General features: G+C 72.8%; 57 protein-coding genes and 1 riboswitch (1 of these 58 cut by a window edge). Of the genes, 26 read left to right on the top strand and 31 right to left on the bottom strand.

The window, feature by feature from the left end:
- Positions 1-357: the final stretch of a metallopeptidase TldD-related protein gene (locus ABD269_RS09720; RefSeq protein ID WP_344117359.1), read on the top strand. The gene continues 1,041 nt to the left of window position 1, outside the view; the window shows 357 of its 1,398 coding nt (coding positions 1,042-1,398); its start codon lies off the left edge, out of view; its stop codon occupies positions 355-357.
- A gap of 130 nt (positions 358-487) precedes the next feature.
- On the top strand, positions 488-1,900 hold the full coding sequence (gene tyrS / locus ABD269_RS09715; RefSeq protein WP_344117358.1) for a tyrosine--tRNA ligase: 1,413 nt from the start codon (positions 488-490) through the stop codon (positions 1,898-1,900).
- Positions 1,901-1,959: 59 nt separating this feature from the next.
- Here tyrS and ABD269_RS09710 read toward each other — a convergent pair whose 3' ends face one another.
- A complete protein-coding gene (locus ABD269_RS09710) occupies positions 1,960-2,238 on the bottom strand; it encodes a GlsB/YeaQ/YmgE family stress response membrane protein (RefSeq protein WP_344117357.1) in 279 nt (92 codons plus the stop codon).
- A 225-nt stretch (positions 2,239-2,463) separates the two neighbouring features.
- Here ABD269_RS09710 and ABD269_RS09705 point away from each other — a divergent pair, with 225 nt between their 5' ends.
- Positions 2,464-2,850 carry a DUF3099 domain-containing protein gene (locus ABD269_RS09705; protein WP_344117373.1) on the top strand — a complete coding sequence of 129 codons (387 nt, stop codon included), beginning with the start codon at positions 2,464-2,466 and terminating at the stop codon, positions 2,848-2,850.
- A 230-nt stretch (positions 2,851-3,080) separates the two neighbouring features.
- The gene (locus tag ABD269_RS09700) at positions 3,081-3,305 is read left to right on the top strand and encodes a hypothetical protein (RefSeq protein WP_116211078.1); all 225 of its coding nucleotides are present in this window, start codon (positions 3,081-3,083) and stop codon (positions 3,303-3,305) included.
- Here ABD269_RS09700 and moaA read toward each other — a convergent pair.
- The 3 genes from moaA to ABD269_RS09685 all read right to left on the bottom strand — a co-directional run bounded on the left by moaA (position 3,288) and on the right by ABD269_RS09685 (position 6,415).
- The gene (moaA, locus tag ABD269_RS09695; protein ID WP_301888345.1) at positions 3,288-4,277 is read right to left on the bottom strand and encodes a GTP 3',8-cyclase MoaA; all 990 of its coding nucleotides are present in this window, start codon (positions 4,275-4,277) and stop codon (positions 3,288-3,290) included. The two genes, ABD269_RS09700 and moaA, sit on opposite strands and share 18 nt — an antisense overlap.
- Before the next feature lie 144 nt (positions 4,278-4,421).
- Entirely contained in the window at positions 4,422-6,038 is a 1,617-nt protein-coding gene (locus ABD269_RS09690) for a solute symporter family protein (RefSeq protein ID WP_344117356.1), read from the bottom strand.
- Positions 6,035-6,415: a DUF485 domain-containing protein gene (locus ABD269_RS09685; RefSeq protein ID WP_425572861.1), complete on the bottom strand. Its 381-nt coding sequence runs from the start codon at positions 6,413-6,415 to the stop codon at positions 6,035-6,037. The genes ABD269_RS09690 and ABD269_RS09685 overlap by 4 nt, the downstream gene beginning before the upstream one ends.
- Before the next feature lie 520 nt (positions 6,416-6,935).
- On the opposite strand from ABD269_RS09685, the gene ABD269_RS09680 reads away from it, so the two are divergent.
- Positions 6,936-8,456 carry a S8 family peptidase gene (locus tag ABD269_RS09680; RefSeq protein WP_344117355.1) on the top strand — a complete coding sequence of 507 codons (1,521 nt, stop codon included), beginning with the start codon at positions 6,936-6,938 and terminating at the stop codon, positions 8,454-8,456.
- A 77-nt stretch (positions 8,457-8,533) separates the two neighbouring features.
- Here ABD269_RS09680 and ABD269_RS09675 read toward each other — a convergent pair whose 3' ends face one another.
- From ABD269_RS09675 to ABD269_RS09665, 3 genes are read right to left on the bottom strand one after another with little or no spacing between them, the layout of a single operon-like run.
- Positions 8,534-9,592 carry a zinc-dependent alcohol dehydrogenase family protein gene (locus ABD269_RS09675; RefSeq protein ID WP_301888338.1) on the bottom strand — a complete coding sequence of 353 codons (1,059 nt, stop codon included), beginning with the start codon at positions 9,590-9,592 and terminating at the stop codon, positions 8,534-8,536.
- A gap of 33 nt (positions 9,593-9,625) precedes the next feature.
- Positions 9,626-10,306, bottom strand: coding sequence for a lysoplasmalogenase family protein (locus ABD269_RS09670; RefSeq protein ID WP_344117354.1), 681 nt, complete (start codon positions 10,304-10,306; stop codon positions 9,626-9,628).
- On the bottom strand, positions 10,303-11,202 hold the full coding sequence (locus ABD269_RS09665) for a sterol desaturase family protein (protein WP_301888333.1): 900 nt from the start codon (positions 11,200-11,202) through the stop codon (positions 10,303-10,305). Before ABD269_RS09665 ends, ABD269_RS09670 begins: the two co-directional genes overlap by 4 nt.
- Before the next feature lie 188 nt (positions 11,203-11,390).
- Between ABD269_RS09665 and ABD269_RS09660 the strand changes: the two genes are divergently transcribed.
- From ABD269_RS09660 to ABD269_RS09650, 3 genes are all read left to right on the top strand, one after another.
- Complete coding sequence (locus ABD269_RS09660) at positions 11,391-12,383, top strand: DEDDh family exonuclease (protein WP_344117353.1); 993 nt, start codon at positions 11,391-11,393, stop codon at positions 12,381-12,383.
- Between the two features lie 46 nt (positions 12,384-12,429).
- Entirely contained in the window at positions 12,430-13,257 is an 828-nt protein-coding gene (locus ABD269_RS09655; protein WP_344117352.1) for an SURF1 family cytochrome oxidase biogenesis protein, read from the top strand.
- An 84-nt stretch (positions 13,258-13,341) separates the two neighbouring features.
- Positions 13,342-14,091, top strand: a complete 750-nt coding sequence (locus ABD269_RS09650; RefSeq protein WP_344117351.1) for an SDR family oxidoreductase — start codon at positions 13,342-13,344, stop codon at positions 14,089-14,091.
- A 278-nt stretch (positions 14,092-14,369) separates the two neighbouring features.
- Here the strand turns inward: ABD269_RS09650 and amaP are convergent, their stop codons facing one another.
- Genes amaP through ABD269_RS09625 form a run of 5 tightly spaced genes read right to left on the bottom strand, consistent with a single transcriptional unit; the run spans position 14,370 to position 16,619 of the window.
- The gene (gene amaP / locus ABD269_RS09645) at positions 14,370-14,966 is read right to left on the bottom strand and encodes an alkaline shock response membrane anchor protein AmaP (RefSeq protein ID WP_344117350.1); all 597 of its coding nucleotides are present in this window, start codon (positions 14,964-14,966) and stop codon (positions 14,370-14,372) included.
- 7 nt (positions 14,967-14,973) lie between these two features.
- Positions 14,974-15,594 carry a DUF6286 domain-containing protein gene (locus ABD269_RS09640; RefSeq protein ID WP_425572860.1) on the bottom strand — a complete coding sequence of 207 codons (621 nt, stop codon included), beginning with the start codon at positions 15,592-15,594 and terminating at the stop codon, positions 14,974-14,976.
- The gene (locus ABD269_RS09635; protein ID WP_301894531.1) at positions 15,591-15,953 is read right to left on the bottom strand and encodes an Asp23/Gls24 family envelope stress response protein; all 363 of its coding nucleotides are present in this window, start codon (positions 15,951-15,953) and stop codon (positions 15,591-15,593) included. The genes ABD269_RS09640 and ABD269_RS09635 overlap by 4 nt, the downstream gene beginning before the upstream one ends.
- A 41-nt stretch (positions 15,954-15,994) precedes the next feature.
- Positions 15,995-16,186 (bottom strand): hypothetical protein, encoded by a 192-nt coding sequence (locus ABD269_RS09630; RefSeq protein WP_116211088.1) that lies wholly within the window; start codon positions 16,184-16,186, stop codon positions 15,995-15,997.
- A gap of 10 nt (positions 16,187-16,196) precedes the next feature.
- Positions 16,197-16,619, bottom strand: a complete 423-nt coding sequence (locus tag ABD269_RS09625) for an Asp23/Gls24 family envelope stress response protein (RefSeq protein ID WP_301888320.1) — start codon at positions 16,617-16,619, stop codon at positions 16,197-16,199.
- Between the two features lie 196 nt (positions 16,620-16,815).
- Between ABD269_RS09625 and ABD269_RS09620 the strand changes: the two genes are divergently transcribed.
- On the top strand, positions 16,816-17,526 hold the full coding sequence (locus ABD269_RS09620; RefSeq protein WP_344117349.1) for a nucleopolyhedrovirus P10 family protein: 711 nt from the start codon (positions 16,816-16,818) through the stop codon (positions 17,524-17,526).
- A 227-nt stretch (positions 17,527-17,753) separates the two neighbouring features.
- Positions 17,754-18,398, top strand: coding sequence for a hypothetical protein (locus ABD269_RS09615; RefSeq protein ID WP_344117348.1), 645 nt, complete (start codon positions 17,754-17,756; stop codon positions 18,396-18,398).
- Positions 18,399-18,433: 35 nt separating this feature from the next.
- On the opposite strand, the gene ABD269_RS09610 is transcribed toward ABD269_RS09615, so the two are convergent.
- From ABD269_RS09610 to ABD269_RS09600, 3 genes are all read right to left on the bottom strand, one after another.
- Positions 18,434-19,225, bottom strand: a complete 792-nt coding sequence (locus ABD269_RS09610) for an enoyl-CoA hydratase/isomerase family protein (RefSeq protein WP_344117347.1) — start codon at positions 19,223-19,225, stop codon at positions 18,434-18,436.
- Positions 19,226-19,355: 130 nt separating this feature from the next.
- Positions 19,356-19,577, bottom strand: a complete 222-nt coding sequence (locus ABD269_RS09605) for a helix-turn-helix domain-containing protein (RefSeq protein ID WP_030366669.1) — start codon at positions 19,575-19,577, stop codon at positions 19,356-19,358.
- A 409-nt stretch (positions 19,578-19,986) separates the two neighbouring features.
- Positions 19,987-21,585 (bottom strand): ABC-F family ATP-binding cassette domain-containing protein, encoded by a 1,599-nt coding sequence (locus ABD269_RS09600; protein WP_301888298.1) that lies wholly within the window; start codon positions 21,583-21,585, stop codon positions 19,987-19,989.
- Positions 21,586-21,868: 283 nt separating this feature from the next.
- On the opposite strand from ABD269_RS09600, the gene ypfJ reads away from it, so the two are divergent.
- Positions 21,869-22,756, top strand: a complete 888-nt coding sequence (gene ypfJ / locus ABD269_RS09595) for a KPN_02809 family neutral zinc metallopeptidase (RefSeq protein ID WP_344117346.1) — start codon at positions 21,869-21,871, stop codon at positions 22,754-22,756.
- Positions 22,757-22,880: 124 nt separating this feature from the next.
- Here ypfJ and ABD269_RS09590 read toward each other — a convergent pair whose 3' ends face one another.
- The 3 genes from ABD269_RS09590 to ABD269_RS09580 form a co-directional block, all read right to left on the bottom strand.
- Positions 22,881-24,320 (bottom strand): hypothetical protein, encoded by a 1,440-nt coding sequence (locus tag ABD269_RS09590; protein ID WP_344117345.1) that lies wholly within the window; start codon positions 24,318-24,320, stop codon positions 22,881-22,883.
- Positions 24,321-24,431: 111 nt separating this feature from the next.
- Complete coding sequence (locus ABD269_RS09585; protein ID WP_344117344.1) at positions 24,432-25,556, bottom strand: alpha/beta hydrolase; 1,125 nt, start codon at positions 25,554-25,556, stop codon at positions 24,432-24,434.
- Between the two features lie 262 nt (positions 25,557-25,818).
- Positions 25,819-26,508, bottom strand: coding sequence for a class II aldolase/adducin family protein (locus ABD269_RS09580; protein ID WP_425572859.1), 690 nt, complete (start codon positions 26,506-26,508; stop codon positions 25,819-25,821).
- Between the two features lie 113 nt (positions 26,509-26,621).
- On the opposite strand from ABD269_RS09580, the gene ABD269_RS09575 reads away from it, so the two are divergent.
- The 7 genes from ABD269_RS09575 to ABD269_RS09545 all read left to right on the top strand — a co-directional run bounded on the left by ABD269_RS09575 (position 26,622) and on the right by ABD269_RS09545 (position 35,223).
- Complete coding sequence (locus tag ABD269_RS09575) at positions 26,622-27,860, top strand: inorganic phosphate transporter (RefSeq protein WP_301888286.1); 1,239 nt, start codon at positions 26,622-26,624, stop codon at positions 27,858-27,860.
- A gap of 12 nt (positions 27,861-27,872) precedes the next feature.
- Entirely contained in the window at positions 27,873-28,088 is a 216-nt protein-coding gene (locus ABD269_RS09570; RefSeq protein ID WP_301888283.1) for a hypothetical protein, read from the top strand.
- Between the two features lie 160 nt (positions 28,089-28,248).
- Positions 28,249-28,376, top strand: a riboswitch (cobalamin riboswitch).
- A gap of 122 nt (positions 28,377-28,498) precedes the next feature.
- Positions 28,499-29,485, top strand: coding sequence for a cobalamin biosynthesis protein (locus ABD269_RS09565; RefSeq protein WP_344117343.1), 987 nt, complete (start codon positions 28,499-28,501; stop codon positions 29,483-29,485).
- Positions 29,486-29,493: 8 nt separating this feature from the next.
- Positions 29,494-31,023: a cobyric acid synthase gene (locus ABD269_RS09560; RefSeq protein ID WP_344117370.1), complete on the top strand. Its 1,530-nt coding sequence runs from the start codon at positions 29,494-29,496 to the stop codon at positions 31,021-31,023.
- 55 nt (positions 31,024-31,078) lie between these two features.
- Positions 31,079-33,160, top strand: a complete 2,082-nt coding sequence (locus ABD269_RS09555; RefSeq protein ID WP_344117342.1) for a putative cobaltochelatase — start codon at positions 31,079-31,081, stop codon at positions 33,158-33,160.
- Entirely contained in the window at positions 33,161-33,757 is a 597-nt protein-coding gene (gene cobO, locus ABD269_RS09550) for a cob(I)yrinic acid a,c-diamide adenosyltransferase (protein WP_116211101.1), read from the top strand. It begins immediately after the preceding gene.
- Positions 33,751-35,223, top strand: a complete 1,473-nt coding sequence (locus tag ABD269_RS09545; RefSeq protein ID WP_344117341.1) for a cobyrinic acid a,c-diamide synthase CobB — start codon at positions 33,751-33,753, stop codon at positions 35,221-35,223. The genes cobO and ABD269_RS09545 overlap by 7 nt, the downstream gene beginning before the upstream one ends.
- A gap of 2 nt (positions 35,224-35,225) precedes the next feature.
- Here ABD269_RS09545 and ABD269_RS09540 read toward each other — a convergent pair whose 3' ends face one another.
- Entirely contained in the window at positions 35,226-35,951 is a 726-nt protein-coding gene (locus ABD269_RS09540; RefSeq protein WP_301888274.1) for a ZIP family metal transporter, read from the bottom strand.
- Between the two features lie 24 nt (positions 35,952-35,975).
- On the opposite strand from ABD269_RS09540, the gene ABD269_RS09535 reads away from it, so the two are divergent.
- Together ABD269_RS09535 and cobC are read left to right on the top strand one after the other, a co-directional pair.
- Positions 35,976-36,356 (top strand): cobalamin biosynthesis protein, encoded by a 381-nt coding sequence (locus ABD269_RS09535; protein WP_425572864.1) that lies wholly within the window; start codon positions 35,976-35,978, stop codon positions 36,354-36,356.
- 93 nt (positions 36,357-36,449) lie between these two features.
- Complete coding sequence (gene cobC / locus ABD269_RS09530; RefSeq protein WP_344117340.1) at positions 36,450-37,502, top strand: Rv2231c family histidinol phosphate aminotransferase CobC; 1,053 nt, start codon at positions 36,450-36,452, stop codon at positions 37,500-37,502.
- A 47-nt stretch (positions 37,503-37,549) separates the two neighbouring features.
- Here the strand turns inward: cobC and ABD269_RS09525 are convergent, their stop codons facing one another.
- Complete coding sequence (locus ABD269_RS09525) at positions 37,550-38,461, bottom strand: SCO1860 family LAETG-anchored protein (protein WP_344117369.1); 912 nt, start codon at positions 38,459-38,461, stop codon at positions 37,550-37,552.
- A 272-nt stretch (positions 38,462-38,733) separates the two neighbouring features.
- Between ABD269_RS09525 and ABD269_RS09520 the strand changes: the two genes are divergently transcribed.
- Positions 38,734-39,708: a bile acid:sodium symporter family protein gene (locus ABD269_RS09520; RefSeq protein WP_344117339.1), complete on the top strand. Its 975-nt coding sequence runs from the start codon at positions 38,734-38,736 to the stop codon at positions 39,706-39,708.
- A 449-nt stretch (positions 39,709-40,157) separates the two neighbouring features.
- On the opposite strand, the gene thpD is transcribed toward ABD269_RS09520, so the two are convergent.
- From thpD to ectA, 4 genes are read right to left on the bottom strand one after another with little or no spacing between them, the layout of a single operon-like run.
- Complete coding sequence (thpD, locus tag ABD269_RS09515) at positions 40,158-41,048, bottom strand: ectoine hydroxylase (RefSeq protein ID WP_344117338.1); 891 nt, start codon at positions 41,046-41,048, stop codon at positions 40,158-40,160.
- A 3-nt stretch (positions 41,049-41,051) separates the two neighbouring features.
- Positions 41,052-41,450 (bottom strand): ectoine synthase, encoded by a 399-nt coding sequence (locus ABD269_RS09510; RefSeq protein ID WP_301888265.1) that lies wholly within the window; start codon positions 41,448-41,450, stop codon positions 41,052-41,054.
- A gap of 40 nt (positions 41,451-41,490) precedes the next feature.
- Positions 41,491-42,759, bottom strand: coding sequence for a diaminobutyrate--2-oxoglutarate transaminase (gene ectB, locus ABD269_RS09505; protein WP_344117336.1), 1,269 nt, complete (start codon positions 42,757-42,759; stop codon positions 41,491-41,493).
- Between the two features lie 41 nt (positions 42,760-42,800).
- Complete coding sequence (ectA, locus tag ABD269_RS09500) at positions 42,801-43,349, bottom strand: diaminobutyrate acetyltransferase (RefSeq protein ID WP_344117335.1); 549 nt, start codon at positions 43,347-43,349, stop codon at positions 42,801-42,803.
- A gap of 399 nt (positions 43,350-43,748) precedes the next feature.
- Here ectA and ABD269_RS09495 point away from each other — a divergent pair, with 399 nt between their 5' ends.
- Entirely contained in the window at positions 43,749-44,849 is a 1,101-nt protein-coding gene (locus tag ABD269_RS09495) for an amidohydrolase family protein (RefSeq protein ID WP_205519161.1), read from the top strand.
- Between the two features lie 37 nt (positions 44,850-44,886).
- Here the strand turns inward: ABD269_RS09495 and ABD269_RS09490 are convergent, their stop codons facing one another.
- Positions 44,887-46,041, bottom strand: a complete 1,155-nt coding sequence (locus tag ABD269_RS09490; protein WP_344117334.1) for a serine hydrolase domain-containing protein — start codon at positions 46,039-46,041, stop codon at positions 44,887-44,889.
- Between the two features lie 133 nt (positions 46,042-46,174).
- Here ABD269_RS09490 and ABD269_RS09485 point away from each other — a divergent pair, with 133 nt between their 5' ends.
- The gene (locus ABD269_RS09485) at positions 46,175-46,981 is read left to right on the top strand and encodes an NAD-dependent epimerase/dehydratase family protein (RefSeq protein ID WP_344117333.1); all 807 of its coding nucleotides are present in this window, start codon (positions 46,175-46,177) and stop codon (positions 46,979-46,981) included.
- A gap of 98 nt (positions 46,982-47,079) precedes the next feature.
- Positions 47,080-48,300, top strand: coding sequence for a TerD family protein (locus ABD269_RS09480; protein WP_344117368.1), 1,221 nt, complete (start codon positions 47,080-47,082; stop codon positions 48,298-48,300).
- Here the strand turns inward: ABD269_RS09480 and ABD269_RS09475 are convergent.
- Positions 48,253-49,317: an MsnO8 family LLM class oxidoreductase gene (locus tag ABD269_RS09475; RefSeq protein ID WP_344117332.1), complete on the bottom strand. Its 1,065-nt coding sequence runs from the start codon at positions 49,315-49,317 to the stop codon at positions 48,253-48,255. The two genes, ABD269_RS09480 and ABD269_RS09475, sit on opposite strands and share 48 nt — an antisense overlap.
- A gap of 84 nt (positions 49,318-49,401) precedes the next feature.
- Positions 49,402-50,889 carry a hypothetical protein gene (locus ABD269_RS09470; protein WP_301888258.1) on the bottom strand — a complete coding sequence of 496 codons (1,488 nt, stop codon included), beginning with the start codon at positions 50,887-50,889 and terminating at the stop codon, positions 49,402-49,404.
- Between the two features lie 333 nt (positions 50,890-51,222).
- Here ABD269_RS09470 and dapA point away from each other — a divergent pair, with 333 nt between their 5' ends.
- Positions 51,223-52,113, top strand: a complete 891-nt coding sequence (gene dapA, locus ABD269_RS09465; RefSeq protein ID WP_344117331.1) for a 4-hydroxy-tetrahydrodipicolinate synthase — start codon at positions 51,223-51,225, stop codon at positions 52,111-52,113.
- A gap of 56 nt (positions 52,114-52,169) precedes the next feature.
- Here dapA and dapD read toward each other — a convergent pair whose 3' ends face one another.
- The gene (gene dapD, locus ABD269_RS09460; protein WP_344117330.1) at positions 52,170-53,171 is read right to left on the bottom strand and encodes a 2,3,4,5-tetrahydropyridine-2,6-dicarboxylate N-succinyltransferase; all 1,002 of its coding nucleotides are present in this window, start codon (positions 53,169-53,171) and stop codon (positions 52,170-52,172) included.
- 170 nt (positions 53,172-53,341) lie between these two features.
- Between dapD and ABD269_RS09455 the strand changes: the two genes are divergently transcribed.
- On the top strand, positions 53,342-54,022 hold the full coding sequence (locus tag ABD269_RS09455; RefSeq protein WP_344117329.1) for a DUF6445 family protein: 681 nt from the start codon (positions 53,342-53,344) through the stop codon (positions 54,020-54,022).
- Between the two features lie 94 nt (positions 54,023-54,116).
- On the opposite strand, the gene ABD269_RS09450 is transcribed toward ABD269_RS09455, so the two are convergent.
- From ABD269_RS09450 to ABD269_RS09440, 3 genes are all read right to left on the bottom strand, one after another.
- A complete protein-coding gene (locus tag ABD269_RS09450) occupies positions 54,117-54,455 on the bottom strand; it encodes a metal-sulfur cluster assembly factor (protein WP_116211120.1) in 339 nt (112 codons plus the stop codon).
- Positions 54,452-54,907 (bottom strand): Fe-S cluster assembly sulfur transfer protein SufU, encoded by a 456-nt coding sequence (sufU, locus tag ABD269_RS09445; protein WP_116211121.1) that lies wholly within the window; start codon positions 54,905-54,907, stop codon positions 54,452-54,454. Before sufU ends, ABD269_RS09450 begins: the two co-directional genes overlap by 4 nt.
- 20 nt (positions 54,908-54,927) lie before the next feature.
- The coding region (locus ABD269_RS09440) for an aminotransferase class V-fold PLP-dependent enzyme (RefSeq protein WP_344117328.1) at positions 54,928-55,429 on the bottom strand (502 nt) is incomplete at its 5' end.

Below are 55,429 nucleotides of genomic sequence, written 5' to 3'. Positions count from 1 at the left end.
GACAACCTCATCCTGGACGCGGGCGGCACCCGCTCGCTCGACGAGATGGTCGCCGACACCGAGCGCGGGCTGCTGCTGACCTCCCTGTGGTACATCCGCGAGGTCGACCCGGCGTCGCTGCTGCTCACCGGGCTCACCCGGGACGGCGTCTATCTGGTCGAGAAGGGCGAGGTCGTCGGCGAGGTCAACAACTTCCGCTTCAACGAGTCCCCGGTCTCCGTGCTCTCCCGGGCCACGGAGGCGGGCCGCACCGAGCAGACGCTGCCGCGCGAGTGGGGCGACTACTTCAGCCGGGCGGCGATGCCCGCGCTGCGGGTGCCCGACTTCAACATGAGCTCGGTCAGCCAGGGGGTGTGACGGCCGGGCGGGGGTGGGACAGCCAGGGCGCGCGACCGGGCCGAATAGACTGGGCGCGTCCGTCCACCCCCTCTCGTCCCCTCTCCTTCTTTTCCTTTCCTCGTCCGTCCCCTCGATCCCCAGGAACGTCATGACACGCCTCGGCGAATCCGTCGCCCGCGCCAGCGAGCTCCTCGCGCAGGACCTCTCCTCCGACCAGACCGTCCAGCGGCTGCTCACGGAGACGGGCTCGCGGAGCTATCTCGACCTGACGGATCTGTCGGCGAAGGAGCAGGCCGAGCTGATCGCGGCCCGCACGGTCGAGGTGCTGCCGGGCGTGGACAAGCTCGCCGCGCGCATCGACGAGCGCCGGGCCGCGGGCAAGGGCCTGAGCATCAAGCTGGGCATCGACCCGACCGGCAGCGACGTGCACCTCGGGCACGCCGTGCCGGTGATCATCCTCAGCCGCTTCCAGCGGATGGGCCACGACGTCACGCTGCTCATCGGCGACTTCACCGCCAAGATCGGCGACCCGACGGGCCGTACGGCGGAGCGCCCGCCGCTCACCGACGAGGACATCGCGAGGAACCTGGCGGGCTACCGCGAGCAGGTCCGGCCGTTCTTCGACTTCGAGAAGGTCAGCTTCCGGCAGAACAGCGAGTGGCTGGCGCCGTACACCTTCCCGGAGCTGCTGGCCCTGCTGGCGCACGTGCCGGTCTCGCAGCTGCTCCAGCGCGAGGACTTCCGCACCCGCCTCTCCTCGGGCTCCGGCCTGACGATGACGGAGATGCTCTACCCGATCGCGCAGGGCCTGGACTCCGTGGCCCTGGAGTGCGACGTGGAGCTGGGCGGCGCCGACCAGCTGCTCAACCTGCAGATGGGCCGCAGGCTCATGGAGCTGAAGGGCCAGAAGCCGCAGCTCGTCGTCACCATGCCGCTGATCGAGGGCACGGACGGCACGGGCGCGAAGATGTCCAAGTCCAAGAACAACTACGTCGCGATGTCCGCGCCCGCCGACGACGTCTTCGGCAAGATCATGTCGGTGCCGGACCGGCTGATGGAGCCGTACCTCAAGGCGTGGACCGAATGGACGGACGAGGAGATCGCGCTCGTCCTGGCCCGCGTGGCGGAGCGCGCCCTGCACCCGATGGACCTCAAGAAGGTCCTGGCGGGCGAGGTCGTGACCGCGCTGTACGGGGTCGAGGCGGCGATGGCGGCGCGCGCCGGCTTCATCGCGCAGTTCTCGAAGAAGAGCTTCACGGACGTCGAGAGCCTGCCGGTGGTGGAGCTCGCGGAGCACGGTTCCGAGGCGGTGACGGCCGTGCTCAGCCAGGTGCTGGGCTTCCAGCCGAGCGCTTCCGCGGCGCGGCGGGTGGCGAAGCAGAACGGTCTGCGACTGATCGTCGAGCACGGCGAGGGGCAGGAGGCCGTCGTGCTTCCCGAGGCCGACGCGATCCGCCCGCTGGGCGAGGTGGTCGCGGAGACGCTGGCCAAGGCGGCGGTTTCCGCGTCCGGTGTGTACCTCAAGGCCGGCCGCAAGGTCGCCGAGATCCGCGGCCTGTAAGCAGGGCTCCGGTCCTCGTACGCCGGACGGGCTGACTCGCTCAGCCCGTCCGGCGTTTTTCACGCGCGGGTCTTCTTCCCTCCCCGCATCGCCACCCACAGGCGGTCGCCCACGCCGACCACGAGCACGGCCCCGGCCAGCTGCAGCAGATGGCGGCCCCAGTCGATGCCCTTGGTCTCGTTGATGCCGAGGCCCGTGGCCGCCCAGTTGCCCAGAACGCTGCCGATCATGCCGAAGATGATCGTCAGCCAGAGGGGGATCTGCTGCTTGCCCGGCAGGATCGCCTTGGCGATCAGGCCCAGCACCAGTCCGACGATGATGGCCCACAACCAGCTCATGTCGCCTCCTCGTGCGGCGCGATATGGCGTGCCCCGCCATTCTGGGGCCGCTCGCGGTACGGCGCACTTCGGACCGGCGCCTACGCCGGGTGCATGAGAGAGATGCAGGTCGGGACGGGGGCCTGTGGGCCGCCCCCGGTCTCGTACGCGGGCCGGGGGCGGCGTAACGTTGAATACGTCCTGGACAAATGGCGTGTCCTGGTGGCGAGCGGGTGGTGGAACGTGATGCGGAAGCTGGGCCGGCCGGAGGTCGTCAGGATCACCGGGGCCCGACGGGGTCTGGCCGAGGACGTGCGCGGCCGCCAGCGGCGGTACGTCTTCTCGATGCTCGTGCGCACCCTCTCCGTGGTGCTGACCGTGGTGCTGTGGAACGTCGAGCGCTATGTGGCCATCGGCACGCTGATCCTGGGCGCGCTGCTCCCCTATGTGGCCGTCGTGATCGCCAACGCGGGCCGGGAGAACGTCCCTTCGCTGCCCGGCACGTTCGTCCCCGCGCCGACCCGGCCGGTGCTGATGCCCGGCCCCGCGGTGCACCCGGCGGAACCCTCGGCGGAAGCGGGCCACGGCGACGGCCGGCCGTCTTCCGGTGATCAGGGGCGTGACCACAACTGATGTGCGGGCGTGGGCGCGCGGGCCGGTGCGCGCGCTGCCAAGCTCAAGAAAACCTCAGATCAATCATGTGGTTTCAGTGCCGCTCGCCGGTCACCCCGTGACATACTTCCTAAGCGCTCCGCATCCCCCGTCGGAGCGACAGACCGACGCCGGGCGGCTCCCCCCGTGGCTGCCCGGCGTCGCCGTGTCCGCGTGGCCCGGGGCCGTGCCGGTGGTCGTAGAGTCTGGGTGTGAACTCCCCCGATACCGCTGTGATCTGTTCCGCCAAGGGCTGCCGAGCCGCCGCCGTGTGGGTGCTGGCGTGGAACAACCCCAAGCTGCACACGCCCGATCGCCGCAAGACATGGCTCGCGTGCGACGAGCACCGCGAGCACCTGTCCAACTTCCTTGATCTGCGCGGCTTCCTGAAGGACGTGGTGACCCTCGAGGAGTGGGAGTCAGCCGCCGATCGCTGACATCGGGCGCCGGGGCTGGAGGAAGGCGGGGTCGTCCAGGCCCGAGCCGGCCTTCTTGCCCCACGTCGCGCGCCGCCAGAAGTCGGCTATCTCCTCGTCGGAGGCGCCCGAGCGCAGCACGCCCCGCAGGTCCGACTCCTCACGCGCGAACAGGCAGGTGCGGATCTGCCCGTCGGCGGTGAGCCGGGTGCGGTCGCAGGCGGCGCAGAAGGGGCGGGTCACGGAGGCGATCACTCCGACGCGGGCGGGCCCGCCGTCGACGAGCCACCGCTCGGCGGGTGCGGAGCCGCGCTCGTCGCCGCCCTCCGGGGTGAGGCGGAAGCGTGTGCGGAGGCTCGCGAGGATGTCCTCCGCGGTGATCATCCCGTCGCGTTTCCAGCCGTGTTGGGCGTCAAGGGGCATCTGCTCGATGAAGCGCAGCTCATAGTCGTTCGCGACGGCCCAGGCGAGGAGGTCGGGGGCCTCGTCGGCGTTGAGGCCGGGCATCAGCACGGCGTTGACCTTCACGGGCGTGAGACCGGCGGCGCGGGCGGCCGCGAGGCCGTCGAGGACGTCCTGGTGGCGCTTGCGCCGGGTCAGGGTGTGGAAGACGTCGGGGCGCAGGGTGTCGAGGGAGACGTTGACGCGGTCGAGCCCGGCGGCCGCGAGGGCGTGGGCGGTGCGCTCCAGGCCGATGCCGTTGGTGGTGAGGGACAGCCTCGGGCGCGGCAGGAGGGCCGCGCAGCGCTCGACGATGGAGACGAGGCCGGGCCGCAGCAGGGGCTCACCGCCGGTGAAGCGGACCTCGGTGACACCCAGTGCCGTGACGGCTGTCCGCACCAGGCGGACGATCTCGTCGTCGGTGAGGAGGTCGGGCTTGGCGAGCCACTGGAGGCCCTCTTCGGGCATGCAGTAGGTGCAGCGGAGGTTGCACCGGTCGGTGAGGGAGACGCGCAGGTCGGTTGCGGCGCGACCGTAGGTGTCGATGAGCACGGTTGCGGCCCCTCCTGCGGACTGGAACGGTGATTCGTTCGGTGTTCCGCAGCGTACGCGATGCCCCTGACGTTCAACAGTTCGTTGAACGCGGGGCAGGCGTACGGTCCCTGCCGGGACGAGGGGCCGTCGGGCGGGCCGGGGTCAGTGCGCCCCGTGGCCGGTGAGGGCGCGGACCTCCAGCTCGGCGTACTTCCGCGGGTCCGGCTGCTCCTTGGACAGCAGCGAGCCCAGCCAGCCCAGCAGGAAGCCGAGCGGGATGGAGACGAGGCCGGGGTTGCCGAGCGGGAAGTAGTCGAAGCTCATGCCGGGGAAGAGCGCCTTGGGGTTGCCGGAGACCACCGGAGAGATGATCACCAGGGTGACCGAGGAGACCAGCCCGCCGTAGATCGACCACAGGGCGCCCTGGGTGGTGAAGCGCTTCCAGAAGAGGCTGTAGAGGATCGTGGGGAGGTTGGCGGAGGCGGCGACCGCGAAGGCCAGGGCGACCAGCGCGGCCGCGTTGAGGCGGTGGGCGAAGATGCCGAGGACGATGGAGATCGCGCCGATGACGACGGCGGCGCACTTGGCGGTGAGGATCTCCTCCTTCTCGCTCGTGCGGCCCTTGCGGATGACGTTGGCCCACAGGTCGTGGGCGAAGGACGCCGAGGAGGCGAGGGTGAGGCCCGCGACCACGGCGAGGATGGTCGCGAAGGCGACCGCGGAGATGACGGCGAGGAGCACCGCGCCGCCGGTGGACCCGGCGCCGCCGCCGACCTCCTGGGCGAGCAGCGGGGCCGCGGTGTTGCCGGACTCGTTGGAGGCGATGATCGCCTTGGGGCCGACCAGGGCCGCGGCGCCGAAGCCCAGCGCGATGGTCATCAGATAGAAGGCGCCGATGATGCCGATGGCCCAGTTCACGGACTTCCGGGCGGCCTTGGCGGTGGGCACGGTGTAGAAGCGGATCAGGATGTGCGGGAGCCCCGCGGTGCCGAGGACGAGGGCGAGGCCGAGCGAGATGAAGTTCAGCTTGGAGGTGCCGTCCTTGCCGTACTGCAGGCCGGGTTCGAGGAATGCCTTGCCCTTGCCGCTGGCGTCGGCGGCGCGGCCGAGGAGCGTGGAGACGTTCCAGCCGACCTTGTTGAGCACGAGGACGGTGATCAGCAGGGTGCCCGCGATGAGCATGACCGCCTTGACGATCTGCACCCAGGTGGTGCCCTTCATGCCGCCGATGGTCACGTACAGCACCATGACCAGGCCGACGAGGCCGATGATCCAGCGGCGCGAGCCCTCGCCGGTGGCGCCGAGGAGCAGGGCGACCAGTGCGCCCGCGCCGACCATCTGGGCGAGCAGGTAGAAGATCGAGACGACGATGGTGGAGGTGCCCGCCGCGGTGCGTACGGGCCGCTGCTTGAGCCGGTGGGCGAGCACGTCGGCCATGGTGAAGCGGCCGGAGTTGCGCAGCGGTTCGGCGACCAGGAGCAGGGCGACCAGCCAGGCGACGAGGAAGCCGATGGAGTAGAGGAAGCCGTCGTAGCCGAAGAGGGCGATGGCGCCGGCGATGCCGAGGAAGGACGCCGCGGACATGTAGTCACCGGAGATGGCCAGGCCGTTCTGGAAGCCGGTGAAGGAGCGGCCGCCGGCGTAGAAGTCGGTGGCGTCCTTGGTCTGCCGGCCGGCCCAGATGGTGATGCCGAGGGTCGCGGCGACGAAGACCGAGAAGAGCGTGATGATCAGGGTGCGGTGGTCACTGGCCGCGCCCGCGGCGAGAGGCAGGCTCATTCCCCTGCCTCCAGACGGGTGCGCAGGGCCTCGGAGCGGGGGTCGAGCTCGGCGGCCGCGTGCCGGGAGTACCACCAGGCGATCAGGAAGGTGGTGAGGAACTGGGCGAGGCCGAAGACGAAGGCGACGTTGATGTTACCGACGACCTCGGTGCCCATGAAGCCGCCCGCGTAGTTGGAGAGCAGCACGTAGAGCAGGTACCAGGCGATGAAGGCGACGGTCAGCGGGAAGGCGAACGAGCGCTGGGCGCGGCGCAGTTCGCCGAATTCGGCGCTCGCCTGCATCTCGGTGTAGCGGTCGGGTTCGGCGGAGGAGACGGCGAGGTCGGGGCTGCCCGGCTCGTCCGGTTCCTGCGCGGTGGTCGGTGCGGTATCCACGGTCTCTCCTGACGGGGTGTTGCGGGGGCGCGAACCGTTGACCTGTGATCCGGATCACGCATCGTAGAGGCAGGTCGCAGTATGCGACAGGGGGGCGGACGGCGATTTCGGGGAGAGCGGGCGCGCGGTGCGACACCGGCCGCCCGCACCCTCGTTGACCCTGGTGTGAGCGATGCGCCACCACCTCCCCCGCCGTTCCCCGGTCGACGACCGTTCGGGATCGTCAGGTTGACGGCACCCATAGCGGCGGTGTCGACCGGCCGGCCGGCCGCGATCCCGGGAGCGGGCCGCTGGTACGGGCCGCGGGTGCCGCTGCCCCCGCTGAGCATCGACGGGTTGCGCGACCCGAGCCTGCCGCCGCCTTCTTGACGCATCGTCATATGCGCCGGTGTGCGACCTTATCCGGGCTTTGTGCCGGCGATTCATTGCCCGGTGCGAAGATCGGCGCTAGCTTCACTCGTCATGTACCCGTCCGTGCGCGGCAAGGCGCCCGGCGGTTTTCGGATGATGTGGAGAACCCATGGCCCATCTGCGCTCCAGACGTCGCCACTCCTTGTTGGCCGTCCCCGTCGGGCTCGCCCTCACCGCCTCGCTCGGCTTCCTGCCCGGCGCGGCCTCGGCCGCCCCGCAGGGCACACCGCAGGCGAAGGCCCCCGTCACCACGGGCGGGCCCCTGCTGTCGTACGTCGTCAACACCACCGCCGACCGGGCCACCGTCGCCCGGGTGGGCAAGGCCGTCACCGCGGCCGGGGGCAGCGTGCTGACCTCCTACGAACGGATAGGCGTGATCGTCGCCCACTCCTCCAACCCCGGCTTCGCGGCGGCGCTGCGCGCGGTGCCGGGCGTGCAGTCGGCGGGCGCCACCCGCACCGCGCCCATCGTCCCGGCCGCCACCACCGACATCGGCCCGCCCGAGAAGGTGAAGCCGCCGAAGAGCAGCTCCCTGAGCGCCTCCCGCTCGCTCGCCTCCGGCAAGGAGCCCCTGGAGAGCCTCCAGTGGGACCTGCCCGCCATCAAGGCCGACCAGGCGGCGAAGGTCAACGGCGGCAGCCGGAAGGTCACCGTCGGGGTCATCGACACCGGCGTGGACGACACCCACCCCGACCTCGCCCCGAACTTCTCCAGGAGCCAGTCCGCGAGCTGCGTCAGCGGCAAGGCCGACACCAGCGCCGGGGCCTGGCGCCCCTTCGACCCGGCGAAGGACTACCACGGCACGCACGTGGCGGGCACGATAGCCGCCGCCCGCAACGGCATCGGCGTGGCCGGTGTCGCACCCGGCGTCAAGGTCTCCGCCATCAAGGTCTCGCAGCCGAAGACCAGTTCCTTCTACGCGGAGAGCGTCGTCTGTGCCTTCGTCTTCGCCGCCGAGCACAACATCGCGGTGACGAACAACAGCTATTACGTCGACCCGTGGATGTTCAACTGCACGACCGACCCGGACCAGAAGGCCATAGCCGAGTCCATCGGCCGCGCCACGAAGTACGCCGAGAGCAAGGGCACGGTCAACGTCGCCTCCGCGGGCAACTCCAACTTCGACCTGGCCGCCAAGGAGATCACCGACGCGTCCAGCCCCAACGACACCAAGCCGCCGGTGACCCGCAAGATCGACCCCTCGGTCTGCCTCGACGTCCCCGCGCAGCTCCCCGGTGTCATCACGGTCGCCGCGACCGGCGCCAAGTCGGCGAAGTCGTACTACTCCAACTACGGCCTGGGCCAGATCGACGTGGCGGCCCCCGGCGGTGACCAGTTCCAACTGCCCGAGCTGCCCGGCAAGGACGGCCGCATCCTCTCCACGCTGCCCGGCGGCGACTACGGCTTCCTCCAGGGCACGTCGATGGCCGGCCCGCACGTGGCGGGCGTGGTGGCGCTCCTGAAGAGCACGCACCCCAGGTCGACGCCGCAGGAGATCCAGTGGATCCTCAAGGCGCAGGCGCACAACCCTGGTTGCACGGCGGCGGACAAGGCGTGCGCGGGCACCGCGCAGGTGAACGGCTTCTACGGCTACGGCATCGTCGACGCGCTCGCCGCGGTCCAGGACTGAGGTTCCCGAAGCGGCTGCGCCGCTTGTCCTCAATCGCCGGACGGGCCGGTTCCGGCCCGTCCGGCGAACGCCTCACGTCACGGTTTGATGAGCACCTTCAGCGCCGTACGGTCGTCCATCGCCCGGTAGCCGTCCGGGACGCCGTCCAGGTCCACCGTCATGTCGAAGACCGGTGACGGGTCGATCGTGCCGTCCAGGACGTCCGGGAGCAGCTCGGGGATGTAGGTGCGGACGGGGGCGACGCCGCCGCGGACGGCGATGTTGTTGTCGAACATCAGCCGCAGGTCCAGCCCGCTGCCGCTGCCGTGCGGGACGCCGACGTAGCCGACGGCGCCGCCGGGCCGGGTGATGCCCAGCGCCGTCCGCATGGACTGCTCCGTGCCGACCGCCTCGATCACGGCGTGCGCGCCCTGACCGCGCGTCAGCTCCCGCACCGCGGCTATCGCCGCCTCGCCGCGCTCCGCGACCACGTCGGTGGCGCCGAATTTCCGCGCGATGGCGGTGCGCGCCTCGTGCCGGCCGAGGGCGATGATCCGCTCCGCGCCGAGCCGCTTGGCGGCCAGCACCGCGCACAGGCCGACCGCGCCGTCACCGACGACGGCGACCGTGGCCCCGGGCCGTACGCCCGCGCCCAGCGCCGCGTGGTGGCCGGTGCCCATCACGTCGGAGAGGGTGAGCACCGCGTCCAGCAGCCGGCTGTCGCCGTACGGGGTGTCGGGGGCGAGCTCGGCGGGGATCCGCACCAGCGTGGCGTCGGCGAACGGCACGCGGACGGCCTCGCCCTGGCCGCCGTCGGAGCCCGGCGCGCCCCAGAAGCCGCCGTGTTCGCAGGAGGTGGTCAGCCCGTCGACGCAGTAGTCGCACACGCCGTCCGACCACATGAAGGGCGCGAGGACGAGCTCCCCGGGCTTGAGTCCGGTCACCTCGGGGCCGGTCTCCATGACCATGCCGAGGAACTCGTGGCCGATGCGCTGCCCGGGCTCCCGGGCGGCCTCGCCCCGGTAGGCCCACAGGTCGCTGCCGCAGATGCAGGCCCGCATCACCCGCACGACGGCGTCGCCCGGCCGCTGGATCCGGGGGTCCGGGACGTCCTCGATCCGGATGTCGTGGGGGGCGTGGATGGTGGTCGCGCGCATGGTGCTGTTCCTTGCCTGCTCAAACCGTCATGCTCAGGAGGTCGTACGGATCTCACGGTACGCCGGGGCCTTCGGGGCCGCTGATGCGGGCACCGCCCTGAGCAGCCCCTCCGCCAGCAGGTACTGCGCCCCGAGGTACGTCAGCATGACCCAGAACTGCGGCACCGGCGCCTGCGGCCAGTCGGCGAGCCCGGTGGCGAGGAGGGTGTCCGACAGCAGGAACAGCAGCCCGCCCACGGCGGTCGCCACCCGGGCGCGGGTCGCGCCGAGCGCCATCGCGGTCAGCAGCAGGCTGTAGAGCGCGACGGGGATCCGCAGCCGTGCCTCCAGGTCGGGCCACAGCAGCGCCACGGTGCCGAGCCAGGCCGCGGCGTACGCACCGGCGAGGCCGTACGTCCGCCTGCCGGGCGCGCTGCCGTGCCGGGCCCAGAGCGCGAGGTAGCAGACGTGCCCGGCGGCGAAGGAGCCCATGCCGAGCAGGAAGACGGTGTCCCCGCCGACGCCCAGCAGGGTGTCACCGCCGCAGCCGAACAGCAGCGCCACGGCGAGCAGCCGCGGCCCGCCGCGCGCGAGCACGGACGCCGCGAGGAGCGGCATCAGCGCGGGCTTGGTGACGGGCGCGACGCCCGAACCGGCGAGCAGCGCGCAGAGGTGGGCGACTGCGACGGCGAGGAAGGCCGCCTGGAGCACACGGGCGGTACGTCCGCCGCTCACGCGGCCCGCTCACGGGCGGGGCCCGGCGCCCCGGCCGGCCGCTCCGGCGCCCGCGGCGGCGGCCCCGGCTGCCAGCCCGGCCCGCGGAACACCCGCCCGGCCCGCTCCCGCCAGCTCCGCGCCGCCCGCAGGTCGCGGAGGATGGCCGCGTACTCGTGGGTGGCCACGCGCAGGGGGTTGTACGTGTCGATGTTCTTGGTCAGCCCGTAGACCGGCCGCTCCGTCTCCGGCACGAACGAGCCGAAGATCCGGTCCCAAATGATCAGAATGCCACCGAAGTTGCGGTCCAGATAGCCGCCCTGCGAGGCGTGGTGCACCCGGTGGTGGGACGCGGTGTTGAGGACGTACTCCAGGGGCCGGGGCAGCTTCCGTACGCGCTCGGTGTGCACCCAGAACTGATAGACCAGGTTGGCCGACGCGCAGAACGCCAGCGCCGCCGGGTGCACCCCCAGCGCGATCACCGGCACATAGAACGGCCACACGGTGAGCGTGGTCCACGGCTGGCGCAGCGCGGTGGTGAGGTTGAACTTCCGGCTGGAGTGGTGCACCACGTGGCACGCCCAGAGGATCCGCACGACGTGGTGGCCGCGGTGGGACCAGTAGTAGAAGAAGTCCTGGACGAGCAGCATCAGCGGCAGCGTCCACCAGAGCACGGGCACGCGCAGCGGGGTGAGTTCGTAGACCGCGGTGTAGACGGCGACGATCGGGATCTTCCACAGAGCGTCGAAGACGAGGCTCCCGAGGCCCATGCCGACACTGGTGGCCGCGTCCTTGACCTCGTACCCCGCGGCACCGCTCTCCTCGGCCGGGCGCAGCCGGTAGCTCACCAACTCCAGTGCGGTGAGCAGGAGGAAGGCGGGAACGGACCACAGCACGACATCGGGAAGGTGCGGCATGGCGGCACGATAAGCGCGCCGCCGGGTGGGGCGCTAGGGGTTGTTACCGACGGGTTACCGGTCGGTGTTACCGGGAGTTCCCCCAACCCTCTTCCGAGTGACCCAAATCACCCCCGCCTCTCCCAACCCGCCTCGTTCCCGCCCCACTCCACCCCCGGTGTCAGTGCGGCCCCGTATTCTCTGTGACCATGCTCGTAGACCGTGCCGCCGACGAATCGCCGACCCCGTGGCCGGCCGCGTATCCCGAGGGGTATGCGGTCGTCGACGTGGAGACCACCGGGCTCGCCCGTGACGACCGGATAGTGTCGGCCGCCGTCTATCAGCTGGACGCGCGCGGCCGGGTGGAGGATCGGTGGTACACGCTGGTCAACCCGCAGCGTGATCCGGGCCCTGTGTGGATCCACGGGCTCACCACCGAAGTCCTCGCCGACGCGCCGCTCTTCCCGGAGATCGCCGACGATCTGGCGAAGCGGCTGGACGGGCGGGTGCTCGTCGCGCACAACGCCGCGTTCGACTGGTCGATGCTCGCCCGGGAGTACGCGCGCGCGAAGGTCACCGCTCCCGTGCGGCAGCGGCTGTGCACGATCGCGCTCTCCAAGGAGCTGGGGCTGCCGCTGCCCAACCACAAGCTGGAGTCGCTCGCCGCGCACTACGGCGTGGTGCAGCAGCGCGCCCACCACGCCCTCGACGACGCCCGCGTGCTGGCGGAGGCGTTCCGGCCCAGCCTGCGGCTCGCCGCCGAGGCGGGGCTGCGGCTGCCGCTGCTGGCCTGCCAGCCGCTGACCGAGTGGTCCGACGCGCCCGCCCCCACGCAGTCGGCGGGCATCGGCTACCAGCCGTCGTACCGCGCCGCGACCTGGCGGACGAGCCGTAAGCGCCCGGCGTGCCCGTACCCCAACCCCGGCAGGTACAAAGAGGGCGAACAGCTCATTCAGGGCATGCGGGTGGCGATCTCGGGCGACACCTCGGTCGACCGCGAGCTGCTGGAGGACCGGGCCATCGACGCGGGGCTGCACATCGCCTCCAGCGTGTCCCGCCTCACCAGCCTGCTGGTGACCAACGACCCCGGCTCCCCCACGTCCAAGACCGCCAAGGCGCGTTCCTTCGGCACCCCGGTGATCGACGAGGCGGCGTTCATGCAGCTGCTCCTGCATGTGGTCCCGGCGCAGCAATCCAAGTGAGCACCCGATGCCCGGTGGGCGAACCCCGCCAGGTACCGTCAAATGCGTGTACCGCTTCCTGCTGTCCCGGCAGTGGGTGATCCTCACGCTCGTGGGGCTCGTCCTCATCCCGGTGATGATCAAACTGGGCTTCTGGCAGTTCCACCGCCATGAGAGCCGGGTCGCGCACAACGACCTGGTGGCCCGCAGCCTGACCGCCGAGCCGGTGCCCGTCACCGAGCTGACGAAGCCCGGCCGGCCCGTGCCGGGCGGCGACGTGTGGCGGCAGGTCACGGCCCGCGGGACGTTCGACACCAAGGACGAGGTCGTGGTCCGGCAGCGGACCGACAAGGACGGGCAGCGCCAGGGCTACTACGTCCTCACCCCGCTGGTCCTGGACGGCGGACAGACCGTCCTCGTCAACCGCGGCTGGATCCCGCCGGGCGACGACCTGACGAAGTTCCCCGAGGTGCCCGCGCCGCCGTCCGGCAAGGTCTCCGTCACGGGCCGCCTCAAGGCCGACGAGACGGACTCCAGCGGCATCAAGAACACCAAGGGCCTGCCGCCCCGCCAGGTCATGCGCATCAACAGCCAGACCCAGGCGCAGGCACTCGGCCGACCGGTGCTCGGCGGCTATGTCGAGCTGACCGAGCCCGACCCGGGCACCAAGGGCCCCCAGGTCGTGCCCGAGCCCGACCACGACAGCATCGGCCCGCACATGGCCTATGCCGTGCAGTGGTGGCTGTTCGCCGCGTTCGTGCCCGTCGGCTGGGCGATCCTGGTCCGCCGCGAGCGCCGGGACCGGGCCGAGGAGGCGGCCAAGGCCGCCCGGGCCGCGGCCGCCGCCGACGGGCCGGACCCCGAGGTGGCCCGCACCGCGCCCGCCGCGGAGTAGCCGCCCCGGAGGCCCTCCGGCAACTGGTCGGCTTTCCCCCGGCGTTCGGCCGCGTCCGCCCGGCGCGCACGGCAGACTGAACGCATGGATCTTGGACTCAAAGACCGGGTGTACGTACTCACCGGCGCGAGCCGCGGCCTGGGCAACGCCACGGCGCGGGAACTCGTCGCCGACGGTGCGCAGGTGGTGATCACCGGGCGGGACGAGAAGTCCGTGACGGCCGCCGCGGAGGAGCTCGGCCCCCGGGCGCTCGGTGTCGCCGCGGACAACGCGGACCCCGCGACCGCCGGCCGCGTCATCGCCACCGCGCGCGAGCGCTTCGGCCGCTTCGACGGCATCCTCATCAGCGTGGGCGGCCCACCGCCCGGCTCCGCCGCGGACAACACCGACGAGCAGTGGCGGGCGGCCTTCGAATCCGTCTTCCTCGGCGCGGTCCGCACGGCCCGCACGGCCGCGGCCGAGCTGACCGACGGCGGCGTGATCGGCTTCGTCCTCTCCGGCTCGGTCCGCGAACCGATCCCGGGCCTGACCATCTCCAACGGCCTCCGCCCGGGCCTGGCCGGCTTCGCGAAGTCGCTCTCCCTGGAGGTGGGCCCGCGCGGCATCCGCGTCGTCGGCCTGCTCCCCGCGCGCATCGACACCGACCGCGTACGCGAGCTCGACGCGCTCTCGGGTGACGCGGCGCGGGTGCGGGCAGAGAGCGAAGCAACGATTCCGCTGCGGCGGTACGGGACGCCGCGGGAGTTCGGCAGGGCGGCGGCGTTCCTGCTGTCGCCGGCGGCGTCGTATCTGACGGGTGTGATGCTTCCTGTGGATGGCGGCGCGCTTCCTTAGCAGTCTGCTGCCCCTTTCGCCTGGGTGCGGGTGCGTTGCCGCCTGCGGCGGGCTTTGTCCCCTGTCCCGCCCCTTCCCGAAACTGGGGCTCCGCCCCAGACCCCGAAGCACGCTTCGCGCGCTGTCCTCAAGCGCCGGACGGGCTGATTCAGCCCGTCCGGCGTTTGAGGACGCGCCCGCAGGGCGCCCCCGCCGCAGGCGGCAACGGACCCGCAGCCGGGGGTCTGGGGCACGCGCCCCAGTTGCGGGAAGGGGCGGGGCTGGGGAACAAGCAGCCGTCAGCCCACCCGCTCAGCCCTATGGCGCAGCACCCGAAGCCGCACCCGCGCCGGCAAGCGTGCGAGCCCCGCCGACGAACGCGCATGCGCCAGCACCTCGTCCTCCAGTACGCCCAGCGCCGCCGATGGAGACGCGTGGGGAGCCAGTGTCAGGGACGCGTCCACCTCCGGCGCCGTGCGGCGGCCGCTCAGGAGGATCAGGGCGTGGTCGACGCCGTGCAAGGACTCCGTCTCGGCGGAGAGCGCCTCTTCCAGTGCGCGGCCGCGCAGTACCGCCCCCTCGCCGCCGCCGCTGTCGACGAGCACCTCGCGCAGCCGGCGGCGGCGCAGTTGGGCCAGCAGCCACCACAGGGACAGCAGCACCACGGCGCCCAGCGCGGCGAGCACGACGGGCCACCACCAGCCTTCCGCCCGCCACTTGTGCCGGGAGGCGGTGCTGAGGAGCACGTCGTGCGGTCCGTCGAAGGGCCAGGCGGACGGCAGGGAGAGGTTCCAGCGGCGGCGCAGGTCCAGCGCGCCGACGAGCACCGCGGCGCCGAGGGCGACGAGCACGACCCCGGCCAGACCCATGAGGACCCGGTTGACTGTTTTCAGCACCGCGCGTTCACCTCTTCGCCGGGCGTCGCACGTGCACGGAGAGGCCGGGGCTCCGGGCGAGTCCCAACTGCCGTACGCCGTCGGCCAGTACGGTGCCAAGGTCGTCGCGCACGTCGTCCAGGTCACGGAAGTGCGCGACGGCCCGGGCCCGGATCCGGTGGCGGCCGACGTCGACGCGTACGGACTGCACGCCGGAGACCTCCATCGCCCGGTCCCGGAGGACCAGCGCCGCCGCCCGGCGGTCGAGCCCGGCCCGCACCTCGGGGGTGCCGCGGCGCATCGGCAGCACGCCGCGCAGCCCCGGCGTGGCCGCGAGCGTGATCAGCCAGAGCCCGGCGAGCACGGCGACGGCCGCGCCGGTGACGACCCAGGCGTCGTCGAGGTGCCGGGTGGCCAGTTCGTGGGCGAGGTGCCGGCGCCAGCCCATGGCGGGCCGGTGGGCGCGTACGGCGGCCACGTCGTAGAGGAAGATCCCGGCGGTGCCCAGCACCACCGCGGCGACCAGGGCGGCGGGCAGCCGCCGCGCGGACCAGAAGCGTCCGGAGCGGCCGGCGTCGTCCGGGGCCTCGGCGGTCTCCACCGCGGGTGCGGCGTCCCGCGCCCCGGTGTCGAGCCCGTTCCCGCTCACAGCACCCTCTCCCGCCCCGCGCGCCGGGTGTGCGCCGAGTGCAGCCGCTCGACGGTGACGGCCACCTCGGGCACGTCCATGCCCGCCAACTCCCGTACGCGCTCGGCGATCCGGCGGCGTACCGCACCGCACTGCGCGCCGATGTCCGAGGGGTAGCCGAGCTCCACCGAGACGCGTACGCGGGCGGAGTCCTCGTGCACGGCGACGGTGGCGTACGGGGGTGTGTGGTCCTCCCCTCCCGGGTGCCGTCCGCCCGCCCCCGGCTCCGTGCCGTTCAGCGCCTCGCGCGCCGCCTGCGAAGCGATCTTCGCGACGACGCGGTCGGCGATATGGGTCGCACCGCGCTCAGCAGCTTCCACCACGCGCCCTTCCCGCACCCCTCGCCCGCTCCACGTGCCCGTCACCGCCGCCGGTCGTCCCGCTCCCGCGAGCGGAAGAGGTCGCCGGGATCCAGATCGCCGTCCAGGAAGCGCCCCACGACGAAGCCGATCGCACCCAGGGCGGCCACCAGCAGAAACGCTCCGAACCCACCGAAGTACCCGGCGAATGCGAGCGCCATGCCGGCGATCATGCCCACCATGGCCATGCTCATCGTGCGCTCCTTACTGGAGCCTCGGCTCCGGCTCGTCGTCTTCCTCATCGGGCAGCTTGACGTCGCTCACGGCGATGTTGACCTCGACGACCTCCAGGCCGGTCATGCGCTCCACCGCCGTGATGACGTTTTCCCGCACGGCGCGGGCGACATCCGCGATGGCGACCCCGTAATCCACGACGATCTCCAGATCGAGCGCGGTCTGGACCTCACCGACCTCGGCCTTCACCCCCCGGCCGACGGCCTTCGCGCCGCCCGGCACCCGGTCCCGCACGGCGCCGAAGGTGCGCGCGAGGCCGCTGCCCATCGCGTGGACGCCGACGACGTCACGGGCCGCAAGCCCGGCGATCTTCTCCACGACGCCGTCGGCGATGGTCGTACGGCCCCGGTCGGCCGGTGCGACCGGCGGCTCCTTCGATGCGCTCTCGGTCATCGTCGATCGCCTCTCTCCCAGCGGAGGAAATAACGTCTACGGCTCCCTTTGCCACCTTAGGCGGGGTGCACCCGCCCCGCTCGGGACATCCGCGGAAGCGCGGGCCGCGGCCGCCGCCCGAGTGAGTCGTATGCCCCGGCACCCCGGTGTACGGCAGGCTGGGACCGATGTCCCACCTGACGGCTGAGGGGTGACGGTGGTCGCGGACCGATGGGCACAGGCGGTGCGTCGGCAACTCGGATTCGGCAGGCTGCTGCCGCTCGGCGGCGCCGCGGACGGGGCCTGGATCGTGGAGTCCGCGGCGGCGGGCGTGCTGCGCCGGGCGGCGGCAGCCGCGGTGCCGGACGCCCGCGTCGACGGGCTCCGGATCTCCCTCGCCGACCCGGCGACGGCCGCCCCGCCCGCCGTACCGCCCCCGCCGAGCGCCCTCCCGGTGGGGCCCCTGCGCGTGACGGCGGACTTCGCCGCCACACCGGCCCGGCCGTTGCCGGTGGTCGCGGACGGCTTGCGCACCGCCGTGTGGGCGGCGGCTTCGGGAGCACTGGGGCTGGCGGTCGAGGCGGTCGACCTGCGGGCGACGGCGCTGCTGGAGAACCTGACGGCCGACGTGCCCCGTACCGACGACGTGGGCGCGACGACCGCTGCCGAGGGGGACGCGGAGGTCGTCCGGGCCGTGTGTTCCGTGCCGGGGGTGGTGGGCCTGCTGCCGCTGTTCGGGCAGGCGGTACGGATCGACGACGGCACGCATGCGCAGGTGCAGTTCGCCGTGACGGACCGGCGCGGTGTCCTGGAGACCGTGCGGGAGGTGCGGACGGCCGTGGCCGGGGTGCTGGCGGGGCGCACGTCCGGGCCGGTGACGGTGGCCGCGGTGGTCACGGGGATCCTCGGCGCGGATCTCCCTCGGTAAACTTCCCCGCGTTGTTGATCAAGGGGGGATTACCGATGGCCCGAAGACGGCCGCATCCGCATCAGCCGCAGTGGGGACCGCGGGTTCCACCGCCGCCCCAGATACCCGACGTGCTGAGCCGCCGTGGTGGATGCCTCGGCGCGTTCCTCCGGTCCGCGCGGGCCAAGGCCGATTCGATCTTCACCGCCTCCGGCCCCGGGCGTGTCATGGACCCGACGATAGACAGTGTGCAGAAGTGGCGAGCCATCGGCGGCGCGGTGGCTTCGTTCCTGCTGATCTGGACGTACGGCATAGACGGCGGCTGGAGCGGGGTCTTCAAGGACGGCGTCGGCAAGCTCTTCATGGCCCCGCTGATCCTCATCCTGGTGGGGCCGCTCGTGATCCTGGGCTTCATCTGGTACGCCCCGGCGGAGCGCCGTCCGCTGCTGCGGTCCCGGCTGCGCCATCCGCTGAAGGCCGTCGGCTGGTACGTGGGCGCGGTGGCCGGCTCCGTGGCCTGCCTCTATGCGGGCGCCCAGGGCAGCTCCCTGGGGTCGGTGCTCGGCGGGACCGTGGGAATGATGGTCGGGGGCGCGCTGCCGCTGGTGCTGCTGCCGGTGCTGCTGTGGATGGTGGCGTTCCTGTTCTTCTCGTCCGGTGCGGCCGCGCGGTACGCCTTCAACACCGCCGATGTGCACGCGGCTCTCCCGGCGGTGCTGACCGTGGTGCTGGTCTGGGTGCTCAACTTCGTGTCACTGGGCGACGGGCTGCCGAACGGCCCGGTGCTGGTGAAGATCGCCGCGTTCCTCGGCGGGCCGCTGTCGGTGACGGCCGTCTCCTGCTGGGAGCTGCACTACCTGCGCACGCGCCACCGGGTCCGCATACGGGGCTGAGCGCGCGGGGGCCTCGCGCCCCCGCGCGCCCGGGTTCACTCCCCCAGCCCGGCGAGGTCCCGCAGCCGGCGGGCCTGGGCCTGGCGCTCGGCGGCGCGCTGCGCCTCGTACGTGCGGCCCGCGGCGTCGCGCAGCAGGGCCTTGGTCTCGACGACGGCGTCGCGGGGCGCGGCCAGGAGGGCCGCGACCAGGTCCGAGGCGGCGGCGTCGAGCTCGGCCGCCGGGACGACCAGGTTGGCGAGGCCCGTGCGCTCGGCCTCCTCGGCGTGGACGAAGCGGCCGGTGGCGCAGATCTCCAGGGCGCGGGCGTAGCCGACCAGCGACAGCAGCGGATGGGTGCCGGTGAGGTCGGGGACCAGGCCCAGGCTGGTCTCGCGCATCGCGAACTGCACGTCGTCCGCGCAGACCCGCAGGTCGCAGGCGAGAGCGAGCTGGAAGCCCGCGCCGATGGCGTGGCCCTGCACGGCGGCGACGGAGACGATGTCGTTCCGCCGCCACCAGGTGAATGCCTCCTGGTAGGTGGCGATCTCGGCGTCGAGTGCCTCGTCGGTACCGCGGGCGAGATCGAGGAAGGACGGCTCACCCTCGAAGCCCTCGGGAGTGAAGGCCTGCCGGTCGAGGCCCGCGGAGAAGGACTTGCCTTCCGCACGCAGCAGCACGACCCGCACGCTGCCCGGCAGCAGCCGTCCGGCCTCGGCCAGCCCCCGCCACAGCGCGGGCGACTGAGCGTTGCGCTTGGCGGGGTTGGTGAGGGTGACGGTGGCCACCGCGTCATCCACGGTGAGCTGTATGCCGTCCTGGTCGAGCAGGGTCTTGGGGGCGGTCATCGGGGCCTCCGAATCGGCAGCAGTCGCGCAGTGATCAGCGCTATGTTGACTGCACAGTAACCACCCGGTCGACTGCTCGACCGACCGGGTGGCACTGCCCACACCGACGGTGCCCTTGGGATGCGTGGCGTCAGGCCGAGGCGGCCTTCTTGCCGCGCGTCGCTCCGCCGCGACCGCGAAGGATCACGCCGGATTCGCTGAGCATCCGGTGGACGAAGCCGTAGGAGCGGCCGGTCTCTTCGGCCAGCGCCCTGATGCTCGCACCGGAGTCGTACTTCTTCTTCAGGTCTGCCGCGAGCTTTTCGCGCGCGGCGCCGGTTACCCGGCTGCCCTTCTTCAGAGTCTCGGCCACCCGTGCCTCCTCATGGGAGATGCGCCTCTTGACTCTCATGATCACCCCTTGACGGCCTCCTGGCCACCCATTCGACAAGGTCCATGAGATGAGGTTTCCGCGATTTCGGGCGGTGCCGGGGCCTGGAGCAGGCGATTCCGAAGAGTCCCGCTCGTACGGCCGTACGGGTGGCGGAGCGAAGGGGCAGGTCAGGCGGGGCACCGGCATCCCATGGTGCGAACACCCCGGCGCACGGCACTGGGCGTGCGCCGGAGCGCTCGACGGCACCGCGGTACGAGCCGTACTCACTCAGATGATGGATCACCTGTCGGCCGAATGATCGGGACAGCACTGATCGAGCGCCGAGCGGACGCCGATCAAGCGCCCGCCGGGGCCGCCGCCGGGCCCCGGCCGACGGGGTCCGCGGGGGTCAGGCGAGGGCGACGAGGTCGGCGTAGTCCGGGCCCCAGAGGTCCTCGACGCCGTCCGGGAGCAGGATGATCCGCTCCGGCTCCAGCGCGTCCACCGCGCCCTCGTCGTGCGTCACCAGGACCACGGCGCCCTTGTAGGTGCGCAGCGCGCCCAGGATCTCCTCGCGGCTGGCCGGGTCGAGGTTGTTGGTGGGCTCGTCCAGCAGGAGGACGTTGGCGGAGGAGACGACCAGGGTGGCCAGGGCCAGGCGGGTCTTCTCGCCACCGGAGAGCACGCCCGCGGGCTTGTCGACGTCGTCGCCGGAGAAGAGGAAGGAGCCCAGCGTCTTGCGGACCTCGACGAGGTCGAGGTCGGGGGCGGAGGAACGCATGTTCTCCAGGACCGTGCGGTCCGGGTCGAGCGTCTCGTGCTCCTGGGCGTAATAGCCGAGCTTGAGGCCGTGGCCGGGGGTGACCTGGCCGGTGTCGGCCTTCTCGGCGCCGGCGAGCAGCCGCAGCAGCGTGGTCTTGCCCGCGCCGTTGAGGCCCAGGATGACCACGCGCGAGCCCTTGTCGATGGCCAGGTCGACGTCGGTGAAGATCTCCAGCGAGCCGTAGGACTTCGACAGGCCCTCGGCGGTGAGCGGGGTCTTGCCGCAGGGCGCGGGCTCCGGGAAGCGGAGCTTGGCGACCTTGTCGGAGGCGCGCACCGCCTCCAGGCCCGAGAGGAGCTTCTCGGCGCGCTTGGCCATGTTCTGCGCGGCCACGGTCTTGGTGGCCTTGGCGCGCATCTTGTCGGCCTGCGAGTTGAGGGCCGCGGCCTTCTTCTCGGCGTTCTGCCGCTCGCGCTTGCGGCGCTTCTCGTCGGCCTCGCGCTGCTGCTGGTAGAGCTTCCAGCCCATGTTGTAGACGTCGATCTGGGAGCGGTTGGCGTCCAGGTAGAAGACCTTGTTGACGACCGTCTCGACCAGGTCGACGTCGTGGGAGATCACGATGAAGCCGCCGCGGTAGGTCTTGAGGTAGTCCCGCAGCCAGGCGATCGAGTCGGCGTCGAGGTGGTTGGTCGGCTCGTCCAGGAGCAGGATGTCGGCGTCCGAGAAGAGGATCCGGGCCAGCTCCACGCGGCGGCGCTGACCACCGGAGAGGGTGTGCAGCGGCTGGGCGAGGATCCGGTCGGGCAGTCCGAGGCTGGCTGCGATGGTCGCGGCCTCCGCCTCGGCGGCGTAGCCGCCCTTGGTGAGGAACTCCGTCTCCAGGCGCTCGTACTTCTTCATCGCCTTCTCGCGCGTGGCCCCCTTGCCGTTGGCCATGCGCTCCTCGTTCTCCCGCATCTTGCGCAGGACGGAGTCGAGGCCGCGGGCGGAGAGGATCCGGTCGCGGGCCAGGACGTCGAGGTCGCCCGTGCGGGGGTCCTGCGGGAGGTAGCCGACCTCACCCGAGCGGGTGATGGTGCCGCCGGCGGGCATGCCCTCGCCCGCGAGGCACTTGGTGAGGGTGGTCTTGCCCGCGCCGTTGCGGCCGACCAGGCCGATGCGGTCACCGCGGGCGATGCGGAAGGAGGCGGACTCGATGAGGATGCGGGCGCCGGCGCGCAGCTCGATGCCGGAGGCGGTGATCACGGGAATTACTCCTGAGCGGGATGGACGGCGGTGGGGACGGGGGTGAACACACCCGCGCGCGGCTCACCCGCGCGGTCATGCGCGGGGCGGGCGACGGATGGGGACCGGCGCCGTCTAATGCACGAGGAGGAATGCCATACGGACCAGTCTAACGGGGGCGCGCAAGCCGGTTTCCCGGTGCGTCCGTGGCGGTTCCGCGGCCCGTGCGGGTAGGCATGGGCGCGGCGGCCGCGGGCACGCGGCGGACCGCGCACCGATACTCGGGGTGAAAGGCGGTGGGTGCATGCAGTTCGACGACGACGCGGACCTGGACACGTCCCAGGTGCAGGACTCCCGGGGCAGCCGGATCCCGGGCGGCGGCGTGACCGTCGGCGGCGGGATCGTGGGGCTGATCGCCCTGGTGCTCGGGCTGTTCTTCGGCATCGGCCCGCAGGAGCTCGGCCTGACCTCCGGGCCCGCGCCGTCGGCGAGCGCGAGCACCGGCGAGCAGGTCTCGCAGCACTGCCGCACGGGGCGCGATGCCAACACCAAGGAGGACTGCCGGATCGTCGCCGTGGTCAACAGCGCCCAGTCCTTCTGGACCCAGGAGTTCGCCCGCCGCTCGCGCACCTACACCCCGGCGTCGACCGTCTTCTTCACCGCGCGGACCAATACCGCCTGCGGGCCCGCGACCTCGGAGGTCGGCCCGTTCTACTGCCCCGGAGACCGCAAGGTCTATCTCGACCTGGGCTTCTTCAACGAGCTGCACAGCAAGTTCGGGGCCAGTGGCGGGCCCTTCGCCCAGGCGTACGTCGTCGCGCACGAGTACGGACACCACATCCAGAACCTGCTGGGCACGCTCGGCCGCGCCCAGGACCGGCAGACCGGCGCCGGGAGCAACTCCGTCAAGGTCGAGCTCCAGGCCGACTGCTACGCCGGTGTCTGGGCCAAGCACGCCACCTCGACGCCCGAGAAGTCCACCGGCCGCCCGCTGCTCACCCGGCTGACGAAGGCGGACATCGACGACGGCCTCTCCGCGGCGGCCGCGGTCGGCGACGACCGGATCCAGGAGAAGTTCCAGGGCCGGGTCACACCGGAGAGCTGGACGCACGGCTCGGCGGCGCAGCGTCAGCAGTGGTTCACGACGGGTTACAACACGGGCGATATGGCGCGCTGCGACACGTTCCGCTGACCACTCGGGCTGGAAAATCCAGCCCGTCCGGCGTTTGAGGACAACGCGGCGAAGCCGTGTTGCGGGGTCCGGGGCGCAGCCCCGTGCAACGGACCCGCGCCCCCGGTCAAGCCGAGGGCACCGGTCACGCCCCGCCCATGTGGACCTGGAAAGCCGCTCGGCGCATCGCCTTCGCCAGTGCCGGGTCCGGGTGGGCCGCCGCCAGGGCGACGAGGACCTGGACCGTGCGGGGGTGCCCAACCGCCCGTACCTCCTCCAGCAGCCCCGGCACCGTGCCCTGCACCGCCGAGTCCAGGTGGCGGACCAGCAGCCGGCTCTCCCCGTGGTCGGCGACGGCCGCGGCCGTGTCCACCCACAGCCAGGTCGCCTCCTCGCGGGTGAGGACCTCCGCCGCCTGGTCGGGGTCCCGCCCCTCGTGCTCGGCGAGCCACAGCAGCGCGTACGGGCGCAGGCAGGGTTCCTCGGCGGCCGCCCGTACGGCGGGCTCGGCGGGCGCGCCCACCGCGCGCAGGGCCTCGAAGGCCAGGCCACGGACGAGGGCATCGTCACCGCGCGCGGCGTCGAGGAGCTCGCTGAGGGCGCTGCGCGTGGGCCGGGCGGCGAGCCAGGCGCGGTACTCGGCGCGGGCCGGGCCCGGGGTGAGGTCGGCGCAGCCGCGCAGCATGGCCTCGGCGGACAGCTCGATGTGCCCGGCCGGGCTCTGCGCGGCCACACAGATCTGTTCGAGCTTGACCCAGACCGCCCAGTTGCCGAGCGGTGTCAGGAGGGCTTCCCGGGTGTCGCCGACGGCGGCGCCGGGCGTGCCGGCGTCCCGCATGACGAGCGCGCCGACGGAGGCGAGCCCTTCGAGCGCCCAGTCGAGCAGCCCGGCGAGCGGGTCGCCGCCGTCCACGGGCACGGGCGCGGCGGGTTCGGCGGCCGGCCGCGGCCCGTCGTACGGGACCTCGCAGCGCTCGGCGCGGATCTCGGCCACGCGCTGCTGGAGGAGGTCGAGGAGCATCGCCACGGAGACGGGCCCGGCCGAGAGGTGCATGACGGACAGCAGTTGCGGCGCGGCCTCGACGACCTCGGCGGCGATCGTCGCGTCCGTGCCCGCGGGCACCGGGTGGGCGAGGGACCACGCGTCGAAGAGGGCGACCCAGCCGCGGAGCACGGCGCCGTCGTCGCGGTCCCACGCCTGCAGGCGCCAGCCGGGGCGCGCGGTGTCGCCGTGCAGCTCGATGAGCCCGGCGAGGCGGGCGCGGTCCCAGTCGGAGCGCACCTGGCAGGCCGTCAACCGCAGGGCGTCGGCGGCCCGCTCGGCCGCCGTCTCCGCGAGGCCCCCGGCCGTGGCCGGGCGCAGGGTCGAGCCGCGGCCGCGTTCGTCGGCGGCCCAGCGGGCCACGCGGACCGCGCCGGTGAGGCCGCCTCTCGCCTGCCGGGCGAGTTCCGCCGGTGCCGGAGTGCCCGCGGGCGGGCGGGGCGCGGGGCGGGAGCCCCGGTTCGCCACGGCCCGGCGGGCAGCGGCGATCGGCTGTCGGGGGACCAGTCTGAGCCGGGAGTCGCGCGGAGTACGGGACGTCACAGGAGCAGTCTTGCCGTTGACGCTCCGAAAACCCAATCGGAATCAACTGTCCGGTCCCGGACCAGCACCGGAAGGCGTTCGGAAAGGGCCGGTAACGGCCGGTGGAACCGCTCACATCAGGGGCGTGAGGAAGCGGCGGAGAGCCTCTTCGTAGGCCGCCGGGTTGACGTTCCACATGGCGGCGTGCGGGGCGTGCCGGACGGCGCGCAGATGTATCAGTTCCGGCCGCCGCGCGACGAGTTCGCGGGAGTGCGACCACGGCGCGAGGGTGTCGTCGGGGCCGTGCAGGAGCAGCACGGGCACGGTCAGCCGGGCGGGGTCGGTGGCGGTGAAGAGGGTGTCGGCACCCAGCCCCGTCCGGCCCTCCGCGGCACGGACCGCAAGCGGAAGCAGCGCCGCCGGGGTGCGGCGATAAGCGGCGCAGGTGCGGACGAGGGCCTGCCAGTCGAGCACCGGCGAGTCCATGACGACGCCCGCGACGCGCGGCGACAGCGCCGAGTCGAGGGCCGCGAGGAGGCTCATCGTGGCGCCCGTGGACCAGCCGTGCAGGACGATCCGGCGGGCGCCGTAGCGGACGGCGTAGCGGATCGCGGCGTCGAGATCGCGCCATTCCGCGGCGCCGAAGTGGCTGATGCCTTCCGGTGGACGGGGGGCGCCGGGGTCGCCGCGGTAGCCGAGGGCCAGGACGGGCAGGCGCAGCCGGTGCAGGAACGGCAGGACGACCATGGGGTGCTCGCGGGTCGTGCCGAGCCCGTGGACCGCGATCACCCACGTGCCGCGGTCGCCCGGGACGAACCAGGCGGGCAGCGGGCCGAGCTCCCCGGGCACCTCGACGTCGGCGTGGTCGAGGCCGAGGGCGTCGCGGGGGTTGCCGACGTGCACCTGCGGGGTGAGCCGGACGCGGGCGCCGGGCTCCAGCACGCCGTGCGTCACGCGCTCCAGCCGGCGTACGACGCAGTCGGCGGGGTGCGGGGTGTCTGCGACGGGGCCGACGACGGCGTGCAGGCCGGGCGCGGTCATCCCGTACGTACCGGGGCGCTGCGACTCGACGCTGCGGGTCAGGGTGACGGTGTCGTTGCCGACGGCGTGGACGGTGAGCTCCGGCACGTCCGGCAGCGGGCGGCCGGGCGGGGGCTTGAGCGCAGCGTCGGCGGCGTACCGTCCGGCCGCTATGGCGGCCGCTCCGGCACCGAGTACGGTCGTGGCGGCCAAGGCGGCCGCTCTCGCCGGGTGCACGTCTTCAGTGTGAGCGCGTGGTGAGGCTCTGGCCAGTGGGGACGAGGTGGGGGGCGCGCTCCCGGGTGCGGGTCCATTGCCGCCTGCGGCGGGAGCGGCCTGCGGCCGCGTCCTCAAACGCCGGACGGGCTGGATATCCAGCCCGTCCGGCGTTTGAGGACAAGCGGCGCAGCCGCTTCGGGGGTCTGGGGGTCTCCCCCAGTTTCGGGAAGGGGCGGGGTAGGGGAACAAACCCGCCGGGCCGCACCCGAACGCGGGTCGGTTACCCGCGCGGCTGGCCGTACCCGCTGAGTTTTCGCGTCGCCTCGGCGAGCTGGTCAAGAGTCAGCAGCGCCGGGCTGCCGCCGGGCACCGACGCCGACGTCAGCCACACGCGGCACATCCACTCCAGCTGAGCCGTCCGGTCGTACGCCTGGTCGAGGCTCGCCCCGTACACGACCGTGCCGTGGTTCCGCAGGAGGCATCCCGTGCGCCCCTCCAGGGCCCGCAGCATGTTGTGGGCGAGCTCGTCCGTGCCGTAAAGCGCGTAGTCGGCGACCCTTACCGGGCCACCGAGCGCCCCCGCCATGTAGTGGACCAGCGGCAGCTCGTCGACCAGGCCCGCGACGGCCGTCGCGTGGACGGCGTGGGTGTGCACGACGGCCGCCGCGTCGGTGGAGCGGTAGACGGCCAGGTGCATGGGGAGCTCGCTGGTGGGGGTCAACTCGCCGAGGACCTGGCGCCCGTCGAGGTCGACGCCGACCGCGTCCTCCGGTCCCAGCCGGTCGTACGGGACCCCGCTGGGAGTGACAAGAACGACATCTCCGACTCGCGCGGAGACATTGCCGGAGGTGCCCACCACCAGCTCGTCCGCGGTGGTGCGGCGGGCGGTGGAGACGACCTCGGCCCAGGCCCGCCCGACATCCCCGCCCATGTCGCCCTTGTCGTCGTGTGCTGTGTTCGATATCCGCATAGCCCTCTGCCTCCGGTTGGCGTCACCACTCGGTCCGACCCAGTTCACCTTCCGTTCACCCAGGGTCTTTACGGTCACCGCTGTACTGACCATCGAGCTGATTGCCTGGGTGAATGGAACACATCACGCTTCTCATCGGGATCGTGATCGTCACGGCCTTGGTGTTCGACTTTACGAACGGCTTCCACGACACGGCCAACGCCATGGCCACCACCATCTCCACCGGGGCGCTCAAGCCCAAGGTCGCGGTGGCGATGTCGGCGGTTCTCAATCTCGTCGGCGCGTTCCTGTCCGTCGAGGTCGCCAAGACCATCTCCGGGGGCATCATCGACGAGAGTGCCGGCATCAGACCCGAAGTGATCTTCGCGGGCCTGATCGGCGCGATCGTCTGGAACCTGCTGACGTGGCTGGCCGGACTGCCCTCCAGTTCCTCGCACGCCCTCTTCGGCGGCCTGATCGGCGCGACCATCGTGTCCGTCGGTTTCAACGCGGTGAACGCCGACAAGGTCGTCATGAAGGTCCTCATCCCGGCGGTCGCGGCGCCCGTCGTGGCCGGCATCGCCGCCATGGTCGCGACCCGGCTCACCTACCGGCTCGCCAAGGGCCGCGACGAGAAGGAGACCGCCAAGGGCTACCGCGCCGGGCAGATCGCCTCGGCCGCCCTGGTCTCCCTCGCCCACGGCACCAACGACGCCCAGAAGACGATGGGTGTCATCACCCTCGCGCTGGTCACCGGCGGTGTCGTCGCCCCGCACTCCGACCCGCCGCTGTGGGTCATCGTCTCCGCGGGCCTGGCCATCGCGCTCGGTACGTACCTGGGCGGCTGGCGCATCATCCGCACGCTCGGCAAGGGCCTCACCGACATCCAGCCGCCGCAGGGCTTCGCCGCCCAGACCGGCGCCGCGACCGTGATCCTCGCCTCCTCGCACATCGGCTTCGCCCTCTCCACCACCCAGGTCTGCTCCGGCTCGATCATGGGTTCCGGCCTCGGCCGCAAGGGCGGCGTCGTCCGCTGGTCGACCGCGGGCCGGATGGCCATCGCCTGGTGCCTGACGCTGCCGGCCGCGGGCCTCGTCGCCGGTGGCGCCGCGTTCCTCGCCGACCAGGGCGACTGGGGCGTCACCACCGTCGCCGTCCTCGGCCTGCTGGTGTCCGGCGCGATCTACGCCGCCTCCCGCCGCAAGCCCGTCACCCACGACAGCCTGGACGAGGTCCCGGACGCCGAGCCGGCGGGCGTGGTCACCGCCGCGCTCCAGGCCGTCGCCCCGCCGCCGGCCGGTCCCGTGGCCGCCGCCCCGGTGGTCGCCGTCTCCTCCGAAGCCGGGCGCACCCCCGCCGCCGCGGCGAGCTAAGGAATCCACACCATGCAGATCGACTGGGCAGCTCTTGGGCAGGTCTTCGGCGTCAGCCTCGTGGTGACCGTCGGATTGGTCGGCGTCTTCACTCTGGGGATCGTCGGCACGTCCTCCGCCTCCGCGGCGGGGACGCGGCCGGGTTCGCTCGCCCGCACCGGCGCGTACGCGTGCTTCGCGCTGTGCGCGGCCGCGGTGGGGTACGGCATCTACTTGATCGTCGCGTAGGTCGCGGCTGCGCCGCTTGTCCTCAAACGCCGGGTGGGCCGGATATCCAGCCCGCCCGGCGTTTTGGGTGCGCCCCCGAGGAACGAAGGCCAGCTCAGGACGGAAGTTGACGCCCGTTCACACCCCATGGTGGACTTCCGGGGCCAAACGGCGACAGCAGAGGAAGCCGGTGCGAGTCCGGCGCGGTCCCGCCACTGTCACCGGGGAGCGTCTCCCCCACCGGAGAGCCACGGCCCGCGCACGCGGGCGGGAAGGCCGGGGCGACGTCGATCCGGGAGCCAGGAGACTCTGGTCGCCGGTCACGTCGAACCAGGGCGCGGACCCTGAGTGAGGACACATCGCCATGCCCGGCTGCCGTCGACCATCCCGAACCCTCGTCCTCAGGTATCGCACGACGGCGGTCTGAGCCGATGCGCGCCGATCACCTCGGTTTCGCGTGCGGTGCCGCCCTCGGCTTCCTCGGCGACCTCGCCCTCGGCGACCCCCGCCGCGGCCACCCCGTGGCCGCCTTCGGCCGTGCCGCGCAGGCGGTGGAGCAGCGGCTGTGGCGCGACCACCGCGGCTACGGCGCCCTGCACACGCTGCTGTGCGCGGGCGGCACCGCGGCCGCCGCCGGAGCGCTGGCCCGTACCGTACGCCGTTCCCGCACCGCCGGCGTCGCCCTGACCGCCGCCACCACCTGGGCCGTGCTGGGCGGCACCTCGCTGGGCCGCGAGGCGCGGGCCATCGGGGGCGCGCTCGCCGCCGGTGACATCGAGGTCGCCCGGGAGCGGCTGCCGCACCTGTGCGGGCGCGACCCGCAGGCGCTGGACGGCGCGCAGATGGCGCGCGCGGTCGTGGAGTCCGTCGCCGAGAACACCTCCGACGCCGTCGTGGGCGCCCTCGTCTGGGGGGCGCTGGGCGGGGTGCCGGGGCTGGCCGGGTTCCGTGCCGTCAACACCCTGGACGCGATGGTCGGCCACAAGTCGCCGCGCTACCGGCGCTTCGGCTGGGCCTCGGCCCGGCTCGACGACGTCGTCGGCTGGCCCGGCGCGCGGCTGACCGCCGCCCTCACCGTCCTCGCCGGTCCCGACCCGCGGGGCGCCTGGCGGGTGGCCCGGCGCGACGCGTCCCGGCACCCGAGCCCCAACGCGGGCCCGGTGGAGGCCGCGTTCGCCGGGGCGCTCGGCGTGCGCCTCGGCGGCACGCTCGCGTACAAGGGCCGCGTCGAGCACCGCCCCGTCCTGGGCGCGGAGAACCGCCCCGTGGAGACCGCCGACATCGAGCGCGCCGTGCGGCTCTCCCGACGCGTGTCGCTGCTGGCGCTGGGCGTCGCGATCGGGGTGCGGGCCGCCGTCTCCCGGGGCCGTGCGGCGGGCAGCCTTTCCCCAGATCGCCTTACGAGGAGGAACCGGTGACAGCGGAGATGAGCGGGCCCCCGGGCCCGCTGGGCGGGGGCCTGCTCGTGGCCGGGACGACCTCGGACGCGGGCAAGAGCGTGGTGACCGCCGGGATCTGCCGGTGGCTGGTCCGCAAGGGCGTCAAGGTCGCGCCGTTCAAGGCGCAGAACATGTCGCTCAACTCCTTCGTGACCCGCGAGGGCGCGGAGATAGGCCGCGCCCAGGCCATGCAGGCGGCCGCCGCCCGGGTCGAGCCGTCGGCCCTGATGAACCCCGTGCTGCTCAAGCCCGGCAGCGACCGCAGCAGTCAGGTGGTGCTGATGGGCAAGCCGGTGGGCGAGCTCAGCGCCCGCGGCTACCATTCGGGGCGGCAGGAGCAGTTGCTGGGGACGGTCACCGACTGCCTGGCCGAGCTGCGCCGCACCCACGACGCGGTGATCTGCGAGGGCGCGGGCAGCCCCGCCGAGATCAATCTGCGGCGCACCGACATCGTCAACATGGGCATAGCCCGGGCCGCGCGGCTGCCGGTCGTCGTGGTCGGCGACATCGACCGGGGCGGGGTGTTCGCGTCGTTCTTCGGTACGACGGCGCTGCTGTCCCGTGAGGACCAGGCCCACATAGCGGGCTATCTGGTCAACAAGTTCCGGGGCGACGTGACGCTGCTGGAGCCCGGTCTGAAGATGCTGCGGGACCTGACCGGGCGGCCCACCGTCGGCGTGCTGCCGTTCGCCCACGGCCTCGGCATCGACGAGGAGGACGGCCTGCGGGTGTCGATGCGCGGGGCCGTGCGGGAGTCGGTGGTGGCCCCGCCGCACGGCGCGGACGTGCTGCGCGTCGCGGTGTGCGCGGTGCCGCTGATGTCGAACTTCACCGACGTCGACGCGCTCGCCGCCGAACCGGGCGTCGTCGTGCGCTTCGTGGACCGCCCGGAGGAGCTGATCGACGCCGACCTGGTCGTCGTGCCGGGCACCCGCGGCACCGTACGGGCGCTCGCCTGGCTGCGCGAGCGCGGGCTGGCGGACGCGATCGCGCGGCGCGCGGCGGAGGGCCGGCCGGTGCTGGGCGTCTGCGGCGGCTTCCAGGTGCTGGGCGAGCGCATCGAGGACGAGGTCGAGTCGAAGGCGGGCACGGTCGAGGGCCTCGGCCTGCTGCCCGTACGGGTGCGGTTCGCCCGGGAGAAGACGCTGGCCAGACCGGTCGGCGAGGCGCTGGGCGAGCGGGTGGAGGGCTACGAGATCCACCACGGCGTCGCCGAAGTGCTGGGCGGCGACGAGCCGTTCCTGGACGGCTGCCGCTCGGGCGCGGTGTGGGGCACGCACTGGCACGGCTCGCTGGAGAGCGACGGCTTCCGGCGGGCGTTCCTGCGCCGCGTCGCCGAGGCCGCGGGCCGGGCGTTCGTACCGGCGCCGGACACGTCGTTCGCGGCGCTGCGCGAGGAGCAGCTGGACCGCCTGGGCGATCTCATCGAGGAGCACGCGGACACGGACGCGCTCCTGCGGCTGATCGAGGACGGCGTGCCGGCCGGCGCGCCCTTCATCCCGCCGGGCGCGCCGTGAACGCCCCCGCCGCGCGGACCAGTCAGAGCAATTCCCTCGAAGGGGGTACCCGTTGATGGCCTCGGCCACCTATCCGTTCACCGCGGTCGTCGGGATGGACGACATGCGCCTGGGCCTGCTGCTCAACGCGATCTCCCCGTCGATCGGCGGAGTGCTCGTACGGGGCGAGAAGGGCACCGCGAAGAGCACGATGGTGCGCGGCGTCGCCGCGCTCATGCCCGCTGTCGACGTCGTCGGCGGCTGCCGCTTCTCCTGCGCTCCGGACGCCCCGGACCCGGCGTGCCCCGATGGCCCCCACGAGTCGGGGGCGGGCGACACCCGGCCCGCCCGGATGGTCGAACTCCCCGTCGGCGCCTCCGAGGACCGGCTCGTCGGCGCGCTCGACATCGAGCGGGCCCTGTCCGAGGGCGTGAAGGCCTTCGAGCCGGGCCTGCTCGCGGACGCGCACCGCGGAGTGCTCTACGTCGACGAGGTCAATCTCCTCCACGACCACTTGGTGGACCTGCTGCTCGACGCGGCGGCGATGGGCGCCTCGTACGTCGAGCGCGAAGGCGTATCCGTACGCCACTCCGCCCGCTTCCTCCTCGTCGGCACCATGAACCCCGAAGAGGGCGAGCTGCGCCCGCAGTTGCTCGACCGGTTCGGGCTGACCGTCGAGGTCGCGGCCTCGCGGGAGACCGAGGAGCGGGTCGAGGTCGTGCGGCGCCGGCTCGCGTACGACGAGGACCCGGCCGCCTTCGCCGCCAAGTGGTCCGCCGAGGAGGAGACGCTGCGCGAGCGGATCGCCGCCGCGCGGGCGCTGCTGCCGGACGTGCGGCTGGGCGACGGCGCGCTGCGCCGGATCGCCGCGGTGTGCGCCGGTTTCGAGGTGGACGGCATGCGCGCGGACATCGTGACCGCGCGGACGGCCACCGCGCTGGCCGCCTGGGCGGGGCGTACGGACGTGACCGCCGAGGACGTGCGGCAGGCGGCCCTGCTGTCGCTGCCGCACCGGCGACGGCGGGCCCCCTTCGACGCGCCCGGCCTGGACGAGGACAAACTCGACGAGATCCTGCGGCAGTTCGAGGACGACGAGCCGGAGCCCGAGCCCGACCCGGAGCCGGAGGGTCCGCAGGACGGCCCGGGCGACGACGGCCCCGGTGGCGGCGAGCCGCCGCAGGGCGCGGACGGGCCCGGCGCCCCGGACGTCCCGGCGCAGCGCGAGTCGCAGGAGAACACCCCGGCGCAGCAGGAGAGTTCGGCGCCCGAGGCACAAGGCGGGCAGGGCGGGCAGGAGCGCCCGTCCGAGGGCGGGGACGCCCCGGCGGTCGCCGCCGCCGACCCGTTCCGTACGCGCAAGCTCGACGTCCCGGGCCTCGGCGAGGGCGCGGACGGGCGGCGCTCGCGGGCCCGTACCGCGCACGGCCGCACGACGGGGGCGCGGCGCCCCCGGGGCGCGCTGTCGAAGCTGCACCTGGCGGCGACCGTGCAGGCGGCGGCGCCGCACCAGCGGGCGCGCGGGCGCAGCGGGCCGGGGCTGGTCGTGCGCCGTGACGACCTGCGGGAGGCGGTGCGCGAGGGGCGCGAGGGCAATCTCGTGCTGTTCGTCGTGGACGCGTCCGGTTCGATGGCGGCGCGCAAGCGGATGGGGGCGGTCAAGGGCGCGGTGCTGTCGCTGCTGCTCGACGCGTACCAGCGGCGCGACAAGATCGGGATGATCACCTTCCGGGGTGCGGGCGCGGAGGTGGCGCTGCCGCCGACGTCGTCGGTGGACGTGGGCGCGGCGCGGCTGGAGCGGCTGCCGACCGGAGGCCGTACGCCGCTCGCGGCGGGCCTGCTCCAGGCGCACGAGGTGCTGCGGGTGGAGCGGTTGCGCGACCCGTCGCGGCGGCCGCTGCTGGTCGTGGTGACCGACGGGCGGGCGACCGGCGGCCCCGAGCCCCTCGCGCGGGCGGCGCGGGCCGCGCGGCTGCTGGCGGGCGAGGGCACGGCGTCGGTGGTCGTGGACTGCGAGGCGGGCCCGGTGCGGCTCGGGCTGGCGGGCGAGCTGGGCCGCGAGCTGCGCGGCCCGGTGGTCACGCTCGACGAACTGCGCGCGGACAGCGTCTCCGCGCTCGTACGTACCGTGAGGAACACAAGCTCCAGGAGGGCCGCATAAATGCCACAGGGACAGCCGACCGTCGTTCCGGACGACGGTCTCACCACGCGCCAGCGCCGTAACCGGCCGCTGGTCTTCGTCCACACGGGCATCGGCAAGGGCAAGTCGACGGCCGCCTTCGGGCTGGCGCTGCGCGCGTGGAACCAGGGGTGGCCGGTCGGTGTTTTCCAGTTCGTGAAGTCCGCGAAGTGGAAGGTCGGCGAGGAGCGCGCGCTGAAGGTGCTCGGCGACTCGGGCGAGGGCGGCACGGTCGCCTGGCACAAGATGGGCGAGGGCTGGTCCTGGGTGCAGCGCGACATCTCCTCCAGCGAGGAGGCGGCGCGCGAGGGCTGGGAGCAGGTGAAGCGGGACCTGGCGGCGGAGTCGTACAAGCTGTACGTGCTGGACGAGTTCGCGTACCCGATGCACTGGGGCTGGATCGACACGGACGAGGTGGTCTCGGTGCTGCGCGACCGCCCCGGCACCCAGCACGTGGTGATCACCGGCCGCAACGCCCCGCAGAAGCTGATCGACTTCGCCGATCTGGTGACGGACATGTCCAAGGTCAAGCACCCGATGGACGCCGGTCAGAAGGGCCAGCGGGGCATCGAGTGGTGAACGTCCCCCGTCTCGTCATCGCCGCTCCGGCCTCCGGCAGCGGCAAGACGACCATCGCCACCGGCCTGATGCGGGCCTTCACGGACGCCGGGCTCGCGGTCTCGCCGCACAAGGTCGGTCCCGACTACATCGACCCGGGCTACCACGCGCTGGCGACCGGCCGCCCGGGCCGCAACCTGGACGCCTATATGTGCGGGCCCGAGCGGATCGCCCCGCTGTTCCTGCACGGTGCGGCGGGCTGCGATCTCGCCCTGGTCGAGGGCGTGATGGGCCTGTACGACGGGGCGAGCGGGCAGGGCGAGCTGGCGTCGACGGCACATGTCGCGAAGCTGCTGAAGGCACCGGTCGTCCTCGTCGTGGACGCGTCGTCGCAGTCGCGGTCGGTGGCGGCGCTGGTCCACGGCTTCGCGTCGTGGGACCCGGAGGTACGGGTCGCGGGCGTCATCCTGAACAAGGTCGGCTCGGACCGCCACGAACACCTGCTGCGCGAGGCGCTGGAGGAGTCGGGGGTGCCGGTGCTCGGCGCCGTGCGGCGCGCGCGGACGGTCGACACGCCCAGCCGCCACCTGGGCCTGGTCCCGGTCGCGGAACGCCGCCCCGAAGCGGTGGCGGCTGTCGCCGCCCAGGCCGATCAGGTGCGCGCGGGGTGCGACCTCCAGGGCCTTCTTGCGCTGGCCCACAGCGCACCGCCGCTGGCGGACGATCCGTGGGACCCCACGGGGATCGCCTGCGGCGGGCTTCTCCCCCACCCCGCCCCTTCCCGAAACCGGGGGGCTACGCCCCCCGGACCCCCGAAAACCACCGGTTTGTGGGCAGGCGTTCCGCAGGGCGGAACGGGTGGGCACAAACCGACCACCGGGCCGCACCCGACCGTCGCCCTCGCCGGCGGCCCCGCGTTCACGTTCTCGTACGCCGAGCACACGGAGCTGCTCACCGCCGCCGGTGCCGAGGTCGTCACATTCGACCCCCTGCGGGACGAGCAGCTGCCGGAACACGCCGCCGCCCTCGTCATCGGCGGCGGCTTCCCCGAAATGCACGCCGCCGAGCTCTCCGCCAACGAACCCCTGCGCAAAGCCGTCGCCGCCCTGGCGGAAAGCGGTGCGCCCATCGCCGCCGAGTGCGCGGGCCTGCTCTACCTCTCCCGTTCCCTGGACGGCAGGCCGATGTGCGGCGTGCTGCCCGCGGACGCGCGGATGTCGGAGCGGCTCACCCTCGGCTACCGGGAAGCCGTCGCCATCGCGGACAACCCGCTGGCCGCGGCCGGCACCCGCGTGCGCGGGCACGAGTTCCACCGCACGGTCGTCGAGCCGGGCACCGGTGCCGCCCCGGCGTGGGGGATGACGCACCCGGAGCGCCGTACCGAGGGGTTCGTGCAAGGGGGCGTCCACGCCTCGTACCTGCACACGCACTGGGCGGGCTCCCCCGGCACCGCGCACCGCTTCGTGACGGGCCTGTCCCGGCGGTGACGTCAGCTCGTGAGGCCCACCATGAGCCAGACGAACGCCACTCCGGCCACCGTGCAGGCGAGGGTGGAGCGGGCGGGGTGCCGGTGGTGGGCCTCGGGGAGGATGTCGGAGGTCGCCAGATAGAGCAGCACCCCGCCGAAGAATCCGAGGTAGATGCCGAGGAAGTGCTCCGGAAGGGTGAACAGCAGGGTCGAGGCGGCCCCGGCGACGGGCGCGAGCGCGTCGGCTCCGAGCATCAGGAGGGCGCGGTGGCGCTCGTTCCCGTACAGGTCGGTGATCGTGTACGTGTTGAAGCCGTCGGCGAAGTCGTGGGCGATGACGGCGAGCGCGACGGCGGCGGCCATGCCGCTGTCGACCTGGAAGGCGGCGCCGATCGCGACGCCGTCCATGGCGCTGTGCCCGACCAGCGCGGCCGCGGCGGTGAGCCCCACCTGGGGGACGCGTTCCCGGCCGACGATGCCGTGGTCCGCCCGGCGGACGGCGAGGAGCCGTTCGACGAGGTGGGCGGTGAGGAAGCCGAGGACGAAGCAGAGCAGGGCGGCCGGCACGCCGAAGACCTTGCGCCGGGCGGCCTCCAGCGCCTCCGGGAGCAGGTCGAGGCCGACGACGCCCAGCATGAGCCCACCGGCGAGGCCCAGGATGAGGTGGCGGCGGTCGGTGACCCGCTGGGCGGTCCAGCCGCCGAGCAGCGTCATCAGGAACGCGCCCAGGGCGACGACGACCGGCACGGGTCCACCCTTCTCACGGCTGCACTGCTTCCTGCTTACTGGTACGCGGGCGTCGGCGCCCGCCGGGGCGTGGGGGCGGACGAGGTGCTGGCGCTGATCGGCGAGGCGCTCGCCGAAGCGGGCGGCGGGGCGCTCACGGCGCTCGCCACCGCCGGGGCCAAGGCCCGCGAGCCCGGCCTGGTCGAGGCCGCCGCCCGGCTCGGCGTGCCCCTGCTGTCGTACGGCGCGGAGGCGCTCGCCGCCGTCACGGTCCCGAACCCCTCCCCCGCGGCGCTCGCCGCCGTGGGCGCGCCCGGTGTCGCCGAGGCCGCGGCACTGCTGGCCGCCGGGCCGTACGGGGTGCTGGTGGTCGACAAGCGGAAGTCGGCGCGGGTGACCTGCGCCGTCGCGCGCGGACCCGGGTGAGGGCGGCGGGCGGGCCGTCAGTACGGTTTCCGGGTCGGGCCCTCGCACCGGCCCCGTCGGCGTCAAAGAATGAAGAGAAGGTGGCCCGCGGCCATGCATACACCCAGTGAACCCGATCTGCGGCACCACGGCGACGCCGAAGTGCGCGGCGGCGGGGCGGAGTTGACCGATCTCGCGGTCAATGTGCGCTCGGGTACGCCTCCGGAGTGGCTGCGGGAGCACATCGCCGGGTCGCTCGACGGGCTCGCCGCCTATCCGGACGGGCGGGCCGCGCGGCGCGCGGTGGCCGCGCGGCACGGGCTGCCGGAGGAGCGGGTGCTGCTGACGGCGGGCGCGGCGGAGGCGTTCGTGCTGCTGGCGCGGGCCCTCCCGGTGCGGCGGCCGGTGGTCGTGCACCCGCAGTTCACCGAGCCGGAGGCGGCGCTGCGGGCCGCCGGGCACACGGTGGAACGCGTGCTCCTCGACGCGGAGGACGGCTTCCGGCTGGACCCGCGCGCGGTGCCCGGCGACGCGGACCTGGTGGTCGTCGGCAACCCCACCAACCCGACGTCGGTCCTGCACCCCGCGCAGGCGCTGGCCCAGCTCGCCCGCCCGGGGCGGACCCTCGTCGTGGACGAGGCGTTCATGGACGCGGTACCGGGCGAGCGCGAGTCCCTGGCGTCCCGTACGGACCTGCCGGGCCTGGTCGTGCTGCGCAGCCTCACGAAGACCTGGGGTCTCGCGGGGCTGCGCATCGGCTACGTCCTCGCCTCGCCCGGCGCGATAGCCAAACTCGAGCGGGCCCAGCCGCTGTGGCCCGTCTCCTCCCCCGCCCTCGCGGCGGCGGAGGTGTGCAGCGCACCCCCGGCCCTCGCCGAGGCCGCCCACGCGGCACACCACCTGGCGTCGGACCGGGCCCATCTGGTCGCGGCCCTCGCGGAGTTCGAGGGTGTGCGCGTGCACGGCCCGGCGGCGGGCCCCTTCGTCCTGATACACCTGCCCCACGCGGTGACGGTCCGCTCCCGCCTGCGCGGCCTGGGCTTCGCGGTCCGCCGCGGCGACACGTTCCCGGGCCTGGGCCCGGACTACCTCCGCCTGGCGGTCCGCGACCGCGCGACGACGGACCGCTTCGTGGAGGCCTTGACGCTGGCGCTGGCCGATCTTTAAGGGGTTCCCGCCGTTACCGCCTGCGGGAAGGGGCGGTGGGGGAAAAACTAGCGACGGGCAGCCGCACGACGACGGGCCACAACCACCGCTCCCCCACCCGCCAGGACCAGCACCGCACCCGCCCCCACCACATACGGCGTAGCCGAGCTGCCCCCCGTCTCGGCCAGATTCTCCGCGTGCTTCGCGGCAACCGGCTCCGCGGCCGTCTGCGGCTTGGCACCACCACCGGACGTACCAGACGTACCGGACGCCTCCCCGGCCACAGGGGCCTCACAGGTCGCCTCCGCCAGGGTCACCTCGCCCGAGACCTCCGCGACGTTCAGCTTCAGCGGATTGACGGCGACGCGCAGCGAGAGCGCGCTGGCGGCGGCCGTCCGCGAGGTGGTCGCCGTGCGGGAGAGGTCCAGCCGTACCTGCCCCACTCCGGGCACGTCGACCTTCGTGGGCCCGCCCGTGGTGACCGTGACCTTCCTGCCGAGCACCGAGACGCTGCCCAGCAGATTCGAGGTGGCGGTGGGCTTCCGGCCGGCCTCGCACACGGCCGTCGATGTGACCTGCTGGACCTCGATGAGCGAGAGGAACGGCAGTCCGGGGACGTGCACCCGGGCGTGGACGAGGTTGGCGTAGCCCTCCGCCCTGTTCCGGTCGGTGGTGGCGCGGGCGGTGGCGGCGTCGGCGCGCAGGACGTCGACGGGCTTGCCCTGCTCGACGCCGTCGAGCGTGACGGTGAGGGCGGTCTTGTCGGCGTCGGCCGGTGCGTGCACCTCGTTCAGGGAGGCGTTGAGCGGGACGTGGACGGTCTTGTTGAGCAGGGCGACGTCGAGTCCGGTGCGGAGGACGGCCGCGCCGGACTTCCCTTGGTCGCCGGAGCCGCCTCCGGTGGCATACGCGGGCCCGGCGACGACGGTCGCGGTCGCGGCGGCGGCAGCCGCGACCGCGGCGAGACGGCGTACGGGCATGCCGAAGGAAGGGCTGGTGGTGCTGTACACGTGTGTGGAACCCCCACAAGAGGCTTGGTGCCGTCGGCGCGGTCGATGGGGGACAGCGCCGCGCCGACGGCGGGACCCCGCCATATTTGACCCCGGGAGAGTGAACGGGCAGCCCCCTTGGGTCAGTTCACCCCAACGAGTAGGTTTCGCAGCCACATTCGATTCGTCCGGCGCGTGAGTCGATCCTCGTCACCCGCGTTACCCCTGTTCGGTGGGGGCAGTGATCGCTAAGGTGCCGCCGTATGTCAACCGAGCGGATATCCCCGAAGCCCGTCGCAGCTCAGGGCGGCCCCACCGCCGACCGGACGGCGCGGCTGGCCGTCACCGTCTTCCCGCTGCTGGTGCTCGCGGCGGGCGGCGTGGGGCTCGCGGCCCCCGCGCACTTCACCGGCTGGGCCCCTGCGGTGCCCTATCTGCTGGGCGTCGTGATGTTCACGATGGGCCTCACCCTGACGCCCCCGGACTTCCGGGCCGTCGCCAAGCGGCCCTGGGCGGTGGGGCTGGGCCTGGTCGCCCACTATGTGATCATGCCGGGGCTGGGCTGGCTGATCGCCACCGTGCTCGACCTGCCGCCGCAACTGGCCGCCGGGGTCATCCTGGTGGGCTGCGCGCCCAGCGGTACGGCCTCCAATGTGGTCACCTACCTGGCGCGGGGCGACGTCGCGCTGTCCGTCTCGGTCGCGACGGTGTCCACGCTGGTCGCCCCGCTGGTGACACCGCCGCTGACCCTGCTGCTCGCGGACCGCTTCCTGGACGTGGACGCGGGGGCGATGGTCGGCGACATCCTCAGGACGGTGCTCGTCCCGGTCCTCGGCGGGGCGCTCGTCCGCGCTTTCGCCGGGCGGTACGTCGACCGGGTGCTGCGCGCCCTGCCGTGGGTCTCGGCGCTGACGATCTCCGTCATCGTGCTCGTCGTGGTGTCCGGCAGCGCGGCCCGCATCAAGGACGCCGCCGGCCTGGTCCTCCTGGCGGTCGTCCTGCACAACACCCTCGGCCTGGCGCTCGGTTACGCCTCGGGCCGGCTGGCCCGGCTGGGCTGGCCCGCGAGCCGGGCCATGGCCTTCGAGGTCGGCATGCAGAACTCCGGCCTCGCGGCGTCCCTGGCCACCGCGCACTTCAGCCCGGCAGCGGCCCTGCCCGCCGCGGTCTTCTCGGTCTGGCACAACGTCTCGGGCGCGGCGGTCGCGGCGTGGATGTCCCGCTCGCGGCGCGCTTGACGGCGGCGGTCACATGGTCGTCCCTGGAGATGCGATTCATACGACCAGGGTCCTGGGCACGAGCGCCCGGCGCGTCGGCCCCAGCGGCGGACCCTCTCCGCCGCAGGGCTGATCCTTTTCTCCTTCCCGAGGCAGAACGAGGCGCGCGAACCTCGCCCTTGAGGAGGACGGGCGGCACGGCCCCGCCCCGGACCCCGGACGGGCCGGGGGTGGCGGGAGGGGGCGGGACGCGCAGGGGTGACGCGGGACGTAAAGCGAAGCAGTCCCGTGTTACCCCGGAGCGTCCCGCCCCCGCACCCGACAACGAAGGCCGGCCAAAACCAGCCCGTCCGGCGTTTGAGGACGCTCCCCCAGACTCCGTCCGGGGGGACCCCCAAGGGCGCCCCCGCCGCAGGCGGCAACGGACCCGCACCCGAACCCGGTCAGGGTCCGGGGGTTCGCCCCCGCCGTCACACCACCCGCGTGAAATCTCTCGCGCCCACGAACTCCGGCCTGCGCACCGGCGCGGCGAACGGTTCCGTCGCCGCGTTCTCCACGCTGTTGAAGACGATGAAGACGTTGCTGCGCGGGAAGGGCGTGATGTTGTCGCCGGAGCCGTGCATGCAGTTGCAGTCGAACCATGTCGCCGACCCGGCCGGCCCGGTGAACAGTTTGATGCCGTGCCGCTCGGCGAGGCCGGTCAGGGCCTCGTCGGACGGTGTGCCCGCGTCCTGCATGCGCAGCGACTGTTTGTAGTTGTCGCGCGGGGTCGCACCGGCGCAGCCGAGGAACGTCCGGTGCGAGCCGGGCATGATCATCAGGCCGCCGTTGGTGTCGTGGTTCTCGGTGAGGGCGATGGAGACGGACACGGTCCGCATGCGCGGGAGCCCGTCCTCGGCGTGCCAGGTCTCGAAGTCGGAGTGCCAGTAGAACCCGGAGGCGCCGAAGCCGGGCTTGACGTTGATCCTGGACTGGTGGACGTAGACGTCCGAGCCGAGGATCTGCCGGGCCCGGCCGACCACCCGGGGGTCGCGCACGAGCGCGGCGAAGACCTCGCTGATGCGGTGGACCTCGAAGACCGACCGTACGTCCTGCGACTTCGGTTCGACAACGGAGCGCTCGTCGGCGCGTACGGCCGGGTCGGCGATCAGCCGGTCGAGTTCGGCGCGGTAGCGGGCCACCTCGTACGGGCCGAGGAGCTGGTCCACCGTCAGGAAGCCGTCGCGGTCGTAGCCCTCCAGCTCGGCCGCGCCGATCGGGCCCGGGGCGCCGGGGCGGGACCAGACGACGGGGTCCTGGCGGGGGACGGACACTTCTTGGGGGCCGCGGGTGGGGTAGAGGTCGGTGGCCGTGGCGGTCATCGGTCAGCCCTCCTCGGTGAGCAGGGGGTAGACGCCGTTCTCGTCGTGGTCCTCCCGTCCGGTGACCGGCGGGTTGAAGACGCAGACGCAGCGGAAGTCGGTCTTCGGCCGCATGGTGTGCCTCTCGTGGCCGTCCAGGAGGTACATCGTGCCGGGCGAGATCCAGTACTTCTCGCCGGTCTCGTCGTCGGTGAGTTCGGCCTCGCCCTCCACGCACAGGACGGCCTCGATGTGGTTGGCGTACCACATGGAGGTCTCGGTCCCGGCGTAGAGCGTGGTCTCGTGCAGGGAGAAGCCGACGCGTTCCTTGGCGAGGACGATGCGCTTGCTCTCCCAGGTGCCGGACTTGGCCTTGACGTGCCGGTCGGTGCCCTCGATGTCCTTGAACGAGCGGACGATCACGGTGCTGCCTCTTTCTGTCGGGGGTGCGGTGCTGGTCGGGTCAGGCGGTCTCGCGGACCGCGCGGGCGAGGATCCGCAGGCCCTCGTCGAGGTCCTCGGGGGTGATGGTCAGGGCCGGGAGCAGCTTGACGACCTCGCTCTCGGGGCCGGAGGTCTCGATGAGCAGGCCGAGTTCGAAGGCCCGCGCGGCGACGGCGGAGGCGCGTGTCCGGTCGGTGAACTCGAGGCCCCAGACGAGGCCCCGGCCGCGGTACTGCGCGCCCAGCTCGGGGTGTTCGGCGCCGATCGCCCGGAGGGCCTGCGCGACCTGTTCGCCGCGCGCGAGGGTCTGCTTCTCCATCTGGCCGTCGGTCCAGTAGGCGTTCAGGGCCGCGGCGGCGGTGACGAAGGCGGGGTTGTTGCCGCGGAAGGTGCCGTTGTGCTCGCCGGGCTCCCAGAGGTCGAGCTCGGGCTTGAAGAGGGTGAGCGACATCGGCATCCCGTAGCCGCCGATGGACTTGGAGAGGGTGACGATGTCCGGGGTGATGCCCGCCTCCTCGAAGGAGAAGAAGGCGCCGGTGCGGCCGCAGCCCATCTGGATGTCGTCGACGATCAACAGCATGTCGCGGCGCTCGCAGAGCGCGGCGAGGGCGCGCAGCCACTCGGGGCGGGCGACGTTGATGCCGCCCTCGCCCTGCACGGTCTCGACGATGACGGCGGCGGGGGTGTTGAGGCCCGAGCCCTGGTCCTCCAGGAGCCGCTCGAACCACAGGAAGTCCGGGACGCGTCCCTCGAAGTAGTTGTCGAACGGCATGGGCGTGCCGTGCACCAGCGGGATGCCGGCCCCGGCGCGCTTGAAGGCGTTGCCGGTGACGGCGAGCGAGCCGAGCGACATGCCGTGGAAGGCGTTGGTGAAGGAGACGACGGACTCGCGGCCCTTGGCCTTGCGGGCCAGCTTGAGCGCGGCTTCCACGGCGTTGGTGCCCGTGGGGCCGGGGAACATCACCTTGTACGGGAGGTCGCGCGGCCGGAGCACGACGTCCTGGAAGGTCTCCAGGAACGCCCGCTTGGCGGTCGTCGCCATGTCCAGGCCGTGGGTGACGCCGTCGCGTTCCAGATAGTCGAGCAGGGCGCGTTTGAGCACGGGGTTGTTGTGACCGTAGTTGAGTGCCCCGGCGCCGGCGAAGAAGTCGAGGTAGGTGTGGCCGTCCTCGTCGTACATCCGGCTGCCGTGGGCGCGGTCGAAGACGGCGGGCCAGCTGCGGCAGTAACTGCGCACCTCCGACTCCAGGGTCTCGAAGACGCTCAGTGCGGGCGGGGTGATGGTCACGGCGGGCTCCAGAAAGGGGGTGTCGGGGCTCGGGTGGGCGGTCAGGCCGCGAGGGGGCCGATGCGGTGGAGCACCTCGGGCGCGTGCCCGGCGTCGGGGAACAGGCCGTCGTCGAAGAGCACCTCGCGCTCCACGGGCGCACCGTGCCGCTCGGCGAAGGAGGCGAACAGCCGGTTGGAGGCGGTGTTGTCGGGCGTGACGGTGGTCTCGACCCCGCGCACGCCGAGGTCCTGGGCGGCGCGGGCGACCAGGCCGTCGAGCAGGGCGGCGGCCAGGCCCCGGCCGCGGTGCGCGTGGTCGACGGCGACCTGCCAGACCACGAGGGTCCGGGGCCGGTCGGGACGGACGTAGCCGGTGACGAACCCTGCCGGCTCCCCGTCGGCGCCGCGGGCCACGGCGGAGGTGGCGGCGAAGTCGCGGCACCACAGCAGGTAGCTGTACGAGGAGTTGAGGTCCAGCACCTCCGAGTCACGGGCGATCCGCCAGATCGCGGCCCCGTCCTCGACGCGTGGGGTGTCGAGCGTGAGCCCCTCCGGCATTTCCGGGAATTCGCTGCGGGCACGTACAAGGTCTGCTTGTGCGGCGGTCATGCGGAGTGAATTTACCGAGGCGAATCGAAAAATGCATGGGGGGACGACCTTTACGGACTCGACGGTTCCGTGTTATCGCGCGGGTATGGGCGGGCGCGCAAGCCGCCCAGAAAATGCCCCCATTTATCCGGCATTACCGGGCATTACGGATGGATTTGTGGGGTCGGTCACAGGATCGGTCCGCATGTTGGGAAGTCATTGAAATTCCCCGGTTTAGGGTCGGGAAGGGAGGGCAGGCGAAGGCAGGGAATTTGCATTCACGTATATCTGGAGGAAATTGGAACCGGAAAAGCCGGCGCCATGCGAAACGAGCCCGCCCGGAATCCGCGGACCGGGGCCCGGGTCAGCTCCCCGGCAGCGGCGCCGCACCCGAACAGGCCCGGGAATACAGTGGCGACCATGAGCGACAGCGAAGTGCTGCACATCAAGGGGCGAGTGCTCACCGGCCCGGACCCCGACCACGGGACGCGCGACGAACTGTGGGCCGTGGACGGCCGGATCACCTTCGACCGCCCGACGGGGGTGCGCGACGTCACCACCGTCGAGGGCTGGGTCCTCCCCGGTCTCGTGGACGCCCACTGCCACGTGGGGCTCGACGCCCACGGCCCGGTCGACGAATCGACCAGCGAGAAGCAGGCGTTGACGGACCGCGACGCGGGGGCGCTGCTGCTGCGGGACGCGGGTTCCCCGTCGGACACCCGGTGGGTCGACGACCGCGAGGACCTGCCGCGGATCATCCGCGCGGGCCGCCACATCGCCCGTACCCGCCGCTACATCCGCAACTACGCGCACGAGATCGAACCCGAGGACCTGGTCGCCTATGTGGCGCGCGAGGCGCGGCGCGGGGACGGCTGGGTCAAGCTGGTAGGCGACTGGATCGACCGGGAGACGGGCGACCTGTCGCTGTGCTGGCCGCGCGGCGCGGTGGAGGCCGCGATCGCGGAGGCGCACCGGCTGGGGGCGCGGGTCACCGCGCACTGCTTCGCCGAGGAGTCCCTCGCGCCGCTGGTCGAGGCGGGCATCGACTGCGTCGAGCACGCCACCGGGCTGACCGAGGAGACGATCCCGCTGTTCGCCGAGCGGGGGGTGGCGATCGTGCCGACGCTGGTCAACATCGCGACGTTCCCTGGGCTCGCGCAGGGCGGTGAGGCGAAGTTCCCGCGCTGGGCGGACCACATGCGCCGGCTGCACGCGCGGCGCTACGAGACGGTGGGCGCGGCGTACGACGCGGGCATCCCCGTCTACGTCGGCACGGACGCGGGCGGTTCGCTCGCGCACGGCCTGGTGGCCCAGGAGGTCGCCGAGCTGGTCAAGGCGGGCATCCCTGCGACGGCGGCGCTCGCGGCGGCGTCCTGGGGCGCGCGGGAGTGGCTCGGCCGCCCTGGTCTGGAGGAGGGCGCCCCGGCGGACCTGGTGGTCTACGAGAGCGATCCCCGGGAGGACGTCAGGGTGCTGGGCGCCCCCCGACGGGTGGTGCTCCGGGGGAAGGTGGTGCGCTGAGGCTGTCCCCGGGCGCGCGCCCGGGGACAGCAGGCGCTCAGCGCGCGGACGCGCAGTCGTACACCGCCTGGGCGAGGCGGGCGGTCTCCGGGGCCGGGCCGCCGGGGAAGGCGAAGCGGCGGCGGTTGTAGCCGAAGGCGAGAGCGCGGCTCGGGTCGGCGAAGGCCAGCGAGCCGGCCGCGCCGCCGTGTCCGAAGGACCGTCCGCCCAGGAACGGGTAGGCGTCCGAGACCGGGGAGAAGCCCAGGCCGAAGGTCATGTGCTGACGCAGGACCACGTCGTATCCCACGGAGTGGATCTGGGCGAAGTCGGCGGCGGTCGCGGGCGTCAGCAGCGGCTCCTTGCCGTCGACGGGACTGATGGCCGCCGCGTACAGCCGGGCGAGGCCGCGGGCGGAGGCCATGCCGCCGACGGAGGCGGGGCCTCCGGCGCGCACGACACGGGAGTTGGGCAGCTCCTCCAGCACGGTCGGCACGGCGTGGTTGATGTTGAACGCCACGCCCTGGAGGCTCTCCGGCCCGCTGTGCCCCTCCGCCAGGGCCCGCTTCTGCTCGGGCGTCGGGTCCATGGGCTGGGTGTGCAGCACCCGGTGCTCCTGGTCCTCGGGCAGGCCCATGTAGAAGTCGATGCCGTACGGGGCGCGGATCCGGGTCTCGTAGAACTCCTGCATGGTCAGCCCGGTCACGCGCCGGACGACCTCGCCGGTGAGGGCGCCGATGACCAGGGCGTGGTAGCCGAAGGTGCTGCCCGGGCGCCAGAGCGGGCGCTGCGCGGCCAGCCGCTCGGCTATCACGCGGTCGTCCGCGAGCTCGTCCAGGGTGAGACCGCCCTCGACACCGGGCAGGCCGGCGCGGTGGGCGAGCAGTTCGCGCAGCGTGATGTGTTCCTTGCCCGCGGCGGCGAACTCGGGCCAGTAGTGGCTCACTTCCCGGTCCAGGTCGAGGGTGCCGTCCTGGACGAGCAGCGCCACGGCGAGGTGGGCCGCGCCCTTGGTCGAGGAGAAGACGCCGGTGAGCGAGTCCGCCTCGATCCCGGGCCCGCCCCACAGGTCGACCACCTGGCGGCCGTCCACGTAGGCGGCGAGCTGGGCGGAGTGCCCCGCGCGCTCCTCCGCGAACGTGGCCTCGAACTCCTCGCGCACCGCTTCGTAGCCCTTGGCGACGGTCCCCCGGGCGACGGCCTTCTCCGACATGATTCGCACTCCCTCGAAGCTCGATGATCTTCCGCTGGGGAGTGGAGCGACGGGAGCCGCCCGGATATTCCGCCCCGGCCCGGGGAATGCGGCCGCGGTTTCGGGGAGGGGCGGGGCCGGGGAAGGAGAACCCATGGCCACCCGCAGCAGCATCCTGCTCACCGGCGCCGCAGGCAACATCGGCACGTTCCTGCGCGACCGGCTGCCCCAACACGGCTACCGGCTGCGGCTGTTCGACAGCCGCCCCGTCGAGGGCGAGCCGGACGCCGTCACCGCGGAGCTCCACGACCGCGAGGCGCTGCGCGCGGCCATGGCGGGCGCCGACGCGGTCGTCCATCTCGCGGCGATCCCGCTGGAGGCGCCGTTCGAGGAGATCCTGCACGCCAACATCGAGGGCACGTACCGCCTTTACGAGGCCGCGCGGGAGGCGGGCGTGCGGCGGGTCGTCCTCGCGTCGAGCAACCACGCCGTCGGCTTCACCCCGGTCCCGGCCGAGGGCGCGCCGCTGATCCCCGGCACGGTCCCGCACCGCCCGGACACCTTCTACGGGCTCTCCAAGTGCTTCGGTGAGGACCTCGCCGCCCTCTACTGGGACCGGCACGGGATCGAGTCGGTCAGCCTGCGCATCGGTTCCTGCTTCCGCGCGCCGCGGTCCGTGCGGATGCTGTCCACCTGGCTGAGCCCCGACGACTGCGCCCGGCTGGTGCACGCGGCGCTGACCGCCGAGGGGGTGGGGCACACCGTCGTGTACGGCAGCTCCGCCAACACCCGCCTGTGGTGGGACCTGTCGGGTGCCCGCGCGCTCGGCTACGAGCCCCGGGACGACTCGGAGCCGTACGCCGCCGCGCTCCTCGCGGCGGAGGGCGAGGGTCCGCAGCCCGGTGACGCCTGGCTCGGCGGGGCCTTCTGCACGGACAGCCCGCCCACCCGCACGCCCTGACCGACGGTGGGCGACGACACCCGGCGGCTGTACGGGAATCCGACGTTCGGTAATGGAACCGTAAAGCGCGGCCACTCGTTACCCGGGACATGACCGCTATGACACCCGGCTCGAACATCCCTCTCTCCGTCGCCCGCGTGACGGTGGACGTCACCGCACCGGTGCGGCTCGACGTCTCGGGCCTGCTGCTCACCGCCGACGGCAAGGTGCGCTCCGACGACGACTTCGTCTTCTACAACCAGCCCGGCGGGCCGGGCGTGACCCACCGCGCCGCGTCCGGCGGCACGCCCGACTCGATCACCGTGGACACCGGCGCGGTGCCTGCGGAGATCGACAAGATCGTGGTGACGGCCAGCCCGGACGCCGCGGGCGCGACCTTCGCGGGCACCGAGCCGACCGCGACCGTGCGCAGCGCGGACGACGGTTCCGTGCTCGCCACGTTCACCCCGCCGCAACTGGGCTCGGAGACGGCCCTGGTGATCGTCGAGGTCTACCGACGCGCCGGTGCGTGGAAGGTGCGCGCGGTCGGCCAGGGCTATGCGAACGGCCTGGCGGGCATCGCCACGGACTTCGGCGTGAGCGTGGAGGAGCCCGCGGCCCCGGCGCAGCCCGTCGCCCCGCCGCCGTCGGCCCCGCCGGTCGCCCCGCCCGCGCCCGCGCAGGCACCGCCCGCCGGCCAGTGGGGCGCCCCCGTCGCTCCCGCCGCCCCCGCCGCGCCGCCCGCGTTCCCGGCCGCGCCCGGCAAGGTCAATCTCGACAAGGGCCGGGTCAGCCTCCAGAAGAACCAGACGGTCTCCCTCGTCAAGGGCGGCCGGCCGCTGACCCAGTCCGTGCGGATGGGCCTGGGCTGGGAGCCCGCGTACGGCAGCCGGGCCATCGACCTGGACGCCTCGGTGATCGCCTACGGCCCCGACCGCAACATGATCGACGCCTGCTACTTCGGCAAGCTCCAGATCCTCAACGGCGCGATCCAGCACTCCGGTGACAACCTCACCGGCGAGGGCTCGGGCGACGACGAGTCGATCACCGTCCACATGGACGGCCTGCCGCCCGAGGTGACCGGCCTGGTCTTCACCGTCAGCTCCTTCAACGGCCAGAAGTTCACCCAGGTCGCCAAGGCGTACTGCCGCCTGCTGGACGCCCGTACGGGTGAGGAGCTGGTGCGCTTCGACCTGACGGGGGCCGAGCCGAAGACGGGCGTCCTGATGTGCAAGTTCATCCGGCAGTTCTCGGGCGAGTGGGAGATGACGGCCCTCGGCGAGTACGTGAAGTCAAAGACGGTACGCGACCTGGTCAAGCCCGCCGCCCTGGCCCTGTGAGGCGGCCGCCGGCAGCCCGGCGAGGCGGGCCAGCCGGCGGTAGGAGCCGAGGAGCTCCGACCGGTCGTGGGAAGCGGTGGTGACCAGCACCTCGTCGGCGCCGCTGCGCTCGATCAGCGAGTCGAGCGCTGCGGCCACCTCGTCCTCCGTGCCGTGGATGTGGCCGCGCAGCCCGGCCTCGTAGAAGCCGCGCTCCCGGTCCGTCATCGCCAGGGAGTCGATCTCCTCGGACGGGGTCAGCGGCGGGAAGACGCCGTGCGTACGGGAGTAGGCCAGCGCCCAGGCCTCCGGCATCAGCAGCCGGCGGGCCGACTCGGTGGTCCCCGCGACGGCGACGTTGCCCGCGACGACGACGTAGGGGCGCTCGCGCAGGGCGGACGGGCGGAAGGCCGCCCGGTAGCGGGCGACGGCGGCGAGCATCTTCTCCTCGCCGCCGAGTCCGCCGATGACCAGGGCCGCACCGGCCTCGGCCGCGAGCCGCGCGCCCGCCTCGTTGGCGAGGACGAACATCGGCACCCGCAGGCCCTCAGCTGGGCGGGCGTGCACCTCGGGGTGGGCGCGGGGGCCGCCGGTGAAGTACGCCGTGAGTTCGGCGAGCTGTGCGCCGAAGTCCCCCATGGCGTCCTTGTCCGTGCCGAGCGCCCGGCGGATACCGTCGGTGAAGCCCACGGAGCGGCCCAGGCCCATGTCGATCCGGCCGGGGAAGAGGGATTCCAGCACGCCGAACTGCTCGGCGACCACCAGGGTGCGGTGGTTGGGCAGCATCACGCCGCCGGTGCCGACGCGGATGCGGGAGGTGGCGGCGGCGACGGCCGCGGCCAGCACGGTGGGCGCGGAGCCCGCCACTCCGGGCACGCTGTGGTGCTCCGACACCCAGAAGCGGTGATAGCCGAGCGCCTCGGCCTCCCCCGCGAAGCGCACGCTCTCGCGCAGCGCCTCCCCCGGCTCACGCCCCTGCCGGGTGCGGGAGCGGTCGAGAACGGAGAACTTCGTCGCGCGTATCCGTGCGGTGGTCACCTGTGGTTCAACGCTGACGCGTGCGGATGATTCCCGGCCCGGGCAGGTGGGCCGTGGCCCACCCGCCCGGGGAAGAGGACCCGGTCAGCGCCGGGAGCGGGCCTTGAAGGCCGCCTTGCGCGCCTCCTTGGCCGTCTTCTTGTCCGGGTGCAGGCGGCCCATCGCCTCCAGGACGTCCGCCGTCGACGGGTGGTCCACCCGCCAGGCCGAGTCGAAGAAGCCGCTGTGCCGGCCCACCAGGTCCGTGACCAGGTCGCGCAGCTCGTCCGAGTCGCCGTCGGCGGCCAGTTGCGCGGCGATCGTGTCCACGGTCAGCCAGAAGACCATCGTCTCGTCGGGCTCGGGGATGTCCGCGACGCCGTGCTCGGCGAGCCAGACCCGGGCGAGGCCGCCGAGTTCGCGGTCGTCGAGGACCTCGCGCAGCGCGGGCTCGGCCTCGGGGCCGAGGAGGGAGAGCGTCTGCTGGCAGGACAGCCGGCGGCGCGGCGCCTCCTCGTCCGCCCCGCGGGCGGCGGCGACCAGCTCGCGGGCGGCGTCGAGCGGCGCGCGGCGGGCCAGCCACAGCTCCGTCTCGGCGCGGGCGGCGGCGCCCGGGTGGCCGGGGAGCGCGGCGAGGAGGACATCGGCGCTCGCCTCGGCCAGGTCGCCGACGACCGGGGCGTCGATCCCGGCTTCGAGCATCCGGGTGCGCACCGCGTGGACGCCGAGCGGGGTGAGGGTGACCAGGCCGTAGCGGCTGACGTCCTCGTCCTCGGGGTCGTCGGAGTCCACCCCGTCGACGGACTCGCGGATGTGGCCCTCGCCGTCGACCTCCTCGATGAGGGACTCGTCCACGGGCCGGTACTCCACGATCCCGGTGGGCGCGAGCATCCGGAACTGGTCGTCCAGGCGCATCATCGCGTCGGAGACCTCTTCGAGGATGTCGTCGGTCGGCTCGTCCATGTCATCGGGGACGATCATGGAGGCGGCGAGCGCGGGCAGCGGCACGGGCCGCTCGGCGGCGCTCTCGTCCAGCGCGGTCAGCAGATAGAGGTTGCCGAGGACGCCGTCGAGGAAGTCGGCCTCCTCCTCGGGGTTCCAGTCGAGGGAGTCGAGATCGAGGTCCCCGCCCTCGGAGATCTGGTCGACGATGTCGCCGAGGTCGGGGGCCGCGGCGTCGGCCAGGACGCTCTCCACGCCGCCGAGCCACAGTTCGAGGATCTCGGCGGGGCTGCCGGAGGTGAGGGTCTCCATCTCCTCGCCCACGGTGGCGACCTCGACGGGGTGGTCGGCGTCCTCGGGCTGCTCGGCGAGGAGGCCGGACTCCACGAGACCGGTGTCCAGCGCGTGCTGCCACGCCTCGGCGGCGTACGCGGTGCCGTCCTCCTCGTCCGCGAGGCCCAGGAGCCCGGCCGCGGTGTGCAGCTGCTCGACGAGCAGCTCGCCGCCCGCGCCGACAAAGATGCCCTTCTCGCCTGCCCAGCGGGCGAGCTTCGCGGCGCGGGCCAGCAACGGCGTGGACAGCGCGTCACGCGCGAGCTCCGCGTCGGAGTGGAGCCGCACCGGCGGCATGGTCGGGCGGTCTCCGGACATCAGGGGGTTCATCTCCTCGTCGTGACGGCCGCGCCGCGGTCGTTGGGGCGCGCGATGCCCAAGCGTAGACGGGTTTTCCCCACCAGCGCCCGGCCCACCGGCCCACCGGCCGCCACATGCTTGCGCAACCTTGACAACTGCCTTGACCACACAAGGGATTGATGCGCGTAGATCCACCCGGACCGGCCGGACGCCCCCGGCGACCACGACCCGCACATGCGGCACCGGACTCCGTAGCGCCTCTTAGCGGTTGCGGCGAGAACATTTAAATAGACCTGTACGGCCGAAGGGGCCAGACTCCCGGGGACAGCACCAGTACCGGAGAGTGACACGATGACCAGCAGCCCCTTCGGCCGCACCGTCTGCGCGATGGTGACCCCCTTCACCCCCGAAGGCGAGCTCGACCTCGACGGCGCGCAGCGTCTCGCCGACCACCTCGTCGGAGCGGGCGGCTGCGACGGCCTGGTGCTCAACGGGACGACGGGCGAGTCCCCGACGACCTCGGACGAGGAGAAGAGCGCGCTGGTACGGGCCGTGTCCGAGGCGGTCGGCGACCGGGCGCGGATCACGGCGGGCGTGGGGTCGGCCGACACCCGGCACACGGTCGCCCTGGCGCGGGCGGCGGAGGCCGCCGGAGCGCACGGGGTGCTGGCGGTGACGCCGTACTACAGCCGGCCGCCGCAGGAGGACATCGCGGAGCACTTCCGCACCGTCGCGGACGCGGTCGGGGTGCCGGTGATGCTCTACGACATCCCGGGGCGGACGGGCACCCGGATCGAGCCCGGCACCATGCTGCGGCTCGCGGAGCATCCGCGGATCGCCGGGGTCAAGGACTGCGCGTACGACCTGCTCGGCAGCTCGAAGGTGATCGCAGAGAGCGGGCTCGCCTACTACTCCGGCGTGGAGGAGCTGAACCTTCCGCTGCGCGCGGTCGGCGCCGTCGGCTGCGTCAGCACGGTCGCCAACGTCGCGGGCCCCGCAGTGGCGGCGGTCCTGGACGCGTTCGACCGCGGCGCGACGGCGGAGGCGACCCGCCGCCACCAGCGCGTACTGCCGCTGGTCGAGCTGATGATGGCCGCGGGCCTGCCCGGCACGGTCACGGCGAAGGCGCTGCTGAACGCCCTGGCACTGCCGGGAGGGCCGGTCCGGGCGCCGCTGCGGGCGGCGGGCAGCCGGCGCGTACAGGAGCTGGTGACGGCGCACAGGGCGGCGTCGGAGGCGTGACGCGCCCGAGGGGCGGGAAGGGGAGGTCCCCGGCCCGCCTCTCGGGCGCCGCGGCATCAGTTGTGGCTGTGCAGCGCCTCGTTCAGGCCGCCCCAGGAGCCGGAGCGCGGGAGGGCCTCGACCCGGCCCGAGGTGGAGTTGCGGCGGAAGAGGAGGTTGTTGGCGCCGGAGAGGTCCAGCGCCTTGACGACCTCGCCGTCCGGCAGCGTCACGCGCGTGCCCGCGGTGACGTACAGACCGGCCTCGACGATGCAGTCGTCGCCCAGCGCGATGCCGATGCCGGCCTCGGCGCCGAGCAGGCAGCGCTCGCCGATGGAGATGATCTGCTTGCCGCCGCCGGACAGGGTGCCCATGATCGACGCGCCGCCGCCGATGTCGGTGCCGTCGCCGACGACGACGCCCGCGCTGATCCGGCCCTCGACCATGGACGTGCCGAGCGTGCCGGCGTTGAAGTTGACGAAGCCCTCGTGCATGACGGTGGTGCCGGGCGCGAGGTGCGCGCCGAGGCGGGCCCGGTCGGCGTCGGCGATCCGGATGCCGGAGGGCGCGACGTAGTCGGTCATGCGCGGGAACTTGTCGATGCTGGTCACCTGGAGGTGCAGGCCCTCGGCGCGCGCGTTCAGGCGGACCTTCTCGACCTGGTCGACGGCGACGGGGCCGAGCGAGGTCCAGGCGACGTTCGCGAGCAGGCCGAAGATGCCGTCCAGGTTCTGGCCGTGCGGCTTGACCAGGCGGTGGGACAGCAGGTGCAGCCGGAGGTAGGCGTCGTGCGCGTCGAGCGGCTTGGCGTCCAGCGAGGCGATGACCGTACGGACGGCGACGACCTCGACGCCACGGCGCGGGTCGGGGCCGAGCGCCTTGAGGGCGCCCTCGCCCAGCAGCTCCGCGGCACGCTCGGCGGTCAGCCGCTCGGTCCCGGCCGGGCCGGGCTCGGCGACCAGCTCGGGGGCCGGGAACCAGGTGTCGAGGACGGTGCCGTCCTCGGTGATCGTGGCGAGGCCGGCGGCGACGGCGCCACCAAGACGGGCATCGGTACGGGAAGCTACTGCATCGGTCATGGTCGAAAGCTAACCGGACACAGCCGCTCAATGCGAACCGATCCGCCGACGATCATTGCGGCGCGCGCACCCACCGTGGCGACGCCGTCACCCACCGGTGGACCGAGTTGGGTCATTGTTGACCAAATCCCAGGCGAACGCTGGCAGTTGTCGACCGTATGGTCTGCCGCATGTCCCCCGACCCCACACGGAGACCGGCCCTGCCGGTGCTTCCCTACCGCAAACCCACCCCCGGCCGGGACTACTGGGTGCTGGACGACGTGCTGCCCGGCGTGGACGCCGTGCGGGAGCGCTGCCTCGCCAAGGACGACTGGGTCGAGGGGTATCCGCACAAGCCCGAGAGCTGGCCCGGGCTGCGCACCATGCCGGGGCTGGAGCCGGACGAGCTGGAGCGCGTGGAGCGGCTGGTGCGCAAGGCGACCGGCGCGCGGCGCATCTGGCGGGAGACCGCGCCCGGCGGCGGGACGCTGAACCACAACTGCATCCAGGTCGTCGGCGAGGGCGAGTCCGAGCCCCGCCCGCACACCGACTCGCGCTCGCTGTGCCGGTACGCAGCAGTGCTCTACCTCAACCCCCACGTGCCCAAGGACTGCGGGACCAGCTTCTACCGGCAGCAGCTGCCCGGCGGCAGGCTCGGCGGCAACATGGTGACGGCGCCGCACAACAACATGGTCGACGCCCTGGGCACCCGGTTCGTCCCGCCGGACTCCTTCACCGAGGACGTCCGCGTCCCGCACCGGTACAACCGGCTGCTCCTCTACACCGCCAACATGCTGCACAGCGCCACCGGCTACTGGGGCAGCACCCTGGAGGACAAGCGCATGACTGCGGTCTTCTTCTGGATGGCGTGACCGGACGCCGTCCTGTGGTCACCGAGAGCTCGCCACGCAGCAGCAGCCCGCTCCCTGACCTGGTCAGGAAACGGGCTGCACGGGAACGGCGGTCTCAGACGTTGAAACCGAGCGCCCGGAGCTGCTCGCGGCCCTCGTCCGTGATCTTGTCCGGGCCCCACGGCGGCATCCAGACCCAGTTGATCCGGAGCTCGTTGACGATGCCCTCGGTGGCCGACTTCGCCTGGTCCTCGATCACATCGGTCAGCGGGCAGGCCGCCGACGTCAGCGTCATGTCGAGGGTGGCGATGTTGGCATCGTCGACATGAATGCCGTAGATGAGGCCGAGGTTGACGACGTCGATGCCCAGCTCGGGGTCGACGACGTCGTACAGCGCCTCGCGCACCTCCTCCTCGGAGGCCGGCTTCGTCGTCACGTCCACGTTCTCACTCATGCGGTCTTCCCTTCGGACAGCGCCTGCGCCGTCGCGTCCTTCCACGCCATCCAGCTCAGCAGCGCGCACTTCACGCGTGCCGGGTACTTGGAGACACCGGCGAACGCGACCGCGTCCTCCAGCACCTCCTCCATCGCATCGTCCGGCTCGATCTTGCCCTTGGACTGCATCAGCTCCAGGAAGGTCTCCTGGATCCGGCGGGCCTCGGCGAGCTCCTTGCCGACCAGCAGCTCGTTGAGCACGGAGGCGCTGGCCTGGCTGATGGAGCAGCCCTGGCCCTCGTACGAGACATCTTCAATCGTCTCGCCGGAGAGCCGCACCCGCAGCGTGATCTCGTCGCCGCACGTCGGATTGACGTGGTGCACCTCGGCGTCGCCGGTCCGCAAGCCCCGCCCGTGCGGGTGCTTGTAGTGGTCCAGGATGACGTCCTGGTACATCGAATCAAGCTTCACAGTCAGCAGCCTCGTCCGTGTCAGCCGAAGAAGTTCCGTACGTGCTCCAGGCCCTCGACCAGCGCGTCGACCTCGCCGGGGGTGGAGTACAGATAGAACGACGCTCGGGTGGTCGCGGGAATTCCGTACCGCAGGCAGACGGGCCGTGCGCAGTGGTGTCCCACGCGGACCGCGATGCCCTGCTCGTCCAGTACCTGGCCGACATCGTGGGGGTGGATGTCGCCGAGGGTGAAGGAGATCGTCGCTCCGCGGTCCTCGGCCGTGGTAGGGCCGATGATCCGCAGGTCGGGGACTTCCTGGAGCCTGCGGACCGCGTATTCGGTGATCGCGTGCTCGTGGCGGGCGATGTTGTCCATGCCGATCGAGGTGAGGTAGTCCACCGCGGCACCCAGGCCGACGGCCTGGGCGATCGGGGGCGTGCCGGCCTCGAACTTGTGGGGGGCGGGGGCGTAGGTGGAGGAGTGCATCGAGACGGTCTCGATCATCTCGCCGCCGCCGAGGAAGGGCGGGAGGTCTTCGAGG

It is taken from the genome of Streptomyces blastmyceticus, from assembly GCF_039521185.1.
In the GTDB taxonomy this organism is placed as follows: domain Bacteria; phylum Actinomycetota; class Actinomycetes; order Streptomycetales; family Streptomycetaceae; genus Streptomyces; species Streptomyces blastmyceticus.
The sequence above is the reverse complement of the archived record's forward strand: the minus strand, read 5'-3'. Positions and strand labels throughout refer to the sequence as shown.

Bases quoted from the DNA above. Each gene is read 5' to 3' on its own strand.
- tyrS (WP_344117358.1), top strand. From the start codon at position 488: ATGACACGCCTCGGCGAATCCGTCGCCCGCGCCAGCGAGCTCCTCGCG.
- ABD269_RS09710 (WP_344117357.1), bottom strand. From the start codon at position 2,238: ATGAGCTGGTTGTGGGCCATCATCGTCGGACTGGTGCTGGGCCTGATC.
- ABD269_RS09705 (WP_344117373.1), top strand. From the start codon at position 2,464: ATGCGGAAGCTGGGCCGGCCGGAGGTCGTCAGGATCACCGGGGCCCGA.
- ABD269_RS09690 (WP_344117356.1), bottom strand. From the start codon at position 6,038: ATGAGCCTGCCTCTCGCCGCGGGCGCGGCCAGTGACCACCGCACCCTG.
- ABD269_RS09680 (WP_344117355.1), top strand. From the start codon at position 6,936: ATGGCCCATCTGCGCTCCAGACGTCGCCACTCCTTGTTGGCCGTCCCC.
- ABD269_RS09675 (WP_301888338.1), bottom strand. From the start codon at position 9,592: ATGCGCGCGACCACCATCCACGCCCCCCACGACATCCGGATCGAGGAC.
- ABD269_RS09665 (WP_301888333.1), bottom strand. From the start codon at position 11,202: ATGCCGCACCTTCCCGATGTCGTGCTGTGGTCCGTTCCCGCCTTCCTC.
- ABD269_RS09660 (WP_344117353.1), top strand. From the start codon at position 11,391: ATGCTCGTAGACCGTGCCGCCGACGAATCGCCGACCCCGTGGCCGGCC.
- ABD269_RS09650 (WP_344117351.1), top strand. From the start codon at position 13,342: ATGGATCTTGGACTCAAAGACCGGGTGTACGTACTCACCGGCGCGAGC.
- ABD269_RS09630 (WP_116211088.1), bottom strand. From the start codon at position 16,186: ATGAGCATGGCCATGGTGGGCATGATCGCCGGCATGGCGCTCGCATTC.
- ABD269_RS09625 (WP_301888320.1), bottom strand. From the start codon at position 16,619: ATGACCGAGAGCGCATCGAAGGAGCCGCCGGTCGCACCGGCCGACCGG.
- ABD269_RS09610 (WP_344117347.1), bottom strand. From the start codon at position 19,225: ATGACCGCCCCCAAGACCCTGCTCGACCAGGACGGCATACAGCTCACC.
- ypfJ (WP_344117346.1), top strand. From the start codon at position 21,869: ATGCAGTTCGACGACGACGCGGACCTGGACACGTCCCAGGTGCAGGAC.
- ABD269_RS09580 (WP_425572859.1), bottom strand. From the start codon at position 26,508: ATGCGGATATCGAACACAGCACACGACGACAAGGGCGACATGGGCGGG.
- ABD269_RS09575 (WP_301888286.1), top strand. From the start codon at position 26,622: ATGGAACACATCACGCTTCTCATCGGGATCGTGATCGTCACGGCCTTG.
- ABD269_RS09570 (WP_301888283.1), top strand. From the start codon at position 27,873: ATGCAGATCGACTGGGCAGCTCTTGGGCAGGTCTTCGGCGTCAGCCTC.
- ABD269_RS09565 (WP_344117343.1), top strand. From the start codon at position 28,499: ATGCGCGCCGATCACCTCGGTTTCGCGTGCGGTGCCGCCCTCGGCTTC.
- ABD269_RS09560 (WP_344117370.1), top strand. From the start codon at position 29,494: ATGAGCGGGCCCCCGGGCCCGCTGGGCGGGGGCCTGCTCGTGGCCGGG.
- ABD269_RS09555 (WP_344117342.1), top strand. From the start codon at position 31,079: ATGGCCTCGGCCACCTATCCGTTCACCGCGGTCGTCGGGATGGACGAC.
- cobO (WP_116211101.1), top strand. From the start codon at position 33,161: ATGCCACAGGGACAGCCGACCGTCGTTCCGGACGACGGTCTCACCACG.
- cobC (WP_344117340.1), top strand. From the start codon at position 36,450: ATGCATACACCCAGTGAACCCGATCTGCGGCACCACGGCGACGCCGAA.
- ABD269_RS09525 (WP_344117369.1), bottom strand. From the start codon at position 38,461: ATGCCCGTACGCCGTCTCGCCGCGGTCGCGGCTGCCGCCGCCGCGACC.
- ABD269_RS09520 (WP_344117339.1), top strand. From the start codon at position 38,734: ATGTCAACCGAGCGGATATCCCCGAAGCCCGTCGCAGCTCAGGGCGGC.
- thpD (WP_344117338.1), bottom strand. From the start codon at position 41,048: ATGACCGCCACGGCCACCGACCTCTACCCCACCCGCGGCCCCCAAGAA.
- ectA (WP_344117335.1), bottom strand. From the start codon at position 43,349: ATGACCGCCGCACAAGCAGACCTTGTACGTGCCCGCAGCGAATTCCCG.
- ABD269_RS09495 (WP_205519161.1), top strand. From the start codon at position 43,749: ATGAGCGACAGCGAAGTGCTGCACATCAAGGGGCGAGTGCTCACCGGC.
- ABD269_RS09490 (WP_344117334.1), bottom strand. From the start codon at position 46,041: ATGTCGGAGAAGGCCGTCGCCCGGGGGACCGTCGCCAAGGGCTACGAA.
- ABD269_RS09485 (WP_344117333.1), top strand. From the start codon at position 46,175: ATGGCCACCCGCAGCAGCATCCTGCTCACCGGCGCCGCAGGCAACATC.
- ABD269_RS09480 (WP_344117368.1), top strand. From the start codon at position 47,080: ATGACACCCGGCTCGAACATCCCTCTCTCCGTCGCCCGCGTGACGGTG.
- ABD269_RS09470 (WP_301888258.1), bottom strand. From the start codon at position 50,889: ATGTCCGGAGACCGCCCGACCATGCCGCCGGTGCGGCTCCACTCCGAC.
- dapA (WP_344117331.1), top strand. From the start codon at position 51,223: ATGACCAGCAGCCCCTTCGGCCGCACCGTCTGCGCGATGGTGACCCCC.
- dapD (WP_344117330.1), bottom strand. From the start codon at position 53,171: ATGACCGATGCAGTAGCTTCCCGTACCGATGCCCGTCTTGGTGGCGCC.
- ABD269_RS09455 (WP_344117329.1), top strand. From the start codon at position 53,342: ATGTCCCCCGACCCCACACGGAGACCGGCCCTGCCGGTGCTTCCCTAC.
- ABD269_RS09450 (WP_116211120.1), bottom strand. From the start codon at position 54,455: ATGAGTGAGAACGTGGACGTGACGACGAAGCCGGCCTCCGAGGAGGAG.